39 protein-coding genes, 5 tRNA genes, 1 other RNA gene and 2 pseudogenes are annotated in these 45,823 nt (G+C 54.3%); 2 read left to right on the forward strand and 45 right to left on the reverse strand.

Annotated elements, in window-relative coordinates; translation table 11 throughout:
- A pseudogene (locus CJ260_RS13205) lies at positions 1–118 on the forward strand (IS30 family transposase); the annotation flags it as partial.
- On the opposite strand, the gene CJ260_RS13335 reads toward CJ260_RS13205, so the two are convergent.
- From CJ260_RS13335 to tkt, 36 genes and pseudogenes are all read right to left on the reverse strand, one after another.
- Complete coding sequence (locus CJ260_RS13335) at positions 96–224, reverse strand: hypothetical protein (RefSeq protein WP_255378492.1); 129 nt, start codon at positions 222–224, stop codon at positions 96–98. The pseudogene CJ260_RS13205 and the gene CJ260_RS13335 sit on opposite strands and share 23 nt — an antisense overlap.
- Positions 221–1,150 (reverse strand): NAD-dependent epimerase/dehydratase family protein, encoded by a 930-nt coding sequence (locus tag CJ260_RS09210; RefSeq protein ID WP_095629979.1) that lies wholly within the window; start codon positions 1,148–1,150, stop codon positions 221–223. The genes CJ260_RS13335 and CJ260_RS09210 overlap by 4 nt, the downstream gene beginning before the upstream one ends.
- A 24-nt stretch (positions 1,151–1,174) precedes the next feature.
- Positions 1,175–2,023, reverse strand: coding sequence for a hopanoid biosynthesis-associated protein HpnK (gene hpnK, locus CJ260_RS09215; RefSeq protein WP_095629980.1), 849 nt, complete (start codon positions 2,021–2,023; stop codon positions 1,175–1,177).
- Between the two features lie 6 nt (positions 2,024–2,029).
- Positions 2,030–2,965: a ribonuclease HIII gene (locus tag CJ260_RS09220; protein WP_095629981.1), complete on the reverse strand. Its 936-nt coding sequence runs from the start codon at positions 2,963–2,965 to the stop codon at positions 2,030–2,032.
- Positions 2,937–3,401 carry a nickel insertion protein gene (gene larC, locus CJ260_RS09225; RefSeq protein ID WP_095629982.1) on the reverse strand — a complete coding sequence of 155 codons (465 nt, stop codon included), beginning with the start codon at positions 3,399–3,401 and terminating at the stop codon, positions 2,937–2,939. Before larC ends, CJ260_RS09220 begins: the two co-directional genes overlap by 29 nt.
- A 4-nt stretch (positions 3,402–3,405) precedes the next feature.
- Positions 3,406–4,161 carry a nickel pincer cofactor biosynthesis protein LarB gene (gene larB, locus CJ260_RS09230; RefSeq protein WP_198643530.1) on the reverse strand — a complete coding sequence of 252 codons (756 nt, stop codon included), beginning with the start codon at positions 4,159–4,161 and terminating at the stop codon, positions 3,406–3,408.
- Positions 4,154–4,999, reverse strand: coding sequence for an RNA methyltransferase (locus CJ260_RS09235; protein WP_232818823.1), 846 nt, complete (start codon positions 4,997–4,999; stop codon positions 4,154–4,156). Before CJ260_RS09235 ends, larB begins: the two co-directional genes overlap by 8 nt.
- A gap of 74 nt (positions 5,000–5,073) precedes the next feature.
- The gene (locus CJ260_RS09240) at positions 5,074–5,538 is read right to left on the reverse strand and encodes an ATPase (protein WP_087477681.1); all 465 of its coding nucleotides are present in this window, start codon (positions 5,536–5,538) and stop codon (positions 5,074–5,076) included.
- Between the two features lie 11 nt (positions 5,539–5,549).
- Entirely contained in the window at positions 5,550–6,041 is a 492-nt protein-coding gene (coaD, locus tag CJ260_RS09245) for a pantetheine-phosphate adenylyltransferase (RefSeq protein ID WP_095629983.1), read from the reverse strand.
- The gene (gene rsmD, locus CJ260_RS09250) at positions 6,038–6,598 is read right to left on the reverse strand and encodes a 16S rRNA (guanine(966)-N(2))-methyltransferase RsmD (protein WP_087477679.1); all 561 of its coding nucleotides are present in this window, start codon (positions 6,596–6,598) and stop codon (positions 6,038–6,040) included. Before rsmD ends, coaD begins: the two co-directional genes overlap by 4 nt.
- An 88-nt stretch (positions 6,599–6,686) precedes the next feature.
- Positions 6,687–7,310, reverse strand: coding sequence for a glycerol-3-phosphate 1-O-acyltransferase PlsY (gene plsY / locus CJ260_RS09255; protein WP_087477678.1), 624 nt, complete (start codon positions 7,308–7,310; stop codon positions 6,687–6,689).
- A pseudogene (der, locus tag CJ260_RS09260) lies at positions 7,307–8,637 on the reverse strand (ribosome biogenesis GTPase Der). Before der ends, plsY begins: the two are co-directional and overlap by 4 nt.
- A 75-nt stretch (positions 8,638–8,712) precedes the next feature.
- Positions 8,713–10,689, reverse strand: coding sequence for a bifunctional 4-hydroxy-3-methylbut-2-enyl diphosphate reductase/30S ribosomal protein S1 (locus CJ260_RS09265; RefSeq protein ID WP_087477676.1), 1,977 nt, complete (start codon positions 10,687–10,689; stop codon positions 8,713–8,715).
- Positions 10,686–11,255, reverse strand: a complete 570-nt coding sequence (locus CJ260_RS09270) for a lysophospholipid acyltransferase family protein (RefSeq protein WP_369831743.1) — start codon at positions 11,253–11,255, stop codon at positions 10,686–10,688. Before CJ260_RS09270 ends, CJ260_RS09265 begins: the two co-directional genes overlap by 4 nt.
- A gap of 41 nt (positions 11,256–11,296) precedes the next feature.
- Positions 11,297–11,968 carry a (d)CMP kinase gene (gene cmk / locus CJ260_RS09275; protein ID WP_087477674.1) on the reverse strand — a complete coding sequence of 224 codons (672 nt, stop codon included), beginning with the start codon at positions 11,966–11,968 and terminating at the stop codon, positions 11,297–11,299.
- Positions 11,969–11,971: 3 nt separating this feature from the next.
- Positions 11,972–13,207, reverse strand: a complete 1,236-nt coding sequence (locus CJ260_RS09280) for an NAD(P)/FAD-dependent oxidoreductase (RefSeq protein WP_095629985.1) — start codon at positions 13,205–13,207, stop codon at positions 11,972–11,974.
- Between the two features lie 17 nt (positions 13,208–13,224).
- Positions 13,225–13,941, reverse strand: coding sequence for a pseudouridine synthase (locus tag CJ260_RS09285; RefSeq protein WP_087477672.1), 717 nt, complete (start codon positions 13,939–13,941; stop codon positions 13,225–13,227).
- Positions 13,913–14,491, reverse strand: coding sequence for an SMC-Scp complex subunit ScpB (gene scpB / locus CJ260_RS09290; RefSeq protein ID WP_233127946.1), 579 nt, complete (start codon positions 14,489–14,491; stop codon positions 13,913–13,915). Before scpB ends, CJ260_RS09285 begins: the two co-directional genes overlap by 29 nt.
- Complete coding sequence (locus CJ260_RS09295) at positions 14,472–15,200, reverse strand: ScpA family protein (RefSeq protein WP_095629987.1); 729 nt, start codon at positions 15,198–15,200, stop codon at positions 14,472–14,474. The genes scpB and CJ260_RS09295 overlap by 20 nt, the downstream gene beginning before the upstream one ends.
- A gap of 140 nt (positions 15,201–15,340) precedes the next feature.
- Positions 15,341–15,429 (reverse strand) — tRNA-Leu (locus tag CJ260_RS09300).
- 13 nt (positions 15,430–15,442) lie between these two features.
- Positions 15,443–15,516, reverse strand: a tRNA-Cys gene (locus tag CJ260_RS09305).
- 6 nt (positions 15,517–15,522) lie between these two features.
- Positions 15,523–15,597: transfer RNA gene (locus CJ260_RS09310), tRNA-Gly, on the reverse strand.
- Positions 15,598–15,604: 7 nt separating this feature from the next.
- Positions 15,605–15,680, reverse strand: a tRNA-Phe gene (locus tag CJ260_RS09315).
- A 6-nt stretch (positions 15,681–15,686) separates the two neighbouring features.
- Positions 15,687–15,763, reverse strand: a tRNA-Asp gene (locus CJ260_RS09320).
- 189 nt (positions 15,764–15,952) lie between these two features.
- The gene (gene rny, locus CJ260_RS09325; protein ID WP_095629988.1) at positions 15,953–17,488 is read right to left on the reverse strand and encodes a ribonuclease Y; all 1,536 of its coding nucleotides are present in this window, start codon (positions 17,486–17,488) and stop codon (positions 15,953–15,955) included.
- A 163-nt stretch (positions 17,489–17,651) separates the two neighbouring features.
- Positions 17,652–18,071: a regulatory protein RecX gene (locus tag CJ260_RS09330; RefSeq protein WP_087477669.1), complete on the reverse strand. Its 420-nt coding sequence runs from the start codon at positions 18,069–18,071 to the stop codon at positions 17,652–17,654.
- A gap of 2 nt (positions 18,072–18,073) precedes the next feature.
- Positions 18,074–19,144, reverse strand: a complete 1,071-nt coding sequence (recA, locus tag CJ260_RS09335; protein ID WP_087477668.1) for a recombinase RecA — start codon at positions 19,142–19,144, stop codon at positions 18,074–18,076.
- Between the two features lie 11 nt (positions 19,145–19,155).
- The gene (locus CJ260_RS09340; protein WP_095629989.1) at positions 19,156–20,409 is read right to left on the reverse strand and encodes a competence/damage-inducible protein A; all 1,254 of its coding nucleotides are present in this window, start codon (positions 20,407–20,409) and stop codon (positions 19,156–19,158) included.
- Positions 20,410–20,425: 16 nt separating this feature from the next.
- Entirely contained in the window at positions 20,426–21,757 is a 1,332-nt protein-coding gene (rimO, locus tag CJ260_RS09345) for a 30S ribosomal protein S12 methylthiotransferase RimO (RefSeq protein ID WP_095629990.1), read from the reverse strand.
- Complete coding sequence (locus tag CJ260_RS09350; RefSeq protein WP_095629991.1) at positions 21,758–22,804, reverse strand: ABC transporter substrate-binding protein; 1,047 nt, start codon at positions 22,802–22,804, stop codon at positions 21,758–21,760.
- A complete protein-coding gene (locus CJ260_RS09355) occupies positions 22,801–24,693 on the reverse strand; it encodes a YgiQ family radical SAM protein (RefSeq protein WP_095629992.1) in 1,893 nt (630 codons plus the stop codon). Before CJ260_RS09355 ends, CJ260_RS09350 begins: the two co-directional genes overlap by 4 nt.
- Positions 24,694–24,703: 10 nt before the next feature.
- On the reverse strand, positions 24,704–25,111 hold the full coding sequence (locus CJ260_RS09360; RefSeq protein ID WP_095629993.1) for a RodZ family helix-turn-helix domain-containing protein: 408 nt from the start codon (positions 25,109–25,111) through the stop codon (positions 24,704–24,706).
- 65 nt (positions 25,112–25,176) lie between these two features.
- Positions 25,177–27,642, reverse strand: a complete 2,466-nt coding sequence (locus CJ260_RS09365; RefSeq protein WP_095629994.1) for a DNA translocase FtsK — start codon at positions 27,640–27,642, stop codon at positions 25,177–25,179.
- Positions 27,643–27,661: 19 nt separating this feature from the next.
- A complete protein-coding gene (locus CJ260_RS09370; RefSeq protein WP_095629995.1) occupies positions 27,662–28,981 on the reverse strand; it encodes a replication-associated recombination protein A in 1,320 nt (439 codons plus the stop codon).
- Positions 28,982–29,067: 86 nt separating this feature from the next.
- Positions 29,068–29,245: non-coding RNA, 6S RNA (gene ssrS / locus CJ260_RS09375), on the reverse strand.
- 214 nt (positions 29,246–29,459) lie between these two features.
- Positions 29,460–31,448: a transketolase gene (tkt, locus tag CJ260_RS09380; RefSeq protein WP_095629996.1), complete on the reverse strand. Its 1,989-nt coding sequence runs from the start codon at positions 31,446–31,448 to the stop codon at positions 29,460–29,462.
- 184 nt (positions 31,449–31,632) lie between these two features.
- Here tkt and CJ260_RS09385 point away from each other — a divergent pair, with 184 nt between their 5' ends.
- Positions 31,633–32,394, forward strand: coding sequence for an HAD family hydrolase (locus CJ260_RS09385; protein WP_095629997.1), 762 nt, complete (start codon positions 31,633–31,635; stop codon positions 32,392–32,394).
- Between the two features lie 75 nt (positions 32,395–32,469).
- Here the strand turns inward: CJ260_RS09385 and CJ260_RS09390 are convergent, their stop codons facing one another.
- From CJ260_RS09390 to CJ260_RS12830, 9 genes are all read right to left on the reverse strand, one after another.
- Complete coding sequence (locus CJ260_RS09390) at positions 32,470–34,464, reverse strand: SpoIVB peptidase S55 domain-containing protein (protein ID WP_095629998.1); 1,995 nt, start codon at positions 34,462–34,464, stop codon at positions 32,470–32,472.
- Positions 34,465–34,480: 16 nt separating this feature from the next.
- Positions 34,481–34,768 (reverse strand): hypothetical protein, encoded by a 288-nt coding sequence (locus CJ260_RS09395; RefSeq protein WP_095629999.1) that lies wholly within the window; start codon positions 34,766–34,768, stop codon positions 34,481–34,483.
- A gap of 25 nt (positions 34,769–34,793) precedes the next feature.
- Positions 34,794–35,864, reverse strand: coding sequence for a rod shape-determining protein (locus tag CJ260_RS09400; protein ID WP_087477656.1), 1,071 nt, complete (start codon positions 35,862–35,864; stop codon positions 34,794–34,796).
- Positions 35,845–37,119, reverse strand: coding sequence for a UDP-N-acetylglucosamine 1-carboxyvinyltransferase (murA, locus tag CJ260_RS09405; protein WP_087477655.1), 1,275 nt, complete (start codon positions 37,117–37,119; stop codon positions 35,845–35,847). Before murA ends, CJ260_RS09400 begins: the two co-directional genes overlap by 20 nt.
- Positions 37,120–37,471: 352 nt before the next feature.
- Positions 37,472–37,804 (reverse strand): type II toxin-antitoxin system PemK/MazF family toxin, encoded by a 333-nt coding sequence (locus CJ260_RS09410; protein ID WP_087477654.1) that lies wholly within the window; start codon positions 37,802–37,804, stop codon positions 37,472–37,474.
- A complete protein-coding gene (locus CJ260_RS09415) occupies positions 37,798–38,040 on the reverse strand; it encodes an AbrB/MazE/SpoVT family DNA-binding domain-containing protein (protein ID WP_095630000.1) in 243 nt (80 codons plus the stop codon). Before CJ260_RS09415 ends, CJ260_RS09410 begins: the two co-directional genes overlap by 7 nt.
- A 575-nt stretch (positions 38,041–38,615) precedes the next feature.
- Positions 38,616–39,581 carry a class II fructose-bisphosphatase gene (gene glpX, locus CJ260_RS09420; RefSeq protein ID WP_087477653.1) on the reverse strand — a complete coding sequence of 322 codons (966 nt, stop codon included), beginning with the start codon at positions 39,579–39,581 and terminating at the stop codon, positions 38,616–38,618.
- A gap of 615 nt (positions 39,582–40,196) precedes the next feature.
- Positions 40,197–40,625, reverse strand: coding sequence for a hypothetical protein (locus CJ260_RS09425; RefSeq protein WP_095630001.1), 429 nt, complete (start codon positions 40,623–40,625; stop codon positions 40,197–40,199).
- Between the two features lie 6 nt (positions 40,626–40,631).
- Positions 40,632–43,064, reverse strand: a complete 2,433-nt coding sequence (locus tag CJ260_RS12830) for an autotransporter outer membrane beta-barrel domain-containing protein (protein WP_233127947.1) — start codon at positions 43,062–43,064, stop codon at positions 40,632–40,634.
- Between the last annotated feature and the right edge of the window lie 2,759 nt (positions 43,065–45,823).

Raw genomic sequence — 45,823 nt, forward strand, 5'->3', positions numbered from 1 at the left:
CGTTCCAGAAGCCTATGTGCAAGCTGTTTTTGCAGAACTAAATCGCCGTCCCCGAAAATGTTTAGGATACAAAACGCCATACGAAGTACATTACTCTAAAAAGTTGCACTTAGCTTGACAATTCGCCGCTTTAAAAACTCTTTTACCCGAATCGTCTTCTTAATTGCTTCGGGAAGAATATCTTCTCGTACTAAGTAAAATTTGTAGTCTTTTTCTTCCTTCATGTCTGTTTCCTCCCTGCAAAATAGAAATACGTCTGCTGCAGCCCCTCAAGCAGCTTAGTCGCCGGACGCCAGCGCAGTGTCTGCTTCGCCAATGCATTATCCAGAGCCGAGCGGTAAATATCGCCGCTGCGGGCCTCTGCATAGGAAACGGGCACGGCTGTCTGGGAAAAATAAAACAGGATTTCCTTCAGCGCGTTAACCGTCGTTTCGATGTTGGTGCTGATATTATAGATTCCCGACGGCGCCTTTTCATCCATGGCGGCCATGTTGGCCCGGACGACGTCTTTGACATAAATAAAATCGCGGGACTGGTCGCCGTCGCCGAATATGGTAATCTCCCGGCCTTCTGCAATAGCGTCGGAAAAGATATAGACGACGCCGCCTTCGCCGTGGCTGCCCTGGCGTTCGCCGTAGACGTTGGAGTAGCGCAGAATTGCATAGGAAAGGCCGAACACGTCATGGTACATCTGAATATACTTTTCAGCCGTCACCTTCGTCAAACCATAAAAGGATGTTGGCTGAAGGGGCGCGTTTTCTGCCAGCGGCACCTGCACATTGTCCCCATATACGGCAGCCGAAGAAGAAAAGAGAAATTTTTTCACGCCAAACTGCCGGCATAGCTCCAATACATTCAGCAGCCCCATGATGTTGAGTTCTGCATCCTCACGGGGGTGCTCCATCGAATAGGGCACCAAGGTCTGCGCTGCTTCATGAAAGACGATGTCAAAAGCACCGTCTGCAAAAATACGGGCCAGCTCGTCCTTCTGCAATATATCCATTTCATAAAATACGGCCTGGTCATGGACGTGTTCCCGGCAGCCGGTACTCAAGTTGTCTACTACGACGACATGATGACCGGCTTCGACGAGACCGTCAACCAGATGAGAGCCAATAAATCCGGCTCCGCCTGTTACTAATATGTTCAATATATGTCACTCCCTGTACTGCATTTACGGCAGCTGGCCGTAATGGATTGGTTCTATATTCTGCTCTTTCATGAGCTGCCGTATGCGCGGCGAGATTAACGCATGAAATTCCTCTTCCCAATGATACCCCCAGGAAAAGGATTTGGAAAGAACGGCCGTGCTCCGCCCCGGATGCATCATGATTTCATGGACGCCGAAAGGCATATACCGCAGGATATGCGCTAAGTTCGCCTCGGTCATATGACCGCCATCGACCATGCCCCAAAAATAGTCCGTCGTCGTAAACCGAAGACGCTTGACATCGGACATGGCTTTTCTCGCCAAATACGTCAAACCGTCCCGCCCCATGACGCGACCCGGACTCGCCGCCATGACTTTAAACGAATAGGATTCCTTCGGAATGCGGAGACGATGGAGGCCGTATTTTTTCATCAAAGCCTGCACGATCTTCCACACCGGCGGCAGCATATGCATGTGCTGATGGCTGTCGACGTGGGTAACGTTCAGGCCGGCGCTCATGATTTTTTCCATCTGCGCATCCAGCTCCCGATATACCTGCTCGAAGTCTATCCGGCCCGTCCACATACGCTTTACGAGAGGGACGTAGCTTTCCGGCAGCAATCCGTTGTCGTCGACTAAGGTCGGAACTTCTTTCGGCGATAACACCGGCGGCAAGGCGCCGACAAGGCACAAATGAATGCCGACGCCAAGCCCGGGATATTGCCGCGCCAACGCGGCGGCCTCGTCAAAAGCCGGCCCCGACGCCAGGAGCGATGTGCTCAGCAGCAGTCCTTGCTCATAGGCCTCTATGACGGCCCTGTTTACTTCCGTATGAATGCCGAAATCATCGGCGTTGATAATTACTCTGTTCATCTCAGGTCACCGTAAAAAATCGAAATTTTTAAAATTCAATTTCCCTACGCTGGACAATTCACCGTCGCCGTAAGTCTTTCGGAAGGCGGCAATAGCCGAAGCGATGCCCATATAGGCTCCCTTGGGAAAGGTCATGCCGTACTGCTGAGCCAAACGGGCCATGGCGTCGACGAAAGCCTGCCGGGCCAGGATAGATGCCGCCGCGACAGCCGTATCCCGTTCGCCCTTCGTAACCTGGATGATTTGATGTGACGATGCTTCGTCTTGCAGTTCAGCTAAAACATATTCCTCTTTACCGAACTTATCGACTATTATACATGGACATTCGTATTTTGACAATAGTACACGTATGTTATGTCCATGTATACTGCCCAGGAGATGGTTTAAATTTTTTCGTCTTTGCTTAAAGGCCTGGTACCGGGCGTTATATTCCTCCGGCATGAGAACGGAGACGACGCAGCGGTCTCCCAGCATCTCCCGTATCTCTGCAGCCAGACGGGCAATCGCATCGTCCGTCAGCATCTTGCTGTCGCAGACGCCGAGACGGCGGAGCGGCACTTCTTCATCAGCCTGAATCAGGCAGGCCGCCGCGACCAGCGGTCCGAATACGTCGCCCTTCCCCGATTCGTCGCAGCCCATCCAGCAGGAAATTCCCTGCGGATGCAGCCCCTCTGCGCCGCCCTGCGGAGCTGCGGCGGAAAGGGCCGCCCTTTCGCCCGTCGCCAGCGCCGTCAGGGTCTGCTTCAGCTCCCCGTCCTTTCCCTGCACGACGACGGACAGGCCTTTTTTGCCGTAGTAAAAATTGACCGTCCCTTCGGCAGTCCCCTGGGCGCAGACGACTTGATGCCCATAGTTTATATCCTTTTCCCGCACGCAGCGAATCTGCGCTGCGGCGAGCTTACCCTTAAAATCTTCAACGATTGGTTGCAATTTTACATCCATACAGTCTATACGCCTCTTCCTTTGCCTTTCGCTGCCATTCCTTCAGCGCCGTCCCGGTCCGCGCGGCAGCGGCGCGGCAGTCGTCGTATTCGGCGGAAATATTGGTGACCTTTCCGCCGTATGAGCTTATCTTACAGCGAATCCGTTCGCCGTCTACGCAAACCGTCTCGATTTCCCGGCTGCAAATCGTGCGCCGAACAGGAAAATACCGGATGCCGATGGACGTCGTTTCGGCAAAAATAAGAGAAGCCGCCGCCTCGATCATCTCTTCCGGGCACAATACGCACAGCATAGACGCCATGCGGCATTTCTTCATCATCATGGGCATAGCCCACACGTCGTTAACGCCCAAGTCCAGCAGCTTTTGGAATACGTATTCCATGTTCTGCGGATTCATATCGTCAATATTGGCTTCTATCTGCCACAGCGTTTCCATGGCCTCACCTCATCCGATTGATCATATCGGCCATGCGGCCGGCGCCGAAACCGTTGTCGATATTGACGACGGACACGCCGGCGGCGCAGCTGTTGAGCATAGCCAGCAGAGCTGACAAGCCATGGAAATTAGCGCCGTAGCCGATGCTCGTCGGCACGGCGACGACCGGTTTGTCTACGAGGCCGCCGACGACGCTAGCCAAGGCACCTTCCATACCAGCAACGACGACGCAGACGTTAGCCCGGCGGATCTCTTCGCTGCGATTCAGCAGGCGGTGCAGGCCGGCAACACCGACGTCGTAAATGCGCTCTACCTTATTTCCCATGATTTCCGCCGTCAACGCCGCTTCTTCGGCAACAGGAATATCGCTGGTACCGGCGGTGATGACGGCGATGACCCGGTCGCCGTTGACGACGGTTTTATCCTTAAACTGGTAGACCATGCGGGCCAGTTCGTCGTACTGCGCGTCGGGGATTTCCGGCGCAAGCTTGTCATACACGTCTTTGGAAGCCCGCGTGCCGATGACGTTATCATACTGCTTCATGAGAACGCGCAGAATCTGCACCGACTGTCCGACAGTCTTTCCGGCACAGTAGACGACCTCCGGAAAACCGCACCGCTTCTGGCGCTGTAAATCCAGATTAGCAAAACCCAAATTAAGAACAGACGGTTCATCATGCTGCAAAGCAGCTGTTGCTGCTTCCAGTGTCAGCGCGCCCTCCTTATACTGCTGCAAAATCATTTCTATCGTATTATTCATCATATTTCTCCTTAAATCCATTTGCTTCCCAGGCCTTATACACAATAACGCCTACAGACATGGAAAGATTCAATGATTCCGTATCGCTGCGCATAGGAATGGTCAGCACCTCGCTGCACTGTTCAATCAGCGTATCAGATAAGCCGTTTCCTTCATTGCCGAAGGCCAGTACGACAGGCCGTGCATACGCCGCCTGAGCGTACGATGTTGTCCCCTGCGGTGCTGTTCCCAACAAAACCCTCCCCTGCTGACGGCAAAATTCAATCAGCTGCGCTTCACTGACATCCTGCACAATAGGAACTTTGAATATGGCTCCCATAGCACTGCGGATGGTCTTGTCATTATATACGTCGACGCTGCCTTCGCTCAGCAAAATCGCCGCGGCATTCGCCGCTGCCGCCGTCCGGATAATCGTCCCTAAATTTCCCGGGTCCTGAACGGCCTGCAAATACACGACGGCCTGACGCGGCGCAAGGCCATTCAGTTCGTCGAGAGACACTGTGACATATGGCAGCATCGCTGCGATACCCTGCGGCGCTTTCGTGTCCTTCAGCTTGTCGTACACGCTGTCCGTCACGGAAAAAAACGTCCAGTCCAGGGCCCGCCCCATGTCGTATATGTCTTGAAACTTCTCATGTTCCCTGCCCTTCGGCGAAAGAAAGCAAACGGCGCGGCGAATGCCGCTTTCCGCTGCATCTCTGACGACGCGCATTCCTTCGACGAAGACCATCCGCTCCTGCTGCCGTCCCTTTTTCTGCTTCAGCGAGCAGGCTTTTTTGATCCATTGATTGTCGCGGGACGTAATGGATTTCATCGTTTCATACTTGTTTTCCTGCATATCTGACTCCTCTGCCCATAACTTAAATAAGTGCAATACCCCTCTGGATATTGCACTTATACTGCGTATCTGCCTTACTTCGTCTCATCCTGCCGGTTGGACTGCAGTAAGCTGTCGCGATTCTGCTTGATGCTGGACAAGGTCTTTTCCAACGTCGATTCGACGTATTTCAAGACGTCGCCGGCGTATGTAATGGAACTGCTCTTCAATTCTTCCGAAGACTGATTGGCGTCCAGAATAATCTGATTCGCCCGTTTCTGCGCCTGGCGCACCAGTTCGCTTTCTTCCGTCAATTTGGCAATATAGTCCTTGGCCTGCGCCACCATGCTGTCGGCATGATGCTGCGCGTCGGCAATAATCTTATCTTTTTCGGCCAGTACCTTTTTCGACTGTTCCAGCTCAGCCGGCATGGATTCCTTCAAGTCGTCGATGATCTGCAGGAGTTCTTCTTCCTCAATCATCTTTTTATTCGTAAAAGGCACCTTCGATGCGTTCATTACCAAGCTTTCCAAATCTTCCAACAATTTATCCGAATTCATGTCTTCCACCCCTACGCCTGATATTTATCTTTGAACTTTTCTTTCAACTTCTGTTCTACGTACGCGGGCACCATGTCGTCGAGCTTGCCGCCGAAGCACGCCAGTTCGCGGATGCCTGTAGAGCTGATAAAGGAATACTTTGTACTCGTCATAATAAATACGGTTTCAATATCCGGTTCGACTTTTTTCATGAGCAGCGCCCGCTGGAATTCGTATTCAAAATCGCTGAGGGCCCGCAAGCCGCGTATAATGATCGTCGCGCCGTGTTCGATGGCGTATTCGTTCAGCAAGCCATGAAAGCTGGCTACTTCGATATTGGGAATATGACGCGTCGTTTCCCGAAGCATGTCTTCCCGTTCCTCCATCGTAAACAGCGGCTTTTTCGACGGATTTTCAAATACGGCGATAATAAGCTTATCTACTAATTTGCTGCTGCGTTCAAAAATATCAATGTGTCCATTCGTCACGGGGTCGAAGCTGCCCGGACAAATTCCGATTTTCACGATTCAATTCCTCCCTGATGCCTGCGGATAAAGGCGATGCGCGTATCCTTTCCATAGGCTTTTTCTCTGATGATCTCATACAGCAGGCTGTCTGCTATCTCTTCGTCCCTGCTGTGTTCCATGAGAAGTAATCCGTCAGGAGCCAGCAAATCGTATTGACATATTAAAGCAATCGTACTATTCACCAAATTCTTATTATACGGTGGATCCGCAAAAATATATTGAAATTGACGTCCCTGCAGCCGCGCCAAGGCCTTGCCGGCCTCCATGCGGAGGATTTCATACTGCCCGCCAAAGCCGCACAATTCGGCGTTCTGCCGAATCAGGGCCTGCGTGTAGTGGTCGATAAACACGCAGTGCGCCGCGCCGCGGCTCAGGGCTTCCAGGCCCAAGGCTCCCGTGCCGGCAAAGATGTCCAGCACAGAAGCACCTTCCAGCACGCCGTTGGCCAATATGTTGAACAAGCTTTCCCTCGTACGGTCCAGCGTCGGCCTCGTCAGCATGCCTTTCGGCGATTTCAATATTCTCCCTTTTGCACTGCCGGATATGATTCTCACATAATCACCTGCTCGTACACAAACAATTATACACGTTTTTCTTTACATATCAAATAGCAAAGGCCCATAAGAAAAAGAAAATTTTTCCTTAGTTTTTCTTGATTCTCTCTACCTTCAGCTCCCGTCCCTGCATGAGGCGGATGATGTTGTCCTTATGGCGCACGACGACGAGGACGGCCGCAATCAAACCGAATATCGTAAGCGGCAGGGGCTCGTCGAAGAAGTACATCAAAACCGGCACCAGTACGGCGGCGACGATAGAGCCGAGAGATACGATGCGCGTCGCCGCGACGATAGCACACCATATGGCGAAGACGATGAGCGTTTCCCAAGGAGCCAGGAACAAGATGATGCCCAGACCGGTGGCCACGCCCTTGCCGCCTTTAAATTTCAGGAAAATAGAGCAGGAATGGCCGACGAGAGCCACGCAGCCGCCGAGCACCATGAGGTAGATGCGCTGGTCTTCCGGCATGGCCATCGCCGAAGCGGCGACTTGTCCCAAATACACGCCGAGCATACCCTTGGCGACGTCCAGGATGAGGACGGCCAGGCCGCCGGCGGCGCCGAAGACGCGGTAGGCGTTCGTCGCGCCCGTATTATGGCTGCCGTAGTCCCGCGGGTCCGTATGGTAAATGGCCTTGCCGATGACCAGGCCGCTCGGAAAGGAGCCCGCGATATACGCTAAGAGCAAGCAAGCGATTCCCATCATCATAGGGCGTCACCATCCTTCTTTCCCCGCAGTATCAGGCGAATCGGCGTACCTTCAAAGCCGAAGGTTTCGCGCAGCCGGTTTTCCAAAAAGCGCAGATAGGAGAAATGCATGAGCTGCGGCTCGTTGACAAACAAAATGAACGTCGGCGGCTGCACGGAGGCCTGCGTCATATAATAGATTTTCAGCAGCTTGCCGCCCTTGGCCGGCGGCGGATTGGTCAGCTGGGCGTCTTCGATGAGCTCGTTCAGTACGCTCGTCGACACGCGCATATGCTGCTGTTCCGATACGAATTTGACCATGTCGGCCAAACGGTTGATGCGCTGCTTAGTCAGGGCCGAAGCGAACAAGATCGGCGCGTACTGCAGGAACGCCAGCTCGCGGCGGATGTCTTCTTCGTACTTCTGGCTCGTCTTGCTGTCCTTGGTCACCAGGTCCCATTTATTGACGACGATGACGCATCCCTTGCCCGCTTCGTGGACGTAGCCGGCAATTTTCTTATCCTGTTCCGTTACGCCTTCGACGCCGTCCAGTACAAGGACAGCCACGTCGCAGCGGTCTACGGCCCGCAGGGCGCGGACGACGCTGTACCGTTCGACGGGAATGTCGATTTTCCCCTTGCGGCGCATGCCTGCCGTATCGATGAGGACGAACTTAGATCCTTCGTATTCCCAATGGGTGTCGATAGAATCGCGGGTCGTGCCGGGCATATTGCTGACGATAACCCGGTTCTGCCCCAGCAGGGCGTTGGTCATAGATGATTTGCCTACGTTCGGACGGCCGACGAGGGCGATGTGTATCGTTTCTTCGTCGTCTTCTTCATAGGGCACGTTTTTGATGTGCTTTAGCACTTCGTCCAGCAGGTCGCCCAGGTTCATGAGGTTGACAGCCGAAATGCCGATGGGATCGCCCAGGCCGAGGCTGTAAAATTCATAAATGTTCATGGACAGCTCTACGCTGTCGATTTTGTTGACTACCAAAATGACCGGCTTGCCGCTGGAGCGGAGGATGCGGGCGATATCTTCATCCTGAGGCTGAACGCCGGCTTTCCCATCGACGACGTACAGGATGACGTCGGCTTCGCGGATAGCCAGCTCTGCCTGATAGCGCATGCTCGTGAAGATATGATTTTCCGAATCGACGAATTCGATGCCGCCCGTATCGATCATAGTAAATTCCTGATTGAGCCATTCTGCGTCATAGTAAATGCGGTCCCGCGTGACGCCGGGAATATCCTCTACGATAGAAATGCGCTTCTTGACAATAGCGTTGAATAACGTCGACTTGCCTACGTTCGCCGGCCGACGATAGCTACTAACGGTTTATACATACCAGTTTCCTGTTGTCCTTTCTTAATATGAAAAAAGGATAACCGGGCATGCCGGCTATCCCCCTTCGTTGAAAATTATTCGCCTTCTACAGCGTCGTCAGCTGCTTCGGCCTGTTCTTGTTTGTCCAGATAGTTGCGAACTTCCTGTTCTTCTTCATCTTTCTGAATAGCCAGGACACTCAAGGATATTTTCTTTTTATCCGTGTCGATGCCGATGATCTTGACGTTCATAACGTCGCCGATGTTGACCAGGTCTTTAACGACGGCACCGCGTTTTTCCGTCAGTTCGGATACGTGGAGCAAGCCCTGGAGTTCGGGATCGATCGCCAAAATAGCGCCAAAGGGAAGGAGCTTCTTAACTTCGCCTTTTACGACGTCGCCGACTTCAAATTTTTCGATAGCGGCAATCCAGGGATTCTTCTGGAGCGCTTTCAAAGACAAGGAAATACGGTTCCGTTCCTGATCGAATTTCTGTACCAATACGTTAAGCTTTTCACCGACCTGAAGAACAGCGTCGACAGAGCTTACGCGCTTCCAGGAAATGTCAGAAATGTGGAGCAGGCCTTCTACGCCGCCCAAGTCGATAAACGCGCCGTACGGCATGATTTTAACGACTGTGCCTTCGAGAACTGCGCCTTCTTCGATATTCTGCAGCGCTTCAGCCCGTTTCTGTTCCCGTTCTGCTTCCAAAACGGCTTTACGGGACAAGACGAGACGGTTTTTGTGTTCGTCAATGTCGATGACTTTGACCTGGAAGGTCTGGCCGACGAGATTATCCAAGGATTTTACGAATTTAACGTCGCCCTGGGACAGGGGAATAAATCCGCGCAGAGATTTAATGGAAACGACAAGGCCGGCCTTGTTTGTTTCTTTGCCTACGCATTCGACGAGCTGATCGTTTTCAAAAGCGTCGCGAACTTCTTTCCAGTCTTCGACTTTCTTCATCTTGACGAGAGACACGACGATAGAGCCTTCTTCTTTAATATTGTTGGCAATTTCTACGGTCAGTTCGTCGCCGACGTGAATGACGTCGCTGGCTTTTTCCGGAGCAGGAACGGCAATTTCCTTCTTCGGCAGAATGGCTTCTGCTTTCGTACCGATGGAAACATAGGCAGCATCATCGTTCACAGAAATAACCGTGCCCTTTACCACGTCGCCTTTCTTTGGATTTTCTTCATAGTCGTACTGATCCAACAATTCTTCACTCATTACTTCTGTGCCTTCAGCTTGCAAATTTTCCATAATATCAACAACCTCCTGTATTATCCAATCCGGTGTGGAAGCACCGGCTGTAATGCCTATATGATTCATACCACGAAAGGCCGCCGTGTCTAATTCAGCCGCCGTTTCAATATGGTATGTAGGGCAACCCTGTTCTCTGCATACCTGCGCCAGCCTTCCCGTATTGGCGCTGTTCCTGCCGCCGACGACGATCATGGCGTCTACCTTGCCGGCCAATTCCACAGCGGCGTTCTGGCGCTGCTGCGTCGCCGTGCAGATAGTCATGTGCACGTCTAAATCGTTCGTCTTCGTCTTCAGGATTTCGGCAATGCGCTTGAATTGCTCTTGGGAAAAAGTCGTCTGGACGACGACTCCCAGTGATTCAGAAAAGGGAATTTGTTCTGCTTCAATTTCCCTATCTATTATAATAGCACGATTTGCCCCCCATTGTGAAATACTAATTACTTCAGGATGGGCTTTTTCGCCTATAATTACTAAATTTTTTCCTTCTTCGACGATTTTTTTCGCGTCTTGCTGTGCTTTTTTGACATGGGGACACGTCGCGTCGATGACGCGTATGCCCCGCCGGGAAGCTTCTTCATAGACGCTGGGGCCAACGCCGTGCGAGCGGATCAGGACCGTTTCGCCATCGCCCACTTCGTCGAGAGAATCGACGGGAGCCACTCCCTGTGCGGATAGACGGGCTACGACCTGTGGGTTATGAATGATGGGCCCCAGGGTTTTCGTCCCCGTTTCCGCCTGCGACGCCATGTCCACGGCCCGGCGCACACCGTAGCAAAAACCGCAGGCCTCGGCAATAGTTACCTTCATTTTTCTGTCCCTCCATGCCGATTTAGCATAGCTAAGACAATTTCCCGAATTTCTTCTGAAAATTGCCGTATCGCTTCCTTATCGGCCTTTTTATCTGCCGGCGGCATGACCGGTTCGCCGAATACGATCTGCACGGGTCCCGTTTTCTTCGGCAGCTCTCTCGAATTGACGACGACTGCCGGAAGGACCGGCACACCTGCCTTGATGGCAATGCCGGCGAAGCCGTCGTGAAACGGCCCGAGTATGCCCTGGCACTTGCGCGTCCCTTCGGGAAAAATGCCGAGAACGCCGCCGCTTTTCAGCACGCGGAACGATTCTACGATGGCCTTTTTATCGATGCGGCCCCGATGGACAGGAAAGGTATGGACATACCGCAGGAACCAATTCATAATCGGGTTGCGGAACAGCTCCTCTTTCGCCATGAAGTGGATGAGGCGATGGCGCACCGCCGTTCCCAGCAAAGGCGGGTCAAAGTAGCTGGCGTGATTGCACACGATGATAAAAGGCCCCTCAGCCGGAATATGCTCTTCGCCGTAGACTTTCATGCCGATGAGTGTGTAAGTCACGAAGTTGAATATCCGGCGGATAATCCAATACGAAACGGCTTTCATCGACAGCGCTGCTGAATTAAATCGGTAATCGCATCGGCCGTTTCTTCCAGATTTAATTCGCTGTTGTCGAGAAGAATCGCGTCGTCGGCCTGTCGCAAGGGACTGACGGCGCGGTGAGAATCCATATCGTCGCGGGACGCTATGCTGGCCGCAATGTCCTCCAGCGTTTCCGTACCGCCTTTCGCCTGTACTTCCAGGTAACGGCGGCGGGCCCGCGATTCGACGGACGCCGTTAAGAATATCTTCAAATCGGCCTTCGGCAGCACGACGGTGCCGATGTCGCGGCCGTCCAAAATGACGCCGCCTCCTTCGGCCATGTTCCTCTGTAATTGTACCAGTTTTTCCCGTACGACTGCAAGAGCTGAAACGGAAGATACGCGAGAAGATATATCCTGCGTGCGGATGGCGTCGGTAACTTCCCTTTCGCCGACGAACACGCGGCACTTATCTTCCAGCGGCTCCAGCCGGATGTCGATGCGCTCCGTCAGCGCCCTGACGGCCTCCGCGTCTCCTATATCGATTTTTTCCTGCAGCATCGCCCAGGTAAAGGCCCGGTACATCGCGCCCGTATCAATGTACAAATACCCCAGTCTCTTGGCCACCAGTCGGGCGGCGCTGCTCTTTCCGGCTCCGGCCGGCCCGTCGATGGCTACGGTCAAACGTTCCATCCCTTATTCCTCCTTTGCCGCTGCCATGCCGGCTACGTAGCCCGTCGAAAAGGCAGCCTGCAGATTATATCCGCCCGTATAGGCGTCTATGTCCATTACCTCGCCGGCAAAATACAGCCCCGGCGTCAGCTTGGATTCCATCGTCTTGGGATTGATTTCCCGCACGCTGACTCCGCCGGCCGTAACGATGGCTTCCTCGATAGGCCGCGTCCCCGTAATCGTCAGGGTCAGCGCCTGCAGCGAATCGACCAGATCTTGCCGCTGCTCGCGGGAAATCTGGTTGACCTGACAACGGCCGTCGATGCCGGCCTGTTCCAGCACGATGGGAATGAGCCGCTGCGGCAGCAGGTCTTTCATAGCGTTTTCCGCTTCCTTGCGGATGTATTTCTGGAAATCGCGCTGTACGCGCTGATCCAGCGTTTCCTTAGACAAGGCCGGCTTTAAATTGATGCGCAGCTGCATGGGATATTGGCATTGCTTCTTGTGCGCCGCCGCCGCGCTGAGCATGAGGATAATCGGCCCCGATACGCCGAAATGGGTGAAAAGCATTTCGCCGAACTGCGAGGCGAGCATCTTCCCCCGCTTCCACAAGGAGGCCTCGACGTTGCGCAGCGACAAGCCCGACAAGGCATGAGGCCACGTTTCCTTCGTCGTAAAGGGAATGAGCGACGGCTTGAGCTCTGTCACGGCATGGCCCAGGCCCTTAGCAAAGCCGTATCCGTCGCCGCTAGAACCCGTGACGGGATAGGACATGCCGCCCGTCGTAATAATGCAGGCGTCGCCTTCATACTGCCCGGCCTGCGTACGGACCGCAAAAGTATCGCCCCAGCGCTGCACGGCCGTCGCCGCCTCGTTCAGGCGGATATGCACGCCGGCGAGGCAGAGACGGTCGTATAAGAGCTTGCGCACTTCAATGGCGCTGTCCGACTGGGGAAAAACGCGGCCGCCGCGTTCTACCTTCGTTTCCAGTCCCCACTGATGCAGCAAGTCCAGCAGGTTTTCATTGGAAAACTGGCCGTAGGCGCTGTATAAGAATTTTCCGTTTCCCGGCGTATGGGCGACGAACTCGTCCATGGCGCAGGCATTAGTCAGGTTGCAACGGCCCTTGCCGGTAATGCCCATCTTTTTTCCGACGATATTATTTTTTTCCAGCAGCGTAACCGACGCGCCCTGTCCGGCCGCGGCCAAGGCGGCCATGATGCCGGCGGCGCCGGCGCCGATGATAATGACGTGTTTCATCAGACGTTCCCGCCTTTTTATTTGTATTTATACAGTTCAGCGACTTCTTCAGGCTTCAGGCTGCGGTACGAGCCGCGCTTGACGCCGCTCAGGGTCAAGAAGGCGTACTGGACGCGGCGCAAATTGTGCACCTGAAAGCCAAAATGCTCGATCATGCGGCGTACCTGGCGGTTTTTCCCTTCGTGAATCGTAATTTCTATCGTCGTCAGGCCGCTCTTGCTGTCGAAGCCGACGTAGTATACGTCAGCAGGAGCTGTCATGCCGTCTTCCAGCGGCACGCCGTCGGCTAGATTCTGCAGTATCGTATCGGAAATGCGTCCTTTGACCTTGACTTCGTAGGTCTTATCGACCATCGTGCTGGGATGCATGAGGATGTTGGCCAGCTCACCGTCATTGGTCATGAGCAGAAGGCCTTCCGTATTTTGGTCCAGCCGCCCTACGGCGTAAATGCGGTCCTTTTCCTTGCGGAAATAATCCATGACCGTCGGCCGGCCCTGGTCGTCGCTGGACGTCGTAATGACGCCCTTGGGCTTATTAAATAAGTAATAATGCTTGGGCTGCGCTTCCAGCCGTTTGCCGTCGACGAGGATGATATCCTTATCGGGATTTACCTTCGTCCCGAGCTCGCGGACGATGACGCCGTTTACCCGGACCCGTCCGTCTAAAATCATCTGCTCCGATGCGCGGCGCGACGCGATGCCGCAGTTACTCATTACCTTCTGTAGCCTTTCCATCTATATCCTCCTGTATCTCTTCGCCGGCAGGCGCCGTCAGCTCCGGCGGCACGCGGCCGGCCAGTTCTTCCAGCGAATCCATGCCGATGCATTCCAAAAAATATGCCGACGTGCCGTACATGATCGGCCGTCCCGGACTATCCTTCCGTCCCAAATCTACGATCAGCCCCTGCTGCAGCAGAGACGATAAAATGCGCTCCGACGACACGCCGCGCAGCTTTTCGATATCGGCCCGCGTGACAGGCTGCTTGAAGGCCACGATAGCCAGTACCTCCAAGGCCATGGGCGACAGCTCCGCCGCGCCTGTCCGCACCCATTTGACTGCGTCGTACAGCTCGGGCCGCGTGACCAGCTGATACCCTCCGGCAACGCGGATGAGCTTGAGGCCGCGCCGTTCGTCGAGAACCTGCTCCAGCGCCGAAGCCGCCGCTTCCGTTTCTTCGCGGCTCCAGCCCGTGTGGGCGCAAATATCGGCCGCCGTCATAGGCTGGCCGCTGAGAAACAGCAGCGCCTCGAGCAGCGCTTCCGGCTTATGCGTATGCGCCGGCATACCGCAAGGCAACGGCATTCCCATCCTCTCCCTCCGAAACAGTATGGCAGGTTCCCAGCTTAATGAGCTCCAATACGGCCAGGAAGGTGACGACGAGCTCGACCTTGGAGCGGCACCGGCGAAATACGGCCAGCACGGAAGCCGGCCGCGCCGTTTGGCGCAGCTGGTACACGACGCGCTGCATGCACTCTTCCACGCTGTATATTTCCTGCCGGATATGAACCTCCGGCGGCTTTTTTTCTTCCAGCGCCCGATATACGAGGCGAAAAGCCCGGTACAGGGCATCGCGCTCGATCGTCCCGACAAAGCGGGCCTGATAGGGCATAGGCGTCGCCGGCCGTTCCAGCATATGGCTCCGCTGCTCCCACAACGCGCCCATGACGCCGGAAATTTCTTTCATCCGCTTGTACTCGACGAGCTGGCGGACTAACTGGTCCTGCAGATCCTCTTCGTCCTCTTCCGGCTCCGCCTTAGGCGGTTTAGGCAGCAGCAGGCGCGACTTAATCTGCAGCAGCGTCGCCGCCATGACGAAAAATTTGCTGGCGTAATTGACGTCGAAGCCGTCGAGCTGCTCGACGTAGGCGTTGAACTGATCGGTGATCTCCGCTATGGGAATATTGTAAATATCGACTTTGTTTTTTTCGATTAAATACAACAGCAAATCCAAAGGCCCTTCGAAATCAGATACTTTGTACTGATATGCTTCCATACAGACCGCCATTCTTATATTATAAATTAAACGAAAGAATATTACAAAAAAGGTTTGGATTTCCATCCAAACCTTTTAAACATTCTGTAAGACGTGCCGGCTGAAGCCAACGTAACACTCACAGTACTGTGTTATTCATTTGGTGCCGGGGACCGGAATCGAACCGGTACGGATATTTCTATCCGACGGATTTTAAGTCCGTTGCGTCTGCCAGTTCCGCCACCTCGGCACGACGAGAAATATGGAGGCGGCACCCAGAATCGAACTGGGGATGAAGGTTTTGCAGACCTCTGCCTTACCGCTTGGCTATGCCGCCATATTATGGAGCGGAAAACGAGGCTCGAACTCGCGACCCCCACCTTGGCAAGGTGGTGCTCTACCACTGAGCTACTTCCGCATGTAGATGGTGCTCAGGGACGGAATTGAACCGCCGACACGGGGATTTTCAGTCCCCTGCTCTACCGACTGAGCTACCTGAGCAAAATATGGCGACCCCGATCGGATTTGAACCGACGATCTTCGCCGTGACAGGGCGACATGTTAAACCGCTACACCACGGGGCCGTTTCATACTTATCGGAACCTCTCGCGTTCCGACAAAAAGTATTCTACCATGTCCCACTCGTTTTGGCAAGCCCTTTTTTTCATTTTTTTTTATAATTTGCCCATTACGTTTCCCGAACTCCTTTGGCCCCCTGTATCAGGCGAAAAAAATCCCCTGCCCGGACAGGGGCAAGGGACTTGTATTCCATATTATTTTGCATAATCGATCATTCGCGTTTCCCGAATGACGACGACTTTGATCTGACCGGGATATTCCAGTTCGGCCTCGATCCGCTTGACGATGTCGTGAACGAGGAGAACACAATCCGATTCGTCGATCTTTTCCGGTTTGACCATGACGCGGATTTCGCGTCCGGCCTGTATGGCAAAGCAATCTTCGACGCCGTCGAAAGATTTTGCGATTTCTTCCAGTTTTGTCAATCGCTTCAGGTAGCTTTCCAGCGTTTCCCGTCTTGCACCTGGCCGCGCCGCCGATACGGCGTCCGCCGCCGACACGAGGACGGCTTCGATGCTCCGCGGCTCTTCGTCGCCGTGGTGCGCGGAAATACAGTTGATGCTCAGCTTGGATTCGCCGTACTTCTTGGCGACTTCCGCGCCGATAGATACGTGGGTGCCTTCCAATTCATGATCCAGGGCTTTGCCGATATCATGAATCAAACCGGCCCGCTTGGCCAGCGTTTCGTCTACGCCGAGCTCGGCGGCCATAATGCCCGCCAGCTGGGATACTTCGATAGAATGGCGCAGTACGTTCTGGCCGTAGCTCGTACGGTACCGCAGACGCCCCAGGATCTTGATGAGTTCCGGATGCAGGCCGTGAACGCCTGTTTCATACGTCGCCTGTTCGCCGGCTTCGCGGATCTTCTGGTTGACTTCCTTGCGGGCTTTTTCCACCATTTCTTCAATGCGCGCCGGATGAATACGTCCGTCGGCGATGAGCTTTTCCAAGGCGATGCGGGCGATTTCGCGACGAATGGGGTCGAAGCACGACAAGATGACGGCTTCCGGCGTATCGTCGATGATGAGGTCGACGCCCGTCAGAGTTTCGATAGCCCGGATATTACGGCCTTCCCGGCCGATAATACGGCCTTTCATTTCGTCGTTCGGCAGGGATACGACGGAGACCGTCGTTTCCGCTACGTGGTCGGCAGCGCAGCGCTGAATCGCCGTGGCAATAATTTCCCGCGCCTTTCCTTCGGCTTCTTCCTTCGCTTCGTCTTCCATCATCTTGATCATTTGAGCCGTTTCGTGCTTTACCTCCGACTGCACGTTGCAAAGGAGGAGCTCCTTCGCCTCGTCGTATGTAAGGCCCGAAATCCGTTCCAGTTCAGCCATTTCCTGGGCGTGAAGCGCTTCGATCTTCTCCTGGATTTTCGTCACTTCGTCTTCCTTACGCTGCAACGATTCCTCTTTCTTTTCTATGGACTCAAATTTCTTGTCTAAATGTTCTTCCTTCTGCAGCAACCGCCGTTCCATGCGTTGTAATTCGCTGCGGCGCTCCTTATTTTCCCGTTCGGCGTCCGTACGCAGTTTATGCACTTCTTCCTTGCCTTCCAGGACGAGTTCCTTCTTGCGGGCTTCTGCATTCTGCTGCGCCGTGGAAATAATCCGCTGCGCTTCTACTTCGGCCTGCCCGATCTTGCCTTCGGCAATGTTCTTGCGGTAAATATACCCTGCGCCTACGCCTATGACGCCGCAGACGATTGCTGCGACAATGCTAGCTAACATGTACTGATTTCACCTCCCCTTCATCAAAAAAAGCCGAACGGCAGTCCGGCTTTTTTATATGAGTATGTGTTGTTTACGTCATCTTCAAAAAACCTACAATTATGCAAAATATTTGACCAGTGTCAACCGGCTCATTTAATTGTAAAATTTTTTGATAACTATGTCAAGAATAAAAGTCATCCACGACGTTTCGAATCACCGAGGGTGAAAAGCCGCGGTATTGAAGAAAACGGGCGATTTTCCGCGCGTCCCCTCCGCCTTTGAAGCGCTGGGCCACCAACCGCCGCGCCGTTTCGTCCTCGTCGGGCCGCTCCAGCTCGTCGGGAACGGGAAGGTCCCGGCGGCGCAGGCAGTTGACGATGTACAAATGGCCGTACCGGCCCTTCTGGGCATACTGCTTGTACACGGCTCGGGCCAGGCGCTCGTCGTCGACGAACCGCTCCTCCTTCAGCTTGGCGATGACGGCATCTATTACCTCGCCGTCGGCATCATGCCGCTCCAGCTTGCGGCGCAGCTCGCCTTCGCTGAGAAAGCGGACGTTCAGCAGGCGCAGCGATTTTGCATAGGCTTCCTTATAGTCCATGCTTATTCGCCGTCAGTTTCTGCCAGCGTGTCGGGCAAGTCGTCGGCCTGCATCGGTTCTTCCATCACGTCTTCAAATTTTTCCGGCTCGGCGGCTAAGGTATCGCGGATAATCTGTTCAATTTCGTCGGCAATGTCGCCGTGCTCTTTCAGGAATACCTTGACGTTTTCCTTGCCCTGGCCCAGCCGTTCGCCCTTATACGAATACCAGGTGCCGCTCTTTTCGATGATGTCCATGGACGCGCCCAAATCGAGAATCGTCCCTTCGCGGGAAATACCCGTGCCGTACATGATGTCGAATTCGCAGTTTCGGAACGGCGGCGCGACTTTATTTTTTACGACCTTAACCCGGGCCCGGTTGCCGATGACGTCGCCGCCGGCCTTAATGGCTTCGCCCTTGCGGATTTCCATGCGGATAGAGGCGTAGAATTTCAGGGCCCGGCCGCCCGTCGTCGTTTCGGGGTTGCCGAACATGACGCCGACCTTTTCACGGAGCTGGTTGATAAAGATGACGATGGCCTTCGATTTAGCGATAATGCCGGTCAGCTTACGCAGGGCCTGGCTCATGAGGCGGGCCTGCAGGCCGACGTGGGAATCGCCCATTTCCCCTTCGATTTCCGCCTTCGGCACCAGGGCGGCTACGGAGTCGACGACGATGATGTCTACAGCGCCGCTGCGTACCAGTTCTTCCGTAATTTCCAGAGCCTGCTCGCCGTTGTCCGGCTGGGAAATGAGCAGCTCCGCCGTATCGACGCCGAGATGACGGGCATAGACCGGGTCTAAGGCATGTTCCGCGTCGATGAAGGCCGCAATGCCGCCGCTCTTTTGGGCCGAAGCGATGGCGTGAAGGGCCAGCGTCGTCTTACCGGACGATTCGGGGCCGTAAATTTCGATGACGCGGCCGCGGGGATAGCCGCCGACGCCGACTGCCAGGTCAACGGCCAGGGAACCGGAAGAAATGACTTCCATATTCATCTTGTCGGCTATATCGCCGAGACGCATGATCGCGCCCTTGCCGAAATCCTTCTCGATCTTGCGCATTGCGTTTTCAAGCGCAGTTTGTTTCGCATCCATAATATGTCTCCTTATTCTCCTTGTTTCAAGATATATTGAACGGCATAATAAATGGCCCGAGCCGCCGCCCGGCGCTTGACCTCCGCCCTGTCGCCGGGATAGATGTCGCGATGGGATACGGTGCCCCACGGCCCGTCTATGCCCGTATATACGAGGCCTACAGGCTGCTCTGCCGTACCTCCGTCCGGTCCGGCGATGCCCGTCGTGCTGACGGCGATGTCCGAACCGTACAGCCGCCTGCTGCCCTGGGCCATTTCGCAGGCCGTCTGGGCGCTCACTGCCGTATACCGTTCCAGCGTCTCATGAGATACGCCGAGTATCTGTTCTTTCATTTCGTTGCAGTACGTGCCGGCCGAACCGCGGAAGTAGGCTGACGCGCCGGGCACGTCCGTAATCAGGGAGCCGACGAGGCCGCCCGTACAGGATTCAGCCGCGCTGATCGTCAAATTCCGGCGCAGGGCTTCCCTCCCCAATACGTGAGCGACTGTTTCATCGTCGTAGGCTACGGCCGTCCGCTGCAGGCGGCGGCGCATTTCTTCTTCCAGCGGCGACAGCATGGCCTTAGCCTCCGCTTCCGTCCGGGCCCGCGCCGTAATGCGCACTTCGACGAATCCCGGACGGGCGTACATGGCAATCGTCGGGTTTGACTGCTTCGTCACTAAATCCATGAGCTTTTCTTCAATGAAGGCCTCGCCCATGTCGTAAATCTTGATGTACAGCGACTGGATATAGCCCTGGGAGCCAAAGGTACGAAGCAAATAGGGCTTCAGCCGGTGCTCGTACATCCAGCGCATTTCCGTCGGCGGCCCCGGCAGGTGGACGAGGAGCTTGCCGCCCTTATGGATGGCTACGCCCGGCGCAGTGCCGGCTCCGTTGGAAAAGATATCGGCTCCGGCGGGAATCATGGCCTGACGCTTCTGATTTTCCGTCAGCTCCCGGCTGGGATGATGCTCCTTCACCCACTGGCGTATGCCTTCGACGATGTCGGGGTGATATTCCAGCGGCGCATCCATGACCTTGGCGCCGACGATTTTCGTCACGTCGCCCTGCGTCGGCCCGAGGCCGCCCGTCGTGATGACGATATCGGCCCGCGACAGGGCCGTGCGGAATACCTGCTCCATCCGCTCGGGATTATCGCCGACCGTCGTGTGGTATACGACGGAATAGCCGAGCCGATTGAGTTCTTTAGACAAATACCGCGAATTCTCGTTGACGATTTCTCCGAGCAGCAGCTCCGAGCCCGTCGTAATGAGTTCTACTAACACTGGATTCACCTCGCCGTCATACCAGCTCCGCTACTAAATCGTAAGCGAAGCCCTGAACGATGCGCACCTGCACCATATCGCCGGGCTGCACCGCTTCCGCGTCTTCCAGATAGGTCAGGCCGTCTACTTCCGGAGCCTGCACCTCGATGCGGCCTACGGCCTGGCGCACGCCGCCTTCTTCCTGAATGCTTTCGACGAGGAAGGTATGAATCGTCCCCTCCAGCTCCTGATTGCGCCGTTCCGATACCTTGGCCTGAATAGCCATAAGCGCGTGATACCGTTCTTCCTTGACGTCTTCCGGAATCTGGCCGTCCATCCGTGCCGCTGCAGTGCCTTCTTCCTGGGAATACGTAAAGACGCCGACGTCGTCGAATTCCGTTTCGTCGACAAAATCGCACAATTCCTGGAATTCTTCTTCCGTTTCGCCGGGAAAGCCGACGATAAATGTCGAACGCAGGGTCAGTTTGCGGCCGTGGCTGCAAAGCTTCTTCATCAGATTGCGCACGTCTTCTTCCGAATCGCGGCGGTTCATGCGTTTAAGCACGGACTGGGAAATGTGCTGCAGCGGCAGGTCGACGTAGGGGCAAATCTTTTCTTCTTCGACGATGAGATTCATCAATTCGTCCGTAAAATAAGACGGGTATAAATAAAACAGGCGGATCCAGCGGACGCCGTCTATTTTAACCAGCTCCCGCAGCAAATCGGGCAGAAGGGACCGGCCGGCCAGATCGACGCCGTAGCTCGTCGTGTCCTGGGCGATGATATTGATTTCCTTTACGCCGTCGGCAGCCAGCTGCTTTACCTCTTCTACGACCGAGGCGACGGGACGGCTGCACAGGCGCCCCCGCACGTGCGGAATAATGCAGAAAGAACAGCCGTTATTGCAGCCTTCGGCAATCTTGACGTAGGCACTGTACGACGGCGTCGTGCGCATGCGGCTCGTGTGCTCGTCGTACAAGTGGCTCACGTCATCCATAAAGCAGGCCCGTTCGCCCCGATTCGCTGCTTCGACGGCTTCCCATATCCTGTCCCACGAGCCCGTGCCCAGCAGGGCGTCGATTTCAGGCATCTCCTTCAGCAGATCTTCCTTATACTGCTGGCTGAGGCAGCCCGTCACGATCAGCAGGCGGCATTTGCCTGTCTTTTTATATTCGGCGGCCTGCAAAATTGTATTGACCGATTCTTCCTTCGCCTTTTCAATAAAGGTACATGTATTGACGATGATAATATCGGCTTCGGCCAAATCGTCGGTAATTTCCATATGTTTATCGCGGAGAATGCCCAGCATTACTTCCGTATCGATGAGGTTTTTCGAGCAGCCCAGGCTGACGAATCCAATTTTTTCCATTTACGGCTCCTTTCCGAAGCGGACCGACTTGATCCACCAATCCTGCAGGGACCGGCGGCCTTCGGCCGTATATTGTTTTTTCACCGGGAACAGCGCCAGGCCGTCCCCTTTGGCGTCCAGCACGTTCTTTCCCGTATCGCTGGTATAGGTCAAATAGATGTGGTTTCTGCGCAGGATGCCGTCTACGTCGTCTGAAAACAGCCAGTTCAGGAACGCGTAGGCCATTTCGCCGTCGGTGCACCACTTGGTAATAGCCGCGCCGGTCAGCCAGTACGACGTGCCGTCGCGCGGATAGATAATGTAAATCGGCGCGCCGTCTTTGCTGTATTGACGGGCCATAGCCGCGTCGACGACGCCGGCGTCGGCGTCTCCTCCGGCTACGATGCGCACGTTCGACGACATAGACTGGGAATAGGACGTCACGTGGCGCTGCAGCTCGCGCAGATATCTTCCCGCACCGTCTCTGCCCCGCATTTCCACAAAAGAGCAGAGGAAATCGCCGGCCATATCCATGGCCGCCAAGTCGGGAAAGACGAGGGTCAGGTTCGGATCCTGGAGCAGTTCATCCCACGTCTGGGGAGACAATCCGTTGCGTTCATAATAGCTGCTGCTGATGATAAACACCATGGGATTCAGCCACAGTCCGGTCCAGTACCCGCCGGCGTCCTTCAAGGCCGGCGGCACGGCGTCGGTCTGAGGCGACGTATAGGCCTGAAGCATGCTGTCCTTCTTTTGATCCTGCAGCACCTGTTCCGACGCGATAATCATATCCGGCGGCGACGCTAAATCCGGCGTCTTCAGGAGCCGTCGGATCTGCCCGTCCGTGCGGGTCTGCACCTGCACGCGCCAGCCCGTCTTTTTATAAAATTCGTCGGCCAGCCCCCTGTTTACGTCGTCGGGCATGGCCGAATATACGACGAGGTGCCGTTCGGCTTCATATGCGGCCTGCTCCTCTGCCTGCTTTTGTTTTTCCCATACGTAGCAGCTCAATCCCAGCAGCGCCAGGATGAATACCGCCACGGCCATCCATGGCATATATCGTTTCATTTTCTTCCCCTCGTATCCCTGCGCCTCGTCTTCTTCGGCGGCTGCAATCTGCCGCCGCGGCGCTGCGGCGTCTGTTCCGGCCGCGCCCCTTGAAGACGGCGCGGCGGAATGAGACATTTCGGCCCAAAGCCGATGAGATCCCGCCGTCCGGCCTGGCACAGGGCCTTGTACACGATATCGTAGTTCGCCGGGTTCTTATACTGCATAAGAGCCCGCTGCATCTGCTTTTCTTCCGGCCTGCGGGCGACGTATACCTTTTCGCCCGTAAGCGGATTCATGCCCGTATAGTACATAGCCGTCGACAAGCTGCCCGGCGTGGGAATAAAGTCCTGCACCTGTTCGGGCTGCATATGCATGTCCCGCAGAAATTCAGCCAGCTCCACGGCGTCGCGGAGCGTACAGCCTGGATGGCTGGACATAAAATAAGGCACGAGGTACTGTTTTTTGCCCAGCTTGCGGTTCGCCTCGTCAAACCATTCCTTAAATTTCAAAAAGGCCTGTACGCCGGCTTTTCCCATCAAGTCCGTCACGTGCTTGACGACGTGCTCCGGCGCTACCTTCAGCTGGCCGCTGACGTGATACTGACACAATTCTTCAACGAATTTCTTATTATGATCCGCCAGTACGTAGTCATACCGCAGCCCCGAGCGGACAAAGACCTTTTTCACGCCCGGAACCTGCCGGATTTCCCGCAGGAGTCGGCGGTAATCCTCATGGGACGTATCGAGATTCGGGCAGACTTCGCTGCCGATGCAGTGGCGGTTGCGGCAGGCACCGGATATGCGCTGCTTGCCGCAGGCTTCATGACGGAAATTGGCCGTCGGGCCGCCGACGTCGTGAATATATCCTTTAAAGTCAGGCAGTTCGGTCATCCGCTTTGCTTCCCGCAGCAACGATTCGTGGCTGCGGTGCTGGATAATCCGTCCCTGATGACTCGTAATGGCGCAAAAGTGACAGTGGCCGAAGCAGCCGCGCTGGCTCGTCAGGCTGAACTGTACTTCCTGCAGGGCCGGCACGCCGCCGGCCTCGTCGTACATGGGATGCCAGCGCCGCTGAAAGGGCAGCTCGTAAATGGCGTCCATTTCCTCCGTCGTCAGCGGCAGAGCCGGCGGCGTCTGCACGACAAAGCGATTTTCCGACGGCTGGATAATCGTCCGGCCATGATAGGGGTCCTGCTCTTCATATTGGATTTTAAAGGCCTCGGCAAAGGCCTTTTTGTCGTCCCGGACCTCTTCATAGGACGGGCACATGACGGCGTTATCCGACAAGGGCGCGCGGCTCGTCACATAGCAGATGCCGCGTATGTCGTACATTTCCGCCGTCTTCTTTCCTTCGGCCAGGGCGTCGGCAATCTCGGCAACGGACCGCTCTCCCATGCCGTAGCTTAATATATCGGCCTTACTGTCCAACAAAATCGAATGGCGGACCTTATTGGACCAGTAGTCGTAGTGGGCAAAGCGCCGCAGGCTGGCTTCGATGCCGCCGATGATGATCGGCACGTCCTTATAGGCCTCGCGCATGCGGTTTGCGTAGACGATCGTCGCCCGTTCAGGCCGGCGTCCCGTTTCTCCGCCCGGCGAGTAGTTGTCGCGGCTGCGGAACTTCTTCGCCGCCGTCTTTTCATTCAGCATGGAGTCGAGGTTTCCCGCCGTAATCAACGCCGCCAGGCGCGGCCTGCCCAAGGCCTTGAAGGGCTCTGCGCTGTGCCAGTCCGGCTGGGATATGATGCCGACGCGGTATCCCCGGCTTTCCAGCACGCGGCCGATGACTGCCGCGGCAAAGCTGGGATGGTCGACGTAGGCGTCGCCGTTAATATATACGAAGTCGAGTTGGTCCCAGCCCCGTTCTTCCATATCCCGGCGGCTGGTCACTAAAAATTGACTGCTCATACTTCTCCTTTTATATCATAATCCACACAATTAACAGCAGGAACAGAATCACGCCGGCGATAATCGTAATTTCCGGCCATTTTCCATTTCTGCCTTTTTTCTTTGCTTCCTTGTGTTTCGCTCGTTTCTTGTCTTTGCTCCGGCGTACGGGCATGGCGGCCCGCACCTCCGGCTGCGGCGTCCGCCCGGTCAGCGACGCCTTATACGTGTCCACCAGCGCGCCGCCGTCCATTCCCAGGCAGTTTCCGTAATTTCGGATAAAGCCCTTGACGAAGACGACGCCGGGAATATCGTCATATCTATCTTCTTCCAGTGCGGCCAGGTACTGGCGCTTAATATTCAACGCATCGGAAATTTCCTTCAATGTCCGCCCCTGCCGTTCCCGTTCCGTTCGCAAAACTTCTCCAACAGTTGGCATTCTATCCCCTCCTCTTACGTTGTATCTTTTTATTATATACCATATGGCAGAAGATGGGAACTGTTCTACATATTGCTCAAATATTTCTGCTGTACTTCGTCGGCAGTCATCAATATATCTCTGGCCTTGCTGCCGTTATTCGGGCCGACGATGCCCATGGCTTCCATCATGTCGATCATGCGGGCAGCCCGGGTGTAGCCCACGCGGAAACGGCGCTGCAGCATGGAGGCCGAGGCCTGTCCCGTTTCCAGCACCATGTCGATAGCCTGGGGCATGAGGTCGTCTTCAAAGAATTCGCCTTCTCCGCCGCCTGTTTCTTCCTGCGACTTCTGGACGGACTCGCTGTACTGCGGACGGCTCTGGGCTTTGATGTATTCGACGACCTTGTCGATTTCTCCGTCGGAAATAAAGGCGCCCTGCACGCGCAGGGGCTTCGACGCGCCCATGGGGTAAAAGAGCATGTCGCCCTTGCCGATGAGCTTTTCGGCGCCGGCCATATCGAGAATCGTCCGCGAATCGACCTGGCTCGATACGGCAAAGGCAATGCGGCTCGGCACGTTGGCCTTGATCAATCCGGTCAGCACGTCGACAGACGGGCGCTGCGTCGCCAGGACGAGGTGCATGCCGCAGGCCCGGGCTTTCTGGGCCAGACGGCAAATCGACTCTTCTACGTCGCTGGACGCAACCATCATCAAGTCGGCCAATTCGTCGATGATGATGACGACAAAGGGCATGGCCGTTTCCGGATGCAGCTCGTTATACCGCGAAATATCGCGGGTCTTCGTATCGGCAAACCGCTTGTAGCGGTCGTCCATTTCCCGCACGGCCCAGCGGAGGACGCTGGCCGCTTTTTTCGGGTCCGTCACGACAGGCGTCAGCAAATGGGGCAGGCCGTTGTAATTCGACAATTCAACGACCTTCGGGTCGATGAGGATGAGCTTGACGTCCTCCGGCCGCTGCTTAAACAAGATGCTGGCAATGAAGGTATTGATGCATACGCTCTTGCCCGAGCCCGTCGAGCCGGCGACGAGAAGATGAGGCATCTTCGTCAAATCGGCGATGACCGGGTTGCCGGCAATATCCTTGCCCAGGCTGACGGGCACGCCGCCGGCAGCCAGCCGGAAAGCGTCCGTGTCCAATACGTCGCGGAGCATGACGCCGGATAATTTTTTATTCGGCACTTCGATGCCCACGGCGGCCTTTCCGGGAATAGGCGCTTCAATGCGGATATCCGTCGCCGCCAGTTTCAAGGCCAAATCGTCGGCCAGGTGGACGATCTTGCTGACCTTGACGCCTGCCGCCGGCTCTAATTCATAGCGCGTAACGGCCGGGCCCTGGCTGGCGTTCAGGATTTTGGCGTCGATGTTGAAGCTCTGCAGCGTTTCCTGCAGGATGCGGGCGTTCTGCCGCACTTCGTCGCTCACGCCGCCGCTCTGCTCCTTGCCATGCTGCAAGATGGACAACGGCGGCAGGCGGTACGTCCGTTCCCCCTGCGCCTTGGGCACTGCGCTAGCTCCGACCGGGCCGATATCGGCCGCCGTCGCCGTCTGCTCTACTTCGACGGGCTTGATATGGGCCAGCTCTTCGTCCAGCACGTCCGTCGTACCAGCGAGAGACGGACGGTCTTCACCGGCCTCTTCAGCGTCACAGTTCTCATCTTCCAGTTCAAAGGCCTGTTCGTCTTCCGGCAGCTCATAAGCCTCTTCCCGGACTATATCGGCATCGTCGGCCAAATCGACGCGCGCCGCGCCGCTTTCGGCATAGACAGGCGTATAGGCCACGTCGTCTTCCTCTGCTCTTTCAGGCGGCGCAGGCTCCAACGGCACAGGCGTCTTCGGCAGGTCCAAGGCCGCCCGTTCTTTTTCTTCTTCCTTTTGAAAATCAAAAATATGGGGCCGGTGCCATTCTTTTAGGGCCGTAGACGCGCCCTGCAGCCCTTCGACGGCTTTGTCCGACATTCTGGACACTTCCTCCGACGCCTTATGCGACACAATCGTCACGGGCTTGGAAATAGACCATTTTTTCCATATAATCGCCGTCACGACGCAGGCGATGATAAGCACCAGCACGGCGCCGAACTGTCCCAGAAGCTCCCGCAGGGCCGAAGACAGCACCGCCCCGATGACGCCGCCGCCGACGCGCAGGCTCGCCGGCATGAATTCTGTCCCTTCGGGAATGAAGACGACGTGAATCCAGGTCAAAAATAAACTGTATATCCAAAACCCGACCAGCCATTGCTTCGTAACAGGGCAGGCCTTGCGGACCATGATATACTTCAGCCCCAGCACGATGAGGGCCAGGGACGCGACGATGCGGCCGAAGCCAAAGCCATAGGCCAGCAGCCCGTCCAGGGAATAGCCGATGCTGCCCGTGTCGACGCCGATAATGCCAATCGTCGCAAAAATTCCCAAAAAGATACAGACTAATCCGATAATTTCAAATTTCAGCAGGGACGCGCCTTGCTTCGCCGTCCCCGTTTTCTTTCTCCGTCCCGCCGTCCGGCCAGTCTTGCGGGTCTTACGTTCTGCCATTCCATTCACCTTCTATATCTCACTTGCCGCCCCGCCGTTCTCGCCAGCGCGCGGCCATGTCCTTTTCCTTGCCGTAAGCCGACGGCTGGTAATACGCCTTGTCTTTCAGCGGATCCGGCAAATACTGCTGCTCTACCCAGCCGCCGGGGAACGAGTGGGGATACTGATACCCCTCTCCCCGCCCCAGGGAGGCGGCGCCGCTGTAGTGGCTGTCCCGCAAATAAGCCGGCACGTCGCCGCAGCCGCCGCGGCGCACGTCAGACAAGGCCGCGTCGACGGCCATGTAGGCGCTGTTGCTCTTCGGCGCGCAGGCTACGTACACGACGGCTTCCGCCAGGATAATCCGGCCTTCAGGCCAGCCGACGAGCTGCACGGCCTGAGCCGCCGCGTTGGCAACGACCAAGGCCTGCGGGTCGGCCAGCCCTACGTCCTCGGCGGCACAGATGACCAGCCGTCTGGCGATAAAGGATGGCTGCTCGCCGCCTTCAATCATGCGGGCCAGATAGTGGAGGGCCGCGTCGGGGTCGGAACCGCGCATGCTCTTGATGAAGGCCGACGCCGTATCGTAATGGGCGTCGCCCTTCTTATCATATGTATACACCTTGCGGCCGGCCACCTTTTCTACGACGTCATGGCTCAGCTCTCCCCCGTCGGGCACGAGCATAGCTGCCTGCTCCAGCAGGTTCAGCCCGACGCGGGCGTCGCAGTCGGCCAGGCGGGCAATCGTCCGCAGGACTTCTTCCGACGCGGCGAGGTGATGAACTCCCAGCCCTTTTTCCGTATCCCCCAGAGCCCGACGCAGCACGGCGGCAATAGCTTCTTCCGACAGGGGCGACAGGGGTACGACGCGCAGCCGCGACAGCAGGGGCCGGTTGACTTCAAAATAAGGGTTCTCCGTCGTCGCGCCGACGAGGATTACCGTGCCGTCTTCCACATAAGGCAGCAGGACGTCCTGCTGTCCCTTGTTGAAGCGATGGATTTCGTCGATGAATAAAATCGTCCGCCGCTGATACAGGTGCACGGCGTCTTTCGCTTCCTGAATGACCTTGCGCAGCTCCGCCGTGCCGGCTGTGACAGCGTTCAGGCGGACGAAGCGGCTGTTCGTTTCGCAGGCGATGACGTGAGCCAAGGTCGTCTTGCCGACTCCCGACGGCCCGTACAGCAGCAGGGAAGGAATGGTGTCGCGCTCGATCATAGCCCGCAGGAACGTTCCCGGCCCGACAATCTGCTCCTGCCCATATATTTCATCTAATACCTGCGGCCTCATCCGGACGGCTAAGGGCTCGAAAGACGCCTTCTGCCGTTCGCTGGCCATAGAAAATAAATCGTCTCCGCTCATTTGTTTGCTCCTCAGACTAAATAGAACGCCGCCAAGAAATCTTAGCGGCGACATGTATGTAAAACGTACGTATTATGAACAAGAAAAGAAGCCCCACCATGCCGTTTATAAACCGAGTTTTGAGCCTGCCTAAGCAGGTGGGTGTCCTCCTACAGAGGTCAGCAGTCCAGTGAAGGCATTGCTTCGCTATGCAGAGTCCGGACTCCCAATGTAAAAGATGTTGGTTCAAAACATCGAGACCATTTACGTACACAGTAGGGTTTTCTCTTGTTCCTAGTATAATAAAAAACGATTGTAAAATCAAGCCTTGACAATTTATTCCTCTTTGTTCCATGCATATTTCTTATGCATTTAAGAAATACTTGTACGAAAAAGCAAGGAATATCTTGTATTGCAGGACTTGGCAAACGAAAAAAGCTGCCGGGACGAACCGTGCAGCTTTTTCCGTCACATCGGGACTATGTGAAATAGGTCCCTATTATTTTAATACGCTCTTTACCGTGTTGGCTACGTTTTCTGCCGTGAAACCGAATTTTTCGAAGAGCAGTTCTGCCGGAGCCGAAGCGCCGAAGCCCTGCATCGTAACGGTCGCGCCGTCGAGGCCGACGTATTTGCCCCAGCCGAAATCGGAAGCCGCTTCTACGGCTACGCGGGCGCGGACATTGGCCGGAAGGACCTGAGCCTTGTAGGCGTCGTCCTGCTGTTCGAAGAGTTCCATGCAGGGCATGCTGACGACGCGGACGTCGACGCCTTCTTTCGCCAGCATATCCTTGGCTTCTACAGCCAAAGATACTTCGGAGCCGCTGGCGATGATGATTGCGTCAGGCGTTTCCTTCGCCGCGTCGGCTACGATATAGCCGCCCTTCAGGGCTTCCTTGCTGCTGCCGGCAAGCTGCGGCAGGTTCTGGCGGGTCAGGACGAGAGCCGTCGGCGTTTCCTGGCTCGTAACGGCCAGATACCAGCCGGCAGCCGTTTCCGTCGCGTCGGCTGGACGGAATACGTTGACGTTCGGCGTAGCCCGGAGCATAGCCAGCTGTTCGATCGGTTCGTGCGTCGGGCCGTCTTCGCCGACGCCGATGCTGTCGTGAGTCAGTACGTAAGTCGTCGGCAGCTTCATCAAAGCGGCCAGGCGAATCATCGGCTTCATGTAATCGCTGAATACGAAGAAGGTGCCGGCATAGGGACGGAGGCCGCCGTGGAGAGCCAGGCCGTTGGTCATGCCGCCCATAGCCAGTTCGCGGACGCCGAAGTGGAGGTTGCGGCCGCCATAATTGCCCTTGCTGAAATCGCCGGCGTCGTCCATGTACGTCTTGTTGGACGGAGCCAAATCGGCGCTGCCGCCGATGAGCTGCGGCACGAGGTCTTTCAGGCGGTTGATCATGATGCCCGACAGGTTGCGCGTGGCCTGCGGCTTGTCGGCGTAGGCCCAGAAGTCTTCATTTTCCAAGAGAGCCTGCGCGTCTACGGCGCTGTGGAAGGCGTCCCATTTCGCTTTCATATCGGGATATTTCGCTGCGTAGTCAGCAAACAAGGCGTTCCAGGCATCTTCTGCCGCCGCGCCCTTTTTGCTCAGTTCTTCGTAATGAGCGTAAACTTCGTCGGGAACATAGAACGGTTCCGTGCTTGGCCAGCCGAGGTTTTCCTTCATGGCGACGATGTTTTCTTCTCCCAATGGCGAGCCGTGAGCCGAAGCCTTGCCCTGCTTCGCCGGGCAGCCGTAGCCGATCTGGGTATGAATCGTAATGAAGGACGGATGTTCCGTATCGGCTTTCGCTTCTTCAATAGCTTTGCCGATAGCTTCCAAATCGTTGCCGTCGGCAACTTCCAGCGTCTGGAAGCCGAAGGCCTGCATCCGTTCCTGCACGTTTTCCGTAAAGGCGATATCCGTGCCGCCTTCGATGGAGATGTTGTTGCTGTCGTACAGGACGATCAGCTTGCTCAGGCCCAGCGTGCCTGCCAAAGAGAAGGCTTCCGAGGAGATGCCTTCCATCATGCAGCCGTCGCCGCCGAGGACGAAGGTGTAATGGTCAACGACGGGATATTCGGGCTTGTTGAATACGGCTGCCAAATGAGCTTCGGCCATTGCCATGCCGACGGCCATGGACATGCCGGCACCCAGGGGGCCCGTCGTAGCTTCTACGCCGACGGTGTGGCCGTATTCGGGATGGCCCGGCGTCAGGGAGCCGTCCTGGCGGAACTGCTTCACGTCGTCGAGGGTCAGGCCGTAGCCGAAGAGGTGCAGCAGCGAATAGAGCAGCATGGAGCCGTGGCCGCCGGACAAGATAAAGCGGTCGCGATCGGCCCATTTCGGATTTTTAGCGTTGTGCTTCATATGGTTAGCCCACAATTCGTATGCAATCGGCGCGGCGCCCAAGGGAAGGCCCGGATGGCCGGAGTTTGCCTTTTGAATGGCGTCTGCCGACAACACGCGGATTGCATTTACACAAGTCGTGTCAATTGTACTCATGATTTACTCTCTCCTTTATACATTCCTTATAAACATACATACCTTTATTATGGTAAACCCCGGCGATTCTGTCAATCCTCAATTCGCAAAAAACAGAGACCGCTGCAGAATCGCCTTCATGTTCTCCGCCGGATAGGGTATAATGAAAACCGTACGGACATCTTGTCATCAGAAAGGACCTGTCATGGATAAAAAATATTTCTTTTTCGATATCGACAACACCTTAGGCCTCAGCATTTCCAGCATCATTCCGGCTGATACGGCCTACTGCCTGCGCCAGCTCCGGCGGCGGGGCCATTTCGTTTCCATCGCCACGGGCCGCCTGCAGTGCGACGCCCAGCATTTTGCCGACCGCTACAGCATTCCGGCCGTCGTATCCGACGGCGGCAACAGCCTGTCCCTCGACGGCGAAATCTTGGAAATGGAAGGGCTGCCCCTGGAGCCGTGTAAAGCCCTCCTGCGCGAGCTGGACGAACGCCGCCTTCCCTGGGCCGTCGTGACGGACAACACGATATGCCGCTATACGCCCTACGCCGACTACCCCTGTGCCGACCCGAAGAACTACATGAAAACGGTCGTGCGCCCCGTCGCTATCGACAGCCTCGACGCAGTCTATAAGATTACCTACGCCCGGCCGGCAGACGAACAAAACGAGCCGGACCGGCAGGGCCTTCCGCACCTGACCTACTTAGACCATACGTACCTCGTCGAGCCGACAGATAAGGGAAAGGGCATTCTCAACATGCTGAAGCGCGTCGGCGGCAGGCCCGAAGACGCCGTCGTCTTCGGTGACGGGCTGAACGACATTTCCATGTTCCGCAAGCCCTTCTTTTCCATCGCCATGGGCAACGCCAAGGCGGAGTTGAAAGAACGGGCCGACTATATTACAGACGACAACGACAAAGGCGGCATCCTTCATGCCTGCGTCAAATTCGGCTGGATATAACATGTTATAGGCACTACGACAAAATGGGCAGACCTGCGGGCCTGCCCATTTTTAGCTTTCTCTATAGAGTTGGCATTACATCCTCGACGCCAGGTCTACCAGGCGAAAGACGTCGTTTTTCTGTCCGTCGCCGCCGTCCTGGCCGCCATGAGGCGCGTCTTTCTTATGTTCCCTTGGCTTTTCATCTTCAGCCTCTTCGTCGCTGGCCGCCGCAGCTTCGTCAGCTTCTTCGCTGATGACGGCCTTCGCTTCGTTGAGCTGATGATTTTTAGCCAAGAAGGCGTCGCGCTCAGCCGGAGATACGACCTTAATCGTAATCTGCCCGTCGCCCTTGACGATGTAAGGCGTAGCGATAGACGACTTAGCGTCTTCCCTGTCGCCCGTATCGTTCAGTCCGCGCTTGTCGGGCTTGACGATATCCTTATTCTGCACCGGCGGTTCTTTGCCGCGGATTTTTTCCTTCACGACCTTTTCGCCGCCGTCGTCAATCATGCTAACGCCTTGCTGCAAAATTTCGATAACCAAATCGTTATTAGCGTCTTCGCCTTCAATGGTCTTCTTCAAATCGGCGAAATCCTTGTAATGGCGCAGCCGCTCGAGAATTTCATCGGTCAGGTTATAGCGCTGCTTTTCAATCAAGTACGGCAGGGGGATCACGCCGCCGCCGCGGATTTCCAGGACCATGTCGCCGAGGGGCTGATCCTTGGGGACGGTAAAGCTCATGGTCTTCACTTCATCAGCGCCGCGGTACGGATGGAGCTTGACCCGGAAATACACGTTGTCTCCGGGGCTGACGACGACGGGAGCCGCCGTCGCGTCGACGATGCGCGCTTCTTTCTTAGCCTGCGTAATATCGACGTTCATCTCGATATCCAGCACGGGATAGTCAATGAATTCGTTGTGCTTGAGTATATCCAGCACGTTGTACAGCTCGTCGATGCTCTTCTCGTTGATGTTGTCGACAGAGTAGTACATGTTGTGACGGCTGATGTCCTTATCCCGGCCGTTAGACGACCGGATCGTATAGGACAAGGTCGCCGTACCGCCGCCGCTGCGGTCGATGGTTTTGTTGACCGTATTGTATACCGTCGTGGCCGCCAGGACCGGCGTCAGCTCGTTGTCTTCAATAATCTTGACCCGCTTTACGTTATTCGCGCCCGTATCGGTGTCACGGATATTGATAGTCACGGGGATGCCCGCCGTCAGCCGTCCGTACAGGCCGGCAATGCCTGCTCCCCGGTCCTGGTTGATGCGGCCGATTTCCGCGCCTACGGACCCTAGCTTGAAGGAGCTGGACATATTATTGACAATGGTAAAAATATAGGCGTTGTGCATGAAGTAATTCATGCTGCCCTTTTTCAGGAACGGATGGCCGAAAGCGACGATGTTGTCGCCGTCTACGTAGGTCACCGTGCCGATAGCGCCCATCTTCATATCGCCGTTGACCAGCGACGCGGCTACGGAGCTGCCCGCTTCCAGGGGCGCCGGCGCTTCGTCGGCCGCCGCCGAGGCCGTATTGACAGGCATGAAGTTGTACTGAGGCAGCTTGGACGTCATCCATTCGGTCGACACGCCGTCGAAGCCGCTCACCATAAGAGGCGTCGCGATGGGAATCAGCGATGATTCCCTGGCGTTGAACGGACGGATTTCTTCCTTCGTCGGCACGTTCCACAGCTTGAGCATATCGCCGATAGGCGTAATCATGCCGACGCGGGAATTCGTAAAGGACCAGCCGTAGGCGATAGCCCCGACGAGCTTGCCGTCAATATACACGGGGCTGCCGCTCATGCCCTGGGCGATGCCGCCCGTTTCCTCTATGAGCGGTCCGGAAAACTTCGCCAATATCAAATCGCCGGACGGGCCGCTGTTTTTCATGACTCCCAGTATTTCTACGGGAAATGTTTCTATCGTATTGCCGTGAACTACCGTCTTGGCGTATCCCGTCATGCCCTCGCGCACTTCGCTGACGTTCATGAAGTCCTGGGCAAAGGCAGTGAGGGACATGGCGCAGCAGACAGCAGCCAGACATGTCCGCGCGGCGAGACGCCGCAGCATGCGTAATCGTATCATTAAGATTCTTTTCCTCTTATTTCTCTTCCACAATAATTACGGCAGTTCCCCGCTTAACAGCCGTTCCCGGGGCTACCAAAACCTGCTTTACGACGCCGTCGGAGGCGGCCCGCGCTGCCGGCATAGGGCCGGCCAGGGAATCGACGGTCAGCAGGACGTCGCCCTGCTTCACTGCCGTCCCGGCAGGAGTAATGGAAACGACCGTTCCGCCTAATACAGACGGATACGAAACGTCGGCGGCAAAGGCCGCCGCGGCGCTCATGCACAAAGCGGCGGAGACCATCAGGGTACGCAGCCATTTCATGTCAAATCCCTCCTTAGATACACGTTTATATATCTTCAAAACTATCCTTCAGCTGATTCATGGCCTGGAGCGACTTGCCGGCTCCGTTAGCCACGCACAGCAGCGGCTCGTCGCACAGGTACGCCGCCATGCCCGTCGTCCGGGAAATGAGGCGGTCCAGTCCGTCGAGGAGCATGCCGCCGCCGGTCAGGACGATGCCGTGGTCGGCAATATCTGCCGCCAGCTCGGGCGGCGTCTTTTCCAAAATGGACAGGACGGCCCGCAAAATCCGCTGTATGGGCTCGTCCAGAGCCCGGCGGATTTCCTGGGAATCGATGTCCATGACGACGGGCAGGCCCGTCTCCGTACTGCGGCCGCGGACGTCCGCCGTGAGGCTGCGGCCGTCGGGCAGGGCCGTGCCGATGAGTATTTTCAGCTCTTCCGCCGTGCGGCTGCCGATGGTAATATGCTTTATCTTTTCCAAATAATGGATAATCGCTTCGTCAAAGGTATTGCTACCGATGCGCAGGGATTCGCTGATGACGATGCCGCTGAGGCTTAAAATAGCCACGTCCGTCGTGCCGCCGCCGATATCGATGACCATGGAGCCGTTCGATTCGGCAATATCGAGACCTGCGCCGATAGCCGCCGCCAAAGGTTCCTCCATGACGACGGTTTTGCGGGCTCCGGCCTTGCGGGCCGCTTCCATGACGGCGCGCCGTTCGACATTCGTAATGCCCGACGGCACGCAGATAATGACCCTCGGCTTGAAAAACAACGCCTTGCCAATGGCCTTGCGGATAAAATACTGCAGCATGTACTCCGTCGCGTCGTAATCGGCGATGACGCCGTTCTGCATCGGATGGTAGGCGTGAATATGCCGCGGCGTCCGCCCCAGCATCGACTGGGCTTCCCTGCCGATGGCGATGACCTGGTTCGTCGCCTTGTCGACGGCGATGACCGCCGGCTCGTTGACGACGACGCCCTGATGCTTGACATAGACGAGGACGTTCGTCGTACCCAGATCGATCGCAATATCACTTCCCAGCCAGTTCGCCAGGGACAGCGAATGCGCCAGGCCGGAACGGGCTTTTTTCTTAGTTTTCTTCTTCGTCAATATTGACCCGAACAATATCAGCACCTAACCTTTGTAATTTCAATACGAGATTATCGTAGCCCCGGTCGATATGGTACAAGTACCCGACTTCCGTTTCGCCTTCAGCGACGAGGCCTGCCAGGACGAGAGCCGCGCCGGCGCGCAGGTCCGTCGCGTTGACCGCCGCCCCTTTGAGCTTCGGCACGCCTTCTACGATAGCACTGCGTCCTTCAATGCGGATCTTCGCCCCCATGCGCTTAAATTCGTCGACGTGCATGAAGCGGTTTTCAAAGACCGTCTCCGTAATGACGCTCGTGCCCTGGCAAATCGTCGCCAAGGCCATGAACTGAGCCTGCATATCGGTCGGGAAGCCGGGATAGGGCAGGGTCTTGACGTCGGCAGGACGCATGGGCAGATGCCCGATGACCCGAATGCCGTCGATATCCTCGATGACCTCGGCCCCTACTTCCTTCAATTTCGCCACGACGGGCTTCAAATGCTCCGACAAAGCGTTTTCTACGAACACGTCGCCGCCGGACATGGCCGCGCCGATCATAAAGGTGCCCGCTTCAATTCGGTCGGGAATAACCGAATGCGTCGCGCCTCGCAGCTCCTTGACGCCTTCGATGCGGATGACATTCGTGCCGGCGCCGCGGATATTGGCACCCATGCTGTTCAGATAGGTCGCCAGGTCAACGATTTCCGGCTCTTCTGCCGCGTTTTCCAGGACGGTCTTTCCTTCGGCCAGCGAAGCGGCCATGAGAATGTTTTCCGTCGCGCCGACGCTGGGGAAATCGAGGTAAATCTGCGCCCCCTTCAGGCCGTTGGGAACCGTCGCTTCGATATCGCCGTTTTCCAAATTGATGACGGCGCCCATGGCCTCAAAGGCCTTCAGATGCAGGTCGATAGGCCGAGCGCCGATGGAACAGCCGCCGGGCAGGGAAATCTTCGCCCGGCCTTTGCGAGCCAGCAGAGGCCCCATGACCAGGAAGGACGCCCGCATGCGCCGCACGAGGTCGTACGGCGCCGACGTCGACGACAAATTCGACGCGTCGATTTCCAGCACGCCCTTCTGCGGATTTTCTATATGAACGCCAAGAGATTCGATGACGTCGCAGACCGTATGGACGTCGTCTAATTTCGGAATTTCCGTCAATGTGCTCTTCGTCGTTCCCAGCATGGACGCGACGATAATCGGCAGCACGGCATTTTTAGCCCCGCTGACGCGAACAGTGCCCCTTAAGGGCTTTCCACCATGAATAACCAGCTTCTCCAATTCCGGTGCCTCCTAAACAGAATTCGATATATAAGACAGGCAGGATGCTTCGGCAACTCAAAAGATGCGGCACTCTGCCTATTGTGATTTTATTTACTATCAAGTCATTGTACCATAAAAGGTAGGAAACTAAAAGAGGTGGACAGGGAAAAGATAAAGCTCTTACAATCAATTTACCTGATATAAAAGGATTTGTTATATATCATGCTGTATCTTCGGTGCGAAAGAGGCCGCCCGCCCCAGTACCAGACCGTTCTTTCTGATCCAACTGTTACGCTCCTTCCCCTACTGTAAAGTAAAAATGGGGCTATCGCACGAAGATGAAATAATTCTTCTTTGGCGACAGCCCTGTTTATACCGGGGTATCAATCTCAGCGAATATAATGTTAATAACTTGTTGCAAAATATCGTCAGGTATTTGCTCTATGACTCGATAAGTTCTCGCCTCTATATCCAGCGCCCGGATATGCTCGCATAAAATGCATCCCGTGGTTTTCGTTCTTTCATCCAGCGGCACATGCAGAGGGAAATGATTCATCGTATTTGTGATAGGGCAAACAATTACCATGCTCGTCTTTGCGTTGAATGTGTCATTGCTAACGACAACGGCTGGACGATACCATGCCTGTTCATGTCCTGCGCGGGGATTTAAATTTACTTTGATAATTGTTCCTTGTTTTACCATATTTCCTTACCTACCGGGTCGCCCCAATCGATCGTTTCTTTTTCGTATGTGCCGTCATAATTAGCAAACAATTCCTCAATCGTCTTCCTCTTGTGCGGTTTGATGATCAGGTTGCCGTCCTGCGCAGACATTTCCACCACTTCGTTATCATCCCAATCCAGTATATCAATGATATTCTTCGGGATTCGGATGCCTTGAGAGTTACCCCATTTTTGAATTTTTACCGTAACAGCCATGCCTCTCACTCCCTTCTGTATATACATAGTATATACTACAAGAAGAAGAGCGTCAACGAATTTAAAATTCCACCGCTTCATACTTCAGCTCAAAAGCGTCTTTTGCCATTGTCTGCACAGCATCTTCGTTTACAAGGGCAACTTCACTATCTTTGTTTCTTGTATATGGGTTAATAGTTTCCGTCTTCTTGCAGTTCTGCTACAATTTCAAGCAATTTTTGTCTGTATATGTTGTAAGCCATGCTCTCCCCTTACTCTTATGTAATACGAAATGGTATTCAGGCCGACTGCAATGAAGCCCGCAGAGCCTCCAGCAATACCCGTGTCTGTAATAACATCAGATTGGTAATAATGAACTGCAGCAGTTCCGTATCACGGAGAGTTGCTTAAATCTCCACTTTCGCCGGTAACTGATAGTGTTTTTTCTATCTGTTTAGTAACTGTACCACTTTTTATTTTATATAATAATACCCGTTCAGTCTTGGAGAATAGCCTTATTCACTAACCAATAGTTTTCTAATTGCCAAAAAAAGAGACTCCCTTGCGAGAGTCCCTTCGCGTTATGCCGAACAGCATTACAAGTGAATGCTCCATTTCGCGCTCTTGTCGAAGCGGTGGAACGTGTCGATAAAGCGAATCGTGCCGCTCTTATAGCGCATGACGACGGAGTTGGTGCGGGCGCCGCCGCCGAAATACTGGACGCCGCGCATCATCGGCGTGTTCGTAATAGCCGTCGCCGAGAAGATGCAGTCGTCGCCTTTGACCAAATCGTCAATCGTCATGACCTTGTTGAGATCCATGATGCCCATTTCGTAGCACCGCTTCCGTTCTTCTTCCGTGTACGGAATCAGGCGGGCCTGCATATCGCCGCCGAGGCATTTGAGAGCCGCCGCGGCCAGTACGCCTTCCGGCGCGCCGCCAATCCCCATAAGGACGTGAACGCCTGAGCCTTCAATGCCTACGTCGACAGCCGGCGATACGTCGCCGTCCGTGATGAGTTTGATGCGCGCGCCGGCGTCGCGGCAGTCGTTGATGATTTCCTGATGCCGTTCGCGGTCGAGGATGACGACGGTCAGATCGTCAATGCTCCGTTCCAGCCCTTCGGCAATGCGGCGCAGGTTTTCCTGCACGGGCTTGTTCAAATCAATACGCCCCTTGGCGCGCGGCCCGACGCAGAGCTTTTCCATATACATATCCGGCGCGTGGAGCAGATTGCCCTTGCCGGCGATGGCGATAACGGCGATAGACCCATCCTGACCCTTTGCCGTTAAATTCGTCCCTTCCAGAGGATCGACGGCAATATCCACCGGCGTGCCGCCGGCGCCGACTTTTTCGCCGATATACAGCATCGGCGCTTCGTCCATTTCGCCTTCGCCGATGACGACGGTCCCGTCGATAGGCACGCTCGACAAGATCGAATGCATGCCGTCGACAGCCAGCTGGTCTGCCCCCATCTTGTTGCCTTTCCCCATGAGTCGGCCTGCTTTAACGGCCGCCGCTTCCGTAACGCGAACGAATTCCAGTGTGAGCACTCTGTCCATATTCCTGCCTCCTGTTGCTATACGATTAAGCCGGAGCCTGTACCTGTCCGCAAATCCGCCGGCTCATCGGGCTTGCGGCAGCATATCCCGCATCATGCGATGCCTTTCATGCTGTACTACTTCTACGCTGTCTGGATAAAGTCCTGCCCCGGGAGTTTGTATAAATATAGTACACTTTATTTAAGAGAAAGCATAAAAAAACGCCTGCCGAAGCAAGCGCCGCCATGCTAAAAACGTAACTATACGTTCTATATGTATCTAATACCTTCTATATGTATTTAACACGCTCCGTTCCTTCCAATACACTACTGCGTACACCAGACGGCAGGCGGTAATCATGCCCCAGAATCGGGGTGATGCGTATGGATTCTATCAATGCTACTTTAGTGTTACTGATAGTATTGTTCTATCTCATTTCGCATAAACAAAAGTAGCCGCCCTGCTCCCCAGCAACTGCGACTACTCTTGTTCGTAAATAAATGGGGCTAGCCGTTTGTCGGCGCAGCACCTTGTTTTCATCTTCATTGTACGAGATGATGGCATGACCGTCAAGTATATTTTTCATATAAAACACGAGAGCCGGACATCGCGGAGATGTCCGGCTCTCGTCATATATTACGTCTGATTCCTATGTCTTCTATGTAAGGAAAACCATCGCTTGCGGCAGTCGGCGCTGCAGAAGGCCGTCCGCTTGTCCTTGGCGTCCCGTATGTCGACGAGGACGCCGCAGTTCCGGCAGTGGAAGGTATTCTGTACGGTCTGGGATTTCACGTTTTTAGAATGCTTCCAGTATAGCCGCTCGCAGTGGGGCGAGCAGAATTTTCTCCGCTTATCTGCCCTATGTTTCACCACGACCAGCTTGCCGCAGCGCAGGCAGCGGAAGGTACGAAGCGTCTTTCCTGCAGCCTGCTGGGACGGCGGCGTTTCGTCTTCATGGCGATGCCGGTACGCATAGCGCCGGCAGACAGCACTGCAATACTTCTGCGAAATGCGGTCGGCTATAAAGGGTTTGCCGCAGACCGGGCATATTGCTTCCCGCTCCACTGCTCCTTATACCTTCCAGTTCATGCCGACGTTGAATTGATACGTGTCTTCGTTGTCGTTGCCAAAGGTCTTTTCTACGTCGAGGAACATGTACGTCCCCTTGCTGAACTGATGGGAGAAGCCGAGGCCCACGTCGTACCAGGTGCCTTCGTTTTCGTAGGTCGTATCGAGGCGGCCCGTTTCGTCGAAGGCGCTGATATCCTGATCGCCTAAGAATTCATGGAGCACGTCGGCCTTGATGTAGAAGGTGCTCGTGTCGCTGACGTCCTTGCCGAGGCGGAAGCCGACGCGGCCGATAAGGCTGTCAATAGCGTCAAGCTGTACGCTCGTGCCCTGGCTCGTCGTGTAGTCAGCGTCGGTCACGTGAGCGTATTGGAGCTGCGCCTGCGGTTCGATGTACCAATCGCCGCCTAAGGATTTCTTGCGTCCGTATTCAGCGCTGGCCGAGTAGACGAAGTTGCTGTAGTCGCCGGTAATCTTTTCACCCAATTCGCTGTAGATGTCGAAATCATTGGACAGGCGGCCGAACTTCAATACGTAGTCCGTGTAGTGGCCCTTGTTGCCCAGCCACGTATCGTAGAACCATACGCCGCCGCGGCGAACGTCGCCTTCGCCGGCAACGTTATGGTAATCGGCCGTACCGCGCATGTAGTCGAATACGACGCCCTGACGGTGTTCACCGTCTTCCCGGTCGCCGACCTTGCGGTCATAGCCTAATTCGAACATGGTGTTCTTGCTGCGGAAGGCGTCGGACTTGCCGATGCGGTCGTGGCGCATACGGACCCAGAGGCCTTCGTCGCCGTCGATGTACCGCGCTTCGCCCATACGCTTGTTCAGACGGTCCATGTAGATGGCGTTGGAGTAGTTGACCTTGGACATAGCTACGACAGTCTTTCCTGCGTTGGAAATATCTGTACTCTTGACGCCGATGAGCTTATAGTTCGTCGTGTCTTCTACCTGTGTGCCGTTGAGACCCGTATCTGTCCCCAGGCTTTCGTTCGCCCGGGCCGCCATCATCATGACGCCGTTTGCCGACGCAGTCTGTACGCCCGGCGTGCCGTCATTTTCAAAAAATCCTTCCACCAGATCTGTCCCCGGTTTTTCCGTATTACCTGCTCCGCCTATGGCACTGTCATAATGGTGGTTTTCATCATTTCCAGCATAGTCGTCCGTACCGACTTCGTATTCGATGTTATTCACGCCGGCTCCGATCGTCATAGCCCGGAACGTCGCGCTTGAGCCCTTGCCTACTGTAGCAAAGCGCAGTCCGTCAAAGACGCCTCCGTCGCTTCTGTCAGCATACATATCCTGCTGGGTAATCGGGTCGATGACATTAATTAAATAACTGCCGTCAGCGTGCTTCATGTATACCATATCGCTGACGCTGCGGTCGGCGTCAAGGCTCATGTTGAACGTCGCGTCGCCCTTCATGTCGTAGATCGTCAGGGCATGAGCCGAGCTGTTCCGTTCCGTATTAGCCGATACGAGGTCGATGAGAGCGTTGCTGCTGCCCGTCGTGTCCACCGTCGTGATCCAGCTCTGACCCGTTACGTTCCAGCGCGAGCCTTCGCCCATAGTGAGGTTGACTTCGCCGCCTTTATAAATGGCACTGCTGAAAGCCGGGTCGAAGAACGTCGTATGTTCGCTGTTCGTGACAACGCCGGCATCTCCGTAATCGTCAGCACGACCTGTGAGCGTGCCGCCATTGCCGAGGTTAACGTTTAAAACGCCGTTGTTACCAGCAAGGATATTGCCCGTAATATGGATCTGTGCTGTATCGTTCTTAGGTGTAATATTTACTTCGCCAGCATAAGCAGAAAGAATATCGCCTGTAATGTAACTCTGTACTGTATTGCCGTTAGCATCAGTATACGAATCGTAGTTAATGTTGACGCTTGCTCTGTCCTCTACAGGTGCGTTGACCATTGTTTCATCAAGGTTTACGGCTGTGCCGGCAGCAATAGCAATGTCGGCGCTGTTTCCCTTCTGGGTTTCATCAGTTTCCTCATAACGGTCTGTACTGATATATGTCTGTCCGTCGATCGTAATATCCGCTTTGTCATACGCCCAAATCGCTCTTTCCAGTGTATTCGGATCTGCCGGATTTTCAGCATAGGTTCGGATAACATTCTGATGTCCGCTGATACTAATTTGTGCACCGTCTTCGGCGTAGAGGGACGAAATAACTTTCCTATCGTCGTTAAGATCGCCTGCATCGGTAATAACTGCTGTCGATTGAATGATATTATTTTGACTTTCTAAAGAAATATTTGTATCCGTGTTTCTCCCATCAATAGCCCCTGCAAGACTATTTATACCACCTAAAGCAGTTATGGTAACTTCACTTGCAGCTAACGCATTAATTGCCTTGCCATTACCATATCCTTCTTCATTGACAATACCTGCTGAAACAATATTATCTCCACCATTTGCTGTCATATGCACAATAGAGGAATAATCTGTCATATCAGCGTTTCTATTTGCAAAAATGCCTATTCCGTTTTCAGCGGTTGCAAAAATATTATTATTGACACCAGATAGCTGTACCGTATTATGATCAAAACCGTATTGCTTTCCCCAATACGCTGTTGTCCAAATTCCATAGTTTTGAGCTGAAATCAAGTTATTTCCATTTTCGGCATTTAATGTAACCGTACTATCAAAAGAATGAATACCCTCTTTTTGATTTTCGGATAGTATCTCATTATCACCGTTGACAGCATTGAGAGTTACTTTTCCACCGTTTTGGGAAAATACACCTATACCGGACGCATTAGTAATAGAAATCGAATTGCTACCTTCATTGGTATCCATCCTAAAGTCACCACTCGTCAGGTAAACGCCATAATATCCTGATCCAATCACAGCATTATTTCCTTGATCAGTATACATTGAAACAGAAGAATTCGTACCAACGTTAATCCCTATTCCAGCTGCATTATCATTATAAACAACATTATCTCCGGCTTTAGTATCTAGTTCGATTCCGCCGTTAGCAGCTGTAGAAGTTATTGCAAAGGAACCATTACCGGAAACAACGTTGTTTCCTTCTTCTACATCCAAAATAATTTGCGTATTCGCGTCGCTAGCAGAAAGTCCAGATCCTTTTTCCGATTCTATGTAGTTAGCCAAGCCATTTTCATCTGCTGTTCCATTCTTTTTCAACGTAACGACAGCGCCCTTTGCGGCCTGAATTCCCGAAAACGTTCCACCGCCTATATAGTTAACGCCACCATTTGCCGTCAGCGTAACAGAGCTATTACTTGCAATAATTCCATATTTTCCGCCTGCCGAAATGCTGTTATTCTTAGCCGTTAATTCAGCCGTGGAAGATGTTACGGAAAGGCCGCTTCCCTTATCAGAAGTGATATAGTTAGTATATCCTTCTGCATTGGCAATGAATCCTTCACCGCCATTAACTTGTACGGCAGTTCCATTTGTTGAGCTATAAATGTTATCGCCTTCAGTAGAAGTGACAGAAAGAGTCGACGTTGTATCCAGCACAATAGCTGATGTAGTACCAAAAACTTTCGTTCCATTTTTACTATAAATAGTCCCTATACTACTTCCTTGATTAGTGGAACTATACTGTGTTAATGATATGCCATAACCTGAGGCACCGTTTTGACCTATACCGTAAATATATGTTTGTCCATTCTGGTTGTTAAGGTTGAAAATATTGTTATTATCTGAGTCCTGAGCATTAAAGCCTTTTATTCCATATGCTGCACTGCTTATATTCGTATTATTCGCCAATGAACCAATAATTAGCGTAGGATCGCTTTCGACTTCTTTTTCTGTCGTAGTAATATCTACGGTATTACCAGTCGCCATATAAATCCCATATGTCTGCAACGTACCACCGTTTGTGTTGCCTAATGCCTCGATAGCCACCTTATTCCCATTGACTTCGGTATTTTGATTAGGACTAGCTCCCTGCACATAAAGACCTGCTGTTTGAAGCAGCCCAGAAGCCTTTTCATTGGCCATGTTCGTATGAATATGTACTGTGCCTTCAGCCTTAACAGACGTTGTTTTACCTTCTGATTTTGTGCCTTGCCCTGCTACCCAAATACCATAAACTTTACCAGCACCTGTCGCAGAAATATCAATATTTCCGCCGGCTTCTAATGAAACATCACTATATTGAGAATCTATACCATAAGAACCTTTATCATTTTTGCCTATCGAAGTAATAGTAATATCTTTTTCGGCATCAATAGAGACATTATTATTCGCTCCATAGGTTTTAATCCCCGTTGACTCTATTGCTCCATTGCCAATAGCTTGTACATCAAGAGACCCGTTTATATGGAGTTCTGCCGTACCGGCGCTGCGAACATCTATCGCAAATGCAGAGTTATTATCTGTATTTGCCAAAATAGAAATATCTGATTCCTCTTCTGTATTCAGCGTGAGATGAGCATTTTTTCCCTGTACATAAATACCGCGAGCATCACCACTATCAGGTTCATCAACAATACGATCCCCATTTTGAAGTGTTTTCTCTTCCACTCCATTAACGTCTATTTTCGGTAAATCTTCCGCCATGCCCGTCGTCCAAAGGGCCATGCTCATAGTCATACCGAGCAGCACGGCTTTTCGTAATTGTTTGCCTTTCATGCTATTTTCCTCCTTAACTACATGCTATTGCATACCAAAAAAACTACTTACATACGCAGCTGTCCTCCGCATGACAAGGGGTATGCTTCGGGAAAATGGCACGACAAAACGGCAGAACTTGCGCTCTGCCTGTATGGATATGCTATATGCAGCAGGGCAGAAATTCCCTGCGTTTTCAGGTCATATCTATTATATGAACCGTACCCCCCCCCCGTATATGATTTCACATAATTATACTGATTCGTATAGTGTGCAGCTGTTTGGCATTCCTGCCTACGGAACCGGACAGGTCTCATATTCGTTCACCCCCATTCTGTGATAATTAAGTATGGTTTTACTATACTATATTTACGGGGTGTACGCAAGATGGAAGTTAGTGTAAAATAATTGTGGGAAAACTTTACTGCACAAAAGTGAAGAACATATAAAAAGAGAAGGAACTTCTTTGGTATAATGAAATCACCACAATCTCACGCAAAGGAGTCCTTCTCATGAACATTATACAACAGATTCTTTCTCTCAGTACAGACTTTTTCAACACAAATATGGAATCGTTAGTAACGGGCCAGGCGTCC

The sequence above is a fragment of the Megasphaera sp. ASD88 genome (assembly GCF_002287425.1).
GTDB lineage: Bacteria > Bacillota > Negativicutes > Veillonellales > Megasphaeraceae > Megasphaera > Megasphaera stantonii.

Bases quoted from the DNA above. Each gene is read 5' to 3' on its own strand.
- CJ260_RS09410 (WP_087477654.1), bottom strand. From the start codon at position 37,804: ATGGTAAAACAAGGAACAATTATCAAAGTAAATTTAAATCCCCGCGCA.
- tkt (WP_095629996.1), bottom strand. From the start codon at position 31,448: ATGAGTACAATTGACACGACTTGTGTAAATGCAATCCGCGTGTTGTCG.
- CJ260_RS12830 (WP_233127947.1), bottom strand. From the start codon at position 43,064: ATGACAGCAAATGGTGGAGATAATATTGTTTCAGCAGGTATTGTCAAT.
- CJ260_RS09265 (WP_087477676.1), bottom strand. From the start codon at position 10,689: ATGAAGGTAACTATTGCCGAGGCCTGCGGTTTTTGCTACGGTGTGCGC.
- larC (WP_095629982.1), bottom strand. From the start codon at position 3,401: ATGGAAACGCTGTGGCAGATAGAAGCCAATATTGACGATATGAATCCG.
- rimO (WP_095629990.1), bottom strand. From the start codon at position 21,757: ATGGAAAAAATTGGATTCGTCAGCCTGGGCTGCTCGAAAAACCTCATC.
- CJ260_RS09395 (WP_095629999.1), bottom strand. From the start codon at position 34,768: ATGAAATGGCTGCGTACCCTGATGGTCTCCGCCGCTTTGTGCATGAGC.
- CJ260_RS09220 (WP_095629981.1), bottom strand. From the start codon at position 2,965: ATGGATGTAAAATTGCAACCAATCGTTGAAGATTTTAAGGGTAAGCTC.
- CJ260_RS09285 (WP_087477672.1), bottom strand. From the start codon at position 13,941: ATGGAAAGGCTACAGAAGGTAATGAGTAACTGCGGCATCGCGTCGCGC.
- CJ260_RS09360 (WP_095629993.1), bottom strand. From the start codon at position 25,111: ATGCCAACTGTTGGAGAAGTTTTGCGAACGGAACGGGAACGGCAGGGG.
- plsY (WP_087477678.1), bottom strand. From the start codon at position 7,310: ATGATGATGGGAATCGCTTGCTTGCTCTTAGCGTATATCGCGGGCTCC.
- CJ260_RS09385 (WP_095629997.1), top strand. From the start codon at position 31,633: ATGGATAAAAAATATTTCTTTTTCGATATCGACAACACCTTAGGCCTC.
- CJ260_RS09240 (WP_087477681.1), bottom strand. From the start codon at position 5,538: ATGAATTCGGATAAATTGTTGGAAGATTTGGAAAGCTTGGTAATGAAC.
- cmk (WP_087477674.1), bottom strand. From the start codon at position 11,968: ATGGAACGTTTGACCGTAGCCATCGACGGGCCGGCCGGAGCCGGAAAG.
- CJ260_RS09235 (WP_232818823.1), bottom strand. From the start codon at position 4,999: ATGCAGGAAAACAAGTATGAAACGATGAAATCCATTACGTCCCGCGAC.
- CJ260_RS09355 (WP_095629992.1), bottom strand. From the start codon at position 24,693: ATGAGCAGTCAATTTTTAGTGACCAGCCGCCGGGATATGGAAGAACGG.
- CJ260_RS13335 (WP_255378492.1), bottom strand. From the start codon at position 224: ATGAAGGAAGAAAAAGACTACAAATTTTACTTAGTACGAGAAGATATT.
- CJ260_RS09330 (WP_087477669.1), bottom strand. From the start codon at position 18,071: ATGGACTATAAGGAAGCCTATGCAAAATCGCTGCGCCTGCTGAACGTC.
- CJ260_RS09365 (WP_095629994.1), bottom strand. From the start codon at position 27,642: ATGGCAGAACGTAAGACCCGCAAGACTGGCCGGACGGCGGGACGGAGA.
- CJ260_RS09295 (WP_095629987.1), bottom strand. From the start codon at position 15,200: ATGGAAGCATATCAGTACAAAGTATCTGATTTCGAAGGGCCTTTGGAT.
- glpX (WP_087477653.1), bottom strand. From the start codon at position 39,581: ATGGACAGAGTGCTCACACTGGAATTCGTTCGCGTTACGGAAGCGGCG.
- recA (WP_087477668.1), bottom strand. From the start codon at position 19,144: ATGGATGCGAAACAAACTGCGCTTGAAAACGCAATGCGCAAGATCGAG.
- rny (WP_095629988.1), bottom strand. From the start codon at position 17,488: ATGTTAGCTAGCATTGTCGCAGCAATCGTCTGCGGCGTCATAGGCGTA.
- hpnK (WP_095629980.1), bottom strand. From the start codon at position 2,023: ATGAACAGAGTAATTATCAACGCCGATGATTTCGGCATTCATACGGAA.
- larB (WP_198643530.1), bottom strand. From the start codon at position 4,161: ATGAATAATACGATAGAAATGATTTTGCAGCAGTATAAGGAGGGCGCG.
- CJ260_RS09350 (WP_095629991.1), bottom strand. From the start codon at position 22,804: ATGAAACGATATATGCCATGGATGGCCGTGGCGGTATTCATCCTGGCG.
- CJ260_RS09370 (WP_095629995.1), bottom strand. From the start codon at position 28,981: ATGAGCGGAGACGATTTATTTTCTATGGCCAGCGAACGGCAGAAGGCG.
- CJ260_RS09415 (WP_095630000.1), bottom strand. From the start codon at position 38,040: ATGGCTGTTACGGTAAAAATTCAAAAATGGGGTAACTCTCAAGGCATC.
- scpB (WP_233127946.1), bottom strand. From the start codon at position 14,491: ATGCCGGCGCATACGCATAAGCCGGAAGCGCTGCTCGAGGCGCTGCTG.
- CJ260_RS09280 (WP_095629985.1), bottom strand. From the start codon at position 13,207: ATGAAACACGTCATTATCATCGGCGCCGGCGCCGCCGGCATCATGGCC.
- CJ260_RS09390 (WP_095629998.1), bottom strand. From the start codon at position 34,464: ATGATACGATTACGCATGCTGCGGCGTCTCGCCGCGCGGACATGTCTG.